This window comes from Steroidobacter sp., assembly GCF_036406195.1.
GTDB lineage: Bacteria > Pseudomonadota > Gammaproteobacteria > Steroidobacterales > Steroidobacteraceae > Steroidobacter.
Genome location: NZ_DASWVW010000056.1, coordinates 1 through 57,671, shown reverse-complemented (window position 1 = coordinate 57,671; position 57,671 = coordinate 1). Strand labels below are relative to the sequence as shown.

At 63.1% G+C, this 57,671-nt stretch carries 44 protein-coding genes and 1 pseudogene (1 of these 45 running past the window's edge); 9 read left to right on the top strand and 36 right to left on the bottom strand.

Features of this window, described 5'->3' with window-relative positions:
• Both VGE08_RS21830 and VGE08_RS21825 read right to left on the bottom strand, forming a co-directional pair.
• Positions 1 to 381, bottom strand: the 5' portion of a protein-coding gene (locus VGE08_RS21830) for a response regulator (protein ID WP_331070043.1). Its footprint begins 306 nt before the window's first position; only the first 381 of its 687 coding nucleotides appear in the window; it begins with the start codon at positions 379 to 381; the stop codon falls past the left edge of the window.
• Between the two features lie 148 nt (positions 382 to 529).
• Positions 530 to 862: a thioredoxin family protein gene (locus VGE08_RS21825; RefSeq protein ID WP_331070042.1), complete on the bottom strand. Its 333-nt coding sequence runs from the start codon at positions 860 to 862 to the stop codon at positions 530 to 532.
• Between the two features lie 151 nt (positions 863 to 1,013).
• Between VGE08_RS21825 and VGE08_RS21820 the strand changes: the two genes are divergently transcribed.
• Positions 1,014 to 1,856: a polysaccharide deacetylase family protein gene (locus VGE08_RS21820; protein ID WP_331070041.1), complete on the top strand. Its 843-nt coding sequence runs from the start codon at positions 1,014 to 1,016 to the stop codon at positions 1,854 to 1,856.
• Here VGE08_RS21820 and VGE08_RS21815 read toward each other — a convergent pair.
• The 10 genes from VGE08_RS21815 to VGE08_RS21770 form a co-directional block, all read right to left on the bottom strand.
• Complete coding sequence (locus VGE08_RS21815) at positions 1,774 to 2,730, bottom strand: GlxA family transcriptional regulator (protein WP_331070040.1); 957 nt, start codon at positions 2,728 to 2,730, stop codon at positions 1,774 to 1,776. The two genes, VGE08_RS21820 and VGE08_RS21815, sit on opposite strands and share 83 nt — an antisense overlap.
• 27 nt (positions 2,731 to 2,757) lie before the next feature.
• Positions 2,758 to 3,315: an isochorismatase family protein gene (locus tag VGE08_RS21810; protein WP_331070039.1), complete on the bottom strand. Its 558-nt coding sequence runs from the start codon at positions 3,313 to 3,315 to the stop codon at positions 2,758 to 2,760.
• A 187-nt stretch (positions 3,316 to 3,502) separates the two neighbouring features.
• On the bottom strand, positions 3,503 to 4,744 hold the full coding sequence (locus VGE08_RS21805; protein WP_331070038.1) for a sugar phosphate isomerase/epimerase family protein: 1,242 nt from the start codon (positions 4,742 to 4,744) through the stop codon (positions 3,503 to 3,505).
• A gap of 204 nt (positions 4,745 to 4,948) precedes the next feature.
• Entirely contained in the window at positions 4,949 to 6,664 is a 1,716-nt protein-coding gene (dld, locus tag VGE08_RS21800; protein WP_331070037.1) for a D-lactate dehydrogenase, read from the bottom strand.
• 5 nt (positions 6,665 to 6,669) lie between these two features.
• Positions 6,670 to 8,178: a M81 family metallopeptidase gene (locus VGE08_RS21795; protein WP_331070036.1), complete on the bottom strand. Its 1,509-nt coding sequence runs from the start codon at positions 8,176 to 8,178 to the stop codon at positions 6,670 to 6,672.
• Complete coding sequence (locus VGE08_RS21790) at positions 8,175 to 9,281, bottom strand: ABC transporter ATP-binding protein (RefSeq protein ID WP_331070035.1); 1,107 nt, start codon at positions 9,279 to 9,281, stop codon at positions 8,175 to 8,177. The genes VGE08_RS21795 and VGE08_RS21790 overlap by 4 nt, the downstream gene beginning before the upstream one ends.
• 30 nt (positions 9,282 to 9,311) lie before the next feature.
• Positions 9,312 to 10,193 carry a carbohydrate ABC transporter permease gene (locus VGE08_RS21785; protein ID WP_331070034.1) on the bottom strand — a complete coding sequence of 294 codons (882 nt, stop codon included), beginning with the start codon at positions 10,191 to 10,193 and terminating at the stop codon, positions 9,312 to 9,314.
• Complete coding sequence (locus VGE08_RS21780) at positions 10,186 to 11,109, bottom strand: sugar ABC transporter permease (protein ID WP_331070033.1); 924 nt, start codon at positions 11,107 to 11,109, stop codon at positions 10,186 to 10,188. The genes VGE08_RS21785 and VGE08_RS21780 overlap by 8 nt, the downstream gene beginning before the upstream one ends.
• The gene (locus VGE08_RS21775) at positions 11,106 to 12,422 is read right to left on the bottom strand and encodes an extracellular solute-binding protein (RefSeq protein WP_331070032.1); all 1,317 of its coding nucleotides are present in this window, start codon (positions 12,420 to 12,422) and stop codon (positions 11,106 to 11,108) included. Before VGE08_RS21775 ends, VGE08_RS21780 begins: the two co-directional genes overlap by 4 nt.
• An 87-nt stretch (positions 12,423 to 12,509) precedes the next feature.
• Complete coding sequence (locus VGE08_RS21770) at positions 12,510 to 14,822, bottom strand: TonB-dependent receptor (RefSeq protein ID WP_331070031.1); 2,313 nt, start codon at positions 14,820 to 14,822, stop codon at positions 12,510 to 12,512.
• A gap of 371 nt (positions 14,823 to 15,193) precedes the next feature.
• Here VGE08_RS21770 and VGE08_RS21765 point away from each other — a divergent pair, with 371 nt between their 5' ends.
• The 3 genes from VGE08_RS21765 to VGE08_RS21755 are packed head-to-tail and all read left to right on the top strand — an operon-like array spanning position 15,194 to position 18,392.
• Positions 15,194 to 16,609: a GH39 family glycosyl hydrolase gene (locus tag VGE08_RS21765; protein ID WP_331070030.1), complete on the top strand. Its 1,416-nt coding sequence runs from the start codon at positions 15,194 to 15,196 to the stop codon at positions 16,607 to 16,609.
• Between the two features lie 30 nt (positions 16,610 to 16,639).
• Positions 16,640 to 17,494, top strand: a complete 855-nt coding sequence (locus VGE08_RS21760; protein WP_331070029.1) for a fumarylacetoacetate hydrolase family protein — start codon at positions 16,640 to 16,642, stop codon at positions 17,492 to 17,494.
• A gap of 13 nt (positions 17,495 to 17,507) precedes the next feature.
• On the top strand, positions 17,508 to 18,392 hold the full coding sequence (locus VGE08_RS21755) for an SMP-30/gluconolactonase/LRE family protein (protein ID WP_331070028.1): 885 nt from the start codon (positions 17,508 to 17,510) through the stop codon (positions 18,390 to 18,392).
• A 22-nt stretch (positions 18,393 to 18,414) separates the two neighbouring features.
• Here VGE08_RS21755 and VGE08_RS21750 read toward each other — a convergent pair whose 3' ends face one another.
• The 7 genes from VGE08_RS21750 to VGE08_RS21720 all read right to left on the bottom strand — a co-directional run bounded on the left by VGE08_RS21750 (position 18,415) and on the right by VGE08_RS21720 (position 26,548).
• Positions 18,415 to 20,139, bottom strand: coding sequence for an IlvD/Edd family dehydratase (locus tag VGE08_RS21750; protein WP_331070027.1), 1,725 nt, complete (start codon positions 20,137 to 20,139; stop codon positions 18,415 to 18,417).
• On the bottom strand, positions 20,139 to 20,912 hold the full coding sequence (locus VGE08_RS21745) for an SDR family oxidoreductase (RefSeq protein ID WP_331070026.1): 774 nt from the start codon (positions 20,910 to 20,912) through the stop codon (positions 20,139 to 20,141). Before VGE08_RS21745 ends, VGE08_RS21750 begins: the two co-directional genes overlap by 1 nt.
• Before the next feature lie 42 nt (positions 20,913 to 20,954).
• Positions 20,955 to 22,253, bottom strand: coding sequence for an aspartate aminotransferase family protein (locus VGE08_RS21740; protein ID WP_331070025.1), 1,299 nt, complete (start codon positions 22,251 to 22,253; stop codon positions 20,955 to 20,957).
• A 113-nt stretch (positions 22,254 to 22,366) separates the two neighbouring features.
• Positions 22,367 to 23,146 (bottom strand): IclR family transcriptional regulator, encoded by a 780-nt coding sequence (locus VGE08_RS21735; protein ID WP_331070024.1) that lies wholly within the window; start codon positions 23,144 to 23,146, stop codon positions 22,367 to 22,369.
• A gap of 40 nt (positions 23,147 to 23,186) precedes the next feature.
• On the bottom strand, positions 23,187 to 23,531 hold the full coding sequence (locus tag VGE08_RS21730; protein WP_331070023.1) for an ArsC family reductase: 345 nt from the start codon (positions 23,529 to 23,531) through the stop codon (positions 23,187 to 23,189).
• A 37-nt stretch (positions 23,532 to 23,568) separates the two neighbouring features.
• Positions 23,569 to 25,356, bottom strand: a complete 1,788-nt coding sequence (locus VGE08_RS21725) for a DUF885 domain-containing protein (RefSeq protein ID WP_331070022.1) — start codon at positions 25,354 to 25,356, stop codon at positions 23,569 to 23,571.
• Between the two features lie 115 nt (positions 25,357 to 25,471).
• A complete protein-coding gene (locus tag VGE08_RS21720) occupies positions 25,472 to 26,548 on the bottom strand; it encodes a cyclic nucleotide-binding domain-containing protein (protein WP_331070021.1) in 1,077 nt (358 codons plus the stop codon).
• 239 nt (positions 26,549 to 26,787) lie between these two features.
• On the opposite strand from VGE08_RS21720, the gene VGE08_RS21715 reads away from it, so the two are divergent.
• Entirely contained in the window at positions 26,788 to 29,127 is a 2,340-nt protein-coding gene (locus VGE08_RS21715) for a DUF6600 domain-containing protein (protein WP_331070020.1), read from the top strand.
• Positions 29,128 to 29,136: 9 nt separating this feature from the next.
• Here VGE08_RS21715 and VGE08_RS21710 read toward each other — a convergent pair whose 3' ends face one another.
• From VGE08_RS21710 to VGE08_RS21700, 3 genes are all read right to left on the bottom strand, one after another.
• Positions 29,137 to 31,503, bottom strand: coding sequence for a Tex family protein (locus VGE08_RS21710; RefSeq protein WP_331070019.1), 2,367 nt, complete (start codon positions 31,501 to 31,503; stop codon positions 29,137 to 29,139).
• Between the two features lie 200 nt (positions 31,504 to 31,703).
• A complete protein-coding gene (locus VGE08_RS21705; RefSeq protein ID WP_331070018.1) occupies positions 31,704 to 34,154 on the bottom strand; it encodes a TonB-dependent receptor in 2,451 nt (816 codons plus the stop codon).
• Between the two features lie 49 nt (positions 34,155 to 34,203).
• Positions 34,204 to 36,249: a tetratricopeptide repeat-containing sulfotransferase family protein gene (locus VGE08_RS21700; protein WP_331070017.1), complete on the bottom strand. Its 2,046-nt coding sequence runs from the start codon at positions 36,247 to 36,249 to the stop codon at positions 34,204 to 34,206.
• 222 nt (positions 36,250 to 36,471) lie between these two features.
• On the opposite strand from VGE08_RS21700, the pseudogene VGE08_RS21695 reads away from it, so the two are divergent.
• The 4 genes and pseudogenes from VGE08_RS21695 to VGE08_RS21680 all read left to right on the top strand — a co-directional run.
• Positions 36,472 to 37,938 (top strand): annotated as a pseudogene (locus VGE08_RS21695) (amidohydrolase); the annotation flags it as partial.
• A gap of 44 nt (positions 37,939 to 37,982) precedes the next feature.
• A complete protein-coding gene (locus tag VGE08_RS21690) occupies positions 37,983 to 39,233 on the top strand; it encodes an amidohydrolase family protein (protein ID WP_331070015.1) in 1,251 nt (416 codons plus the stop codon).
• 101 nt (positions 39,234 to 39,334) lie between these two features.
• Positions 39,335 to 39,775 carry a type II toxin-antitoxin system Xre/ParS family antitoxin gene (gene parS / locus VGE08_RS21685; RefSeq protein ID WP_331070014.1) on the top strand — a complete coding sequence of 147 codons (441 nt, stop codon included), beginning with the start codon at positions 39,335 to 39,337 and terminating at the stop codon, positions 39,773 to 39,775.
• Entirely contained in the window at positions 39,772 to 40,269 is a 498-nt protein-coding gene (locus VGE08_RS21680) for an RES family NAD+ phosphorylase (protein WP_331070013.1), read from the top strand. The genes parS and VGE08_RS21680 overlap by 4 nt, the downstream gene beginning before the upstream one ends.
• Before the next feature lie 61 nt (positions 40,270 to 40,330).
• Here the strand turns inward: VGE08_RS21680 and VGE08_RS21675 are convergent, their stop codons facing one another.
• From VGE08_RS21675 to VGE08_RS21610, 14 genes are all read right to left on the bottom strand, one after another.
• Positions 40,331 to 41,470, bottom strand: a complete 1,140-nt coding sequence (locus VGE08_RS21675; protein WP_331070012.1) for a fatty acid desaturase — start codon at positions 41,468 to 41,470, stop codon at positions 40,331 to 40,333.
• Between the two features lie 171 nt (positions 41,471 to 41,641).
• Positions 41,642 to 42,700: a cell division protein FtsA gene (locus VGE08_RS21670; RefSeq protein WP_331070011.1), complete on the bottom strand. Its 1,059-nt coding sequence runs from the start codon at positions 42,698 to 42,700 to the stop codon at positions 41,642 to 41,644.
• Between the two features lie 4 nt (positions 42,701 to 42,704).
• Positions 42,705 to 44,183, bottom strand: a complete 1,479-nt coding sequence (locus tag VGE08_RS21665; protein WP_331070010.1) for a peptidoglycan recognition family protein — start codon at positions 44,181 to 44,183, stop codon at positions 42,705 to 42,707.
• 111 nt (positions 44,184 to 44,294) lie between these two features.
• Positions 44,295 to 45,911, bottom strand: a complete 1,617-nt coding sequence (locus VGE08_RS21660) for a sialidase family protein (protein ID WP_331070009.1) — start codon at positions 45,909 to 45,911, stop codon at positions 44,295 to 44,297.
• Entirely contained in the window at positions 45,908 to 48,193 is a 2,286-nt protein-coding gene (locus VGE08_RS21655; protein ID WP_331070008.1) for a TonB-dependent receptor, read from the bottom strand. The genes VGE08_RS21660 and VGE08_RS21655 overlap by 4 nt, the downstream gene beginning before the upstream one ends.
• A gap of 121 nt (positions 48,194 to 48,314) precedes the next feature.
• Positions 48,315 to 48,746 carry a hypothetical protein gene (locus tag VGE08_RS21650; protein ID WP_331070007.1) on the bottom strand — a complete coding sequence of 144 codons (432 nt, stop codon included), beginning with the start codon at positions 48,744 to 48,746 and terminating at the stop codon, positions 48,315 to 48,317.
• 133 nt (positions 48,747 to 48,879) lie between these two features.
• On the bottom strand, positions 48,880 to 50,151 hold the full coding sequence (locus tag VGE08_RS21645) for a dicarboxylate/amino acid:cation symporter (protein ID WP_331070006.1): 1,272 nt from the start codon (positions 50,149 to 50,151) through the stop codon (positions 48,880 to 48,882).
• Between the two features lie 10 nt (positions 50,152 to 50,161).
• Positions 50,162 to 50,944: an undecaprenyl-diphosphate phosphatase gene (locus VGE08_RS21640; RefSeq protein ID WP_331070005.1), complete on the bottom strand. Its 783-nt coding sequence runs from the start codon at positions 50,942 to 50,944 to the stop codon at positions 50,162 to 50,164.
• Positions 50,945 to 51,020: 76 nt separating this feature from the next.
• Positions 51,021 to 52,580, bottom strand: coding sequence for an apolipoprotein N-acyltransferase (gene lnt / locus VGE08_RS21635; RefSeq protein ID WP_331070004.1), 1,560 nt, complete (start codon positions 52,578 to 52,580; stop codon positions 51,021 to 51,023).
• An 83-nt stretch (positions 52,581 to 52,663) separates the two neighbouring features.
• Complete coding sequence (locus VGE08_RS21630; protein ID WP_331070003.1) at positions 52,664 to 53,518, bottom strand: HlyC/CorC family transporter; 855 nt, start codon at positions 53,516 to 53,518, stop codon at positions 52,664 to 52,666.
• Positions 53,511 to 53,981: an rRNA maturation RNase YbeY gene (ybeY, locus tag VGE08_RS21625; protein ID WP_331070121.1), complete on the bottom strand. Its 471-nt coding sequence runs from the start codon at positions 53,979 to 53,981 to the stop codon at positions 53,511 to 53,513. Before ybeY ends, VGE08_RS21630 begins: the two co-directional genes overlap by 8 nt.
• Positions 53,982 to 54,001: 20 nt before the next feature.
• Positions 54,002 to 55,009, bottom strand: coding sequence for a PhoH family protein (locus tag VGE08_RS21620; RefSeq protein WP_331070002.1), 1,008 nt, complete (start codon positions 55,007 to 55,009; stop codon positions 54,002 to 54,004).
• A gap of 19 nt (positions 55,010 to 55,028) precedes the next feature.
• On the bottom strand, positions 55,029 to 56,405 hold the full coding sequence (gene miaB, locus VGE08_RS21615) for a tRNA (N6-isopentenyl adenosine(37)-C2)-methylthiotransferase MiaB (RefSeq protein ID WP_331070001.1): 1,377 nt from the start codon (positions 56,403 to 56,405) through the stop codon (positions 55,029 to 55,031).
• Between the two features lie 508 nt (positions 56,406 to 56,913).
• Positions 56,914 to 57,210, bottom strand: a complete 297-nt coding sequence (locus VGE08_RS21610; RefSeq protein ID WP_331070000.1) for a hypothetical protein — start codon at positions 57,208 to 57,210, stop codon at positions 56,914 to 56,916.
• Positions 57,211 to 57,671 lie beyond the last annotated feature (461 nt).

Sequence of the window (57,671 nt, the reverse complement as noted above, 5' to 3'; positions counted from 1 at the left end):
CGACCGCTGCAACACGCGGATCATCAGATAGACCAGCGCTTCTTCGTCATCGATGTACATCACACGACGGCCGTGTCCTAAACGATGCCTCTTCGATCGGTCGCTATCGTTGTTGAGAGGCCGCCAGGCAGGAATCAGCTCATGGACCGGCAGCTGGCGCAACTTGCCCGCGTTACAACCGAACAAGCGGGCGGCGGCGCGATTGGCCGACGCGATATGGCCGTCCGGATCGATGAGTACCGCTGCCGTCGGCCAGCGCGCCAACGTCAGCCGAACCATCGCCGAGCCCGGCGTATTCTCGTTGTCAGTCTGGTCCCCGTCCCTGCGGCGCGACTGTTGCCCCGGCTGGCCACCGTGGCGTTTCGCCCGAGCGGATTTCACAGGTCACACTCCACAACGCGAAGACCCCGTCCGAGTGCTGTCGGACGGGGCCGTATTGCATCTACTACTGCACAGAGGGAGGCGCATGTAGGGGTTTCCGCGGCGGCTCGCCGCCGCGCTGGCTTGCCCCTACCGCTTATCGGAAAACTCAGCCAAGTTTCGAATCGAGCAGCGCGGTCAACTCCGCCTTGCGCGGCAGTCCGACCTTCTGGGCCACGACCTCGCCATCCTTGAACAGCATGACTGTCGGTACGCCACGGACACCGAAGCGATGCGGCGTCCGGTTGTTTTGATCGATGTCCAAGGTCGCGACAGTCAGGCGGCCTTGGTAGTCGCGCGCGATGTCTTCGATCATGGGCTTCATCGCCTGGCACGGACCGCACCAGTCGGCCTCGAACTTCAACAGCACCGGACCCGGCGCGGCCAGCACCTGCTGGTCGAAGCTGAAGTCGGTGACCGCGACAAACTTCGCATCACTCATCGGATCTCCAATCCCACACGGGGAATGTCACTCTGGCGAGACACGATGCGCCCGGTGCGAGGCGCGAGCAATCGCCGTTGGCAATCCCATCAATCGACAAGTCGAATCGCACTTGCCATGATGGCGGCGTGCTCTTGCAGGCGGGTCTCCCTTGAATCTGTGTCGCGCCGATCGAATGCTGCTTGCCGGTGCCGCCGTCGCGGCCGGCTCGGCTGCGATTTTCGGCCCGACCGCCCTCGGACTCGGCGTGCCGCTCGGCGCATACGCGTTGATGATGGCGGACGGTGTCTTTCGCCCGGCTTCGGCATTGCTGTATCCGACGCTGGTGCGCGGCCGCAGCGACCAGCCGCGGGTGGCGCTGACTTTCGACGACGGTCCCGATCCTGAAATCACACCCGCCGTGCTCGACATCCTGGCTGAACACCAGGCGCGCGCGACGTTCTTCGTCATCGGCCGCTATCTGGACCGGCATCGATCGCTGGGCGAACGGTTGCACCGGGAAGGCCACGAGCTCGGCAATCACTCCTGGCAGCACTCGCCTTTCCAGAATTTCTATCCGTCCGCCGGGCACGGCGAGCAGATCGATCGCTGCGCACAGCTGATCAAGTCCCTGACCGGGTCCGGACAAGAGCCGTTGTATCGCCCACCGGTCGGACTGAAGAGTCCCGCGATGGCACGCGCGGCGCATAGGCGCAATCTGAAGGTCGTGGCCTGGTCGATCCATTCGCGCGACACGATGTCACGGAATGCTCACTCGGTGGCTCGTAGCGTGGCCAACAGGATTCGACCCGGCGACATCGTGCTGCTGCATGATGGACATGATCGCGAGCAACGGCATCGTCCGCTGATCCTCAAAGCGTTGCCGTTGTTACTGCGAGGTCTGCGCGAGCGCGGATTGAGCTCGGTGACGGTCAGCGAGCTGTCGAGCGAAACTCTGCCGGTGATGCCCGCTCCCAGCGGCGCCACACTCGCCGCAGATGATGCGCGGAGCTGAAGCCGCTGCGCTCGGCAACACGCTCCAACGCCAGATCGCTGTTCATCACCATCTCCCGTGCCAGCGCGACACGCAGCCGCTGCACGTAATCGAGCGGTGAACAACCGGCATGCTCGGCAAACAGCCGCCCTAGATTGCGCGAGCTCATGCACGCCACGGCTGCAAGCCTGGCCGAAGTCCAATCGGCGGCGGGATTGCGAACAATGGCGTCCTGCACTTTATGAACAGTGGGATGGATGTGATTGCGATGCATGACCCAGGCCGAGAGCTGCGGGTCGGCAGTGGTCCGGCGCATGTAGACCACCAGGTCTCGTGCCACCGCGACCGCAACCTTGTGCCCCAGCTGCGCGGCAATGATGTGTAACGCCAGATCGATCCCGGACGTTACTCCCGCGCTGGTCATGACGTGACCGTCCTCGACGAAGATGCGATTGCCGTGCACGGTGGCACTCGGCTCCATCTTCGCCAGCTGATCGATCATCGCGTGATGCGTCGTGCACTGGCGGCCACGCAACAGCCCCGCTTGTGCAGCCAGCAGGCTGCCGGAGCAAACACACATCAATGTGATGGTCGGGTTGCTGCCCACCTGGGCCAGCCAGTCCGCGAGCTTGTGCACCGGCTCGGAATCCAGATCCAACGACACGGAGCTGACCCCGGTGATCACGACGATGGCATCATCCGGCACCGCCGGCGGCAGGCGCTGCAACTTGTGCAGTTGCAGGCCCACCGCAGATCGCAGCGAGGCACTGGTGCCCACGAACTGCAAGTCGTAGCTGTCAGGCACCAGTTGGTTGGCGATTCGAAAAGCTTCCGCTGCGCCTGCCACATCCAGCAGGACGACTTCGGGCAGCAGTGCGAACAGCACCGTTCTCATGCACTCACCTGTCGAAGCTCATGCACCTTACATCGCGACCGCCGCCGCGCGCTGCACCTGTGCGAAGCGGCCCTCGAGCACCAGCGCGGTACGATCGCGAATCTCCTCGGCCGAATAGGTTCGGCCCGATTCGGACACCATCGGAAACGTCAACGTGGCATCCATCGCATAGGTCACACTATAGCCGAGGTCGGAAGCATGCCGCGTGGTCGTCTCGCAGCACTGCTCGGTGCGGATGCCGGTGACGATCAGGCGCTGAATGCCGTTGGTGCGCAACCAGTAGTCCAGGCTCCGGCCGTTCCTGGTGCTGGCGAACATGGCCGAGTGCACGGCCTTGGTGAACACCTCGGTGGGATGGATGTCCAGCTGCGGCAAGGTCTTGATCAGGCCGGATTCGTGGGAGAAAGCGTATTCCGGGCCTGCTTCATCCACATGGAACACCTGCAGCACCGGCACGCCAGCCTGGCGGGCGCGATTCACCAACTGCTGCAGGCTCTGCACGAACGCCGGCAGCTCGGCCTCGTCCCAATACGGCCGGCGGGTAAATGACTGCTGCACATCGATCACGAGCAATGCGGACTTCATGGCGACTCCTGGTTTGTTGCGACCTGGGGTGCATGGTGCGCCCGGCGCGGCAGCCGGACGAGAGCATTGCTCGACAGCGAGCGGTCAAAAACGGACAGCGGTTGGTGATTGGCGGTCAGTGGTTAGCCAGAACGAGACAGCTCCGCGCATGCTTCCGGCCAACCACCAGCCACTAACCGCCAACCGCTCATGATCTGTACGCTTCCCGGCCGATGCCCTGGACCGGAATCCCCTGCGCCTTCAGCACTTCGTGCTGCAGCGAGAACATGGCCGCAGCCGCTTCGTCGATGGCTCTTACGAAGGCGAGCGAGCCTTTGAGGATGGGCGCCAGGCGCGCCTTATCCTGAATTCGCGCCGGCGGATACTCGTGTTCCACGACCAGGTACGTCTGCGCCGGATCGATCGACAGCAACTCGCGCGCGGCCAGCTGATGATCGAGCCAGTCGACGCTGCGATTCTGCAGATACGCGAGCGGGTCGTGACGCGCCGTGCCGGGCAGCTCGTGCTCGCACAGCACGATTTGTTTCTTCCAGGCATTGGCTTGATCCGCCGGATCTGGCGACGGCTTGCCGTCGACCCAATCGCCGCGCTGCATGGTCTGGCCGCCGTAGCCCCACGCGGACACGCCGCGCGCGTCGATAACCTGGCCTTTGACGTGGAAGCCGCCGATCAGGAATCCATAGCCCTGGTCTTTCAGGTATTGGAACAACGAGCGCGTGTCCTGCCCCATCAGGATGGCGTGCGAAGGATCGTAGTGGATGCGGAATTGATCGCCGACCCCATGCTTCTCGCAAATCCGATGTAGCGCGATCCAAGGCCCGGGCGCATAGGCCAGATTGTTGTGCCAGCGATCCAGCACGTTCCACCCCGGCATGGGGCATTGCTCGACCCGATACGTCAGCCCGCGCGCCTTGGCTTCCCGGAGCAATGGAATGAACACCTCCTCGAACATGCCGAGGTTCTGGTCCATCTCCAACTGCGGATTGCGGCCGACAAAACCACACACTGCATCAGCACCCAGCAGCACGGCGGCATCGAACACGCGCAACATGAACTCATGTTTCTTGCTGCGTACCGCGGAATCGGCCGCCAGCATGTTGTCGAAATAGCCGAGGTCGGACAAACCAACGTTGGTTTCCTTCATTGCCGCGAGTACACGGGCCGCACGCTGCTCGTCGAACGGCTGACGCAGGTCCAGTGTGTTCGCGACCGGATCGAGCATGGCCTCGGCCGGCACATCGCTCTCGCTGGGATGCAGAGCTGCCGACAGCTGAATGTTCGGCGAGCCTATGTCACGCGCGAACTGCAACCATTCCTCGATGGCCAGGTCGGGATCGGCATCGCGCTGTCCGCGCGGCGTCAGCTCCTGGAGAGCCGCGGTCAGGATGCTGAGTTTCATGGGCTTGGGAGCAAAGGCTGTGGTGCTCATGCCCGGAGTCTGGCAGAGACCGGCAGATTGTGGAACCGTTTACATCCGGCCAGACCGGTACCGGCCGTTCCAGGGGCCGGCCCCGAGTCGCGAATACTGGCCGGAACGCGAACCCCTGTTCTTCATCGCCGGCCGGGTGGCGGTCTCACGCCGGGCATGGCGCCACCGCAATGCCAAAACTCTCGGCGGGCACTCGCCTTCCGCTCAGTCGGAGGATGACTTGTTCGATCGCCAGTTCGCCCGCCGCGAGGTGTGCCCGATGCCTGGGTTGAGGCAGTTGCAAGGATCCAACCGCCGGTAGTGATCGATCAGCGCCGGCTTGGCGGCGTACGAGTGGCCGACATTGTGTTCGGCGGGATACTCGGCGCCGCGTTCTGTGAGTCGGTCCAGCATCGACTGCTTCAGTCGCACCAGATCCGCCCCCTTGCGCACCACATAGTCCTGATGCAGGACGTGGCAGAAGAAATGTCCATAGTACAGCGCGTGACTGATGGCGCTGCTCACCTCCGCAGGCAACTGCTCGAACCAGTTCAGATCGTTGCGCCGGAGTGCGATATCGAGCGCGATGATGTCCTCCACCTCGTCACGATGGATCGCACGATAGCGGATCGCCGCACCCGCCGTGACGAAGCGATGCAGGAACGCCTTCTCGCCCTCCTCATCGGTGCATTCGAAATACGCGCCCTGCCCTGATGGGAAAATGCTGGCCAGCGCGTGCCTCGTTTCCTCGACCGCACTCGCGGAGACTCTCAGCATCAGGTGATGCTCGTACCGGTCTCGATACTCCCGCAGACGCAACGGCAAGTGATCCGGCAGCAGGCACGCGATAGCCTGCATGAGCCGGTCGCTCGGATTGTCGGGCAGAACGGACAGGCGTGCGGCCCATGTATCGATCCTGCTCTTGATGGCAAACAATTTCGGCAACCACGCCGAGCCGAGCCAGCGGATGGCCATGAAGGTATCCTTGCCGTACCGATCGGCGATGTCGAAGGCAGTGCGATGCAGGTATTCCGCCTCGATGGGCAACTCACGCCCCTGCATTAGCAGGTGACGCCGCACGCGCGTGAGTTCCGCCGGATCATTGCTGCCGATGTACAACACACGCGCACCCGCTTCGGCGGCAAAGGTATCGAGGCGGACCGCAAACACCACGACCTTGCCGGCACTGCCCGCGGCCTCGAACAACCGCCCGGGATCTGCATTGAAACGTGCTGGACTGTCGGCATCCACCGCGCGAACTCTCTTTTCGTAGTCGCGCGAGTAAGCAAGCCTGTCCGCGGCGTGCTCGATGTCTGCCTCGGTAAACTCACCACAATCGAGCCGGCGCAGAATCTCCTCCGGATCGCTGCCTAAGCGCACTCCAAGATGATTGACCAGCTCGATCTGGCGGGCCGAATCGACACGGGCGTACAACGCCGTCTCGGTGTAGGCCGGTCCACGGCGCACCAGCGAGCCGCCGGAACTGTTGCAGATGCCGCCCACTACCGATGCGCCGATGCATGACGAACCGATCACCGAGTGAGGCTCGCGCCCCAGCGGCCGCAATACATTCTCCAGCTGGAACAGCGTCGCGCCCGCGTGACAGATGACCTGTCGTCCCTGATCGATGAGATGGATGCGTGCGAGGCGCAGCGTGCTGACGATCACGACATCGCGATCATAGTTGTCGCCGTCAGGTGTGGAACCGCCCGTCAGGCCGGTGTTGGCGGCCTGCATGATGACGATTTTGTTCGCACGGATGCAGACCTGGAGCACGCGCCATTGCTCCACCAGCGTAGCAGGCCGCACGACCGCCAGCGCCGCCCCGCCCCCGCATCGAAAGCCAGTGCGATAACGCCGTGTCGCCGCTTCGTCGGTGAGTACGTTTCGACGACCCACGATGGCCGTGAGTGCATCGAGAAAATCGCGACGCCCGGACAAGCAGGTCAGACCGGCACCGAGCGCACCGGCCGCGGCGTGAATGAGGACAGCTCGTCCAACGGATACAGCGGCCGCGTGACCTTGGTATAGGGCACTCTCTTCATATTCGCGCAGGTGGGTCCGGGCGTATCGGCCACCAGGATCCGCTGCGCCCACTTGGCATACGAATGCCGAAACCCACCCGGCGACTTCACGAAGATCAGCGCCGCCGCTGCAGGATCCAGACCTTGCGACAGGTACATGGCCACATCCCATTCGAACGATGGCATGACCCGCACCAGGATCCTCAGCGCACCCACGGCGAGCACCGCCGTCTTGCCCATGCCGATCTGCATGTCCTGATCGCGCATGCGATACTGACCGCTGGAGATCGACTGCACCGTGGCGGTGACTCGCACGGGATCACCATCCTTGCGGGAATAGAAGTGTCCGATGTCCATGTTCACCACGGCACCGACACCAGCGCGCTCTGCCACGCTCACCGCGGCCGGATCGCACAACGAGAGATAGACGAGCCGCTGTCCTTCATGCGCGCCCGCGGCCAGCAATGCTCGCAGCACGCAGGCGCTGTCCGCCGCCGAGCCGCCACTCGGCGCATCGCCGCCGTCACTGACGACGGTCAACCCATTGCAGGACAGGCCGATACGAATGGCGTCATCGAGCTCGATCAGGTCGGGATTGAATTCGCCTCGCAGATTCCAAGCTTGCTGCGCCAACTCCGCCGCCACCCGCTCGGCGGCAGCCACATCGTCATCCGCACAAACGAGGGCGGCGAATCCGAGATCCGGCACGTCGATCCAAGGTTGCACGGGAAACAGCGACGCATGCAACACGCGTCCACTCTGCTCCGCTTGCCGTGCCGCTGCAACGACCGGCGCCAGTCCTCCATCGGTAGTCCGCGCACACACTGCGCTCAATACCATCGGGCATTTCGATAGCGCCATCACTGGCCGACGCTTACCATCCAGTGTATCGAGCATCAACCGAGCGGCACGCTCTCCGGTCTCGTAGATATCGATGTGCGGATACTGCTGGTAGCCCACGTGGAAACAATTGGGCTGGAGCATGTCGGCGGTGATGTGCCCATGCAGGTCGAATGTGATGCCGATGGGCACGTGCGCCGGGAGCACCTTGCGCAGGCGAGCGATGATCTCGGCATCACCGCCACTGCCCTCCACGATGAGCGATCCATGCAACGCCAGCAGCAATCCATCGACCGGCAGGGCAGCGCGCAGCCGCGCTTCCATCTCACTCACCAACGCTTCGAAACAGTCTCTCGTCAAAGGTCCGCCGGCAAACGCACCTGCCGCCAGCAACGGCACTGCGGTTGCCCCAGCCTCGCGCAGCACCGACAGGAACCCATGAATCTCGATGCGCGCGCGCTCGAAGTCGGCATTGAGGATGGCATCTCCCCGATGCAGGAAGTAGTTCTCGAACGTCGCCAGCGTGGTCGCAAGCGGCGAGAACGAATTGGACTCCTGCATCAGCAGCCCCACCGCGATGCGCCGGCTCATCCAATCACCTCCAGGTCGGGGCCGGCGGCCCGCTGCGGTCCCCGCAAAGCCAGCCCGCTTGCCGCATCGAATAGCTTCACTCCATCGAGATTGATATGAATGTTGCCGCGCCAGCCGGCACGGATGCTGCTGTCACGAGTCTCCAATCCGATGATGGGTGGCAGGCCCTCGATCGTGTAATGCACGATCGCGCCGTGACCCAGATGCTCGACCAGCGTCACCGTCGCGTGCACGCTGGCGCAGTTCTCGAAACGGCCCAGCTGGACGTCTTCGGGCCGCAAGCCCAATTGCACCGGACCTGCCGCCCCCGCGTATCGAGTCAACGGTAACGCAAGCGCCTGCGCGCGAACCACGGCCGACGTGTCGATGATCGCCGGCAGGATGTTCATTTGCGGGCTGCCGATAAAGCGTGCGACGAAAGCATTGGCCGGATTCCTGTAGATCTCCAGCGGCGTACCCTGCTGCTGCACCTTGCCGCCGTGGAGCACGATGATCCGATCGCTCAACGTCATGGCTTCGACCTGATCGTGCGTGACGAACATGATGGTTGTGCCCATCTTGTTGAACAGGAGCTTGAGCTCAGAGCGCATGCGCACGCGCAGGGCCGCATCGATATTCGACAGCGGCTCATCCAGCAGGCAGATGGACGGCGAACGGATGATGGCGCGACCGATGGCCACGCGCTGTCGCTGACCGCCGGACAGCTGTGCGGGCTTGCGATCCAGCAGCGCGCCCAGTTCGATAGTCTCGGCGATCGCCTTGACGCGCCGATCGATCTCCGCGCGAGGCAATCGCTGAATGCGCAGAGGAAACGCCAGGTTCTGGGCCACGCTCATGTGCGGATAAAGCGCGTAGCTCTGAAACACCATGGCGACGTTGCGCTCGCGCGCCGACATATCAGTGACATTGCGCCCACCGATCAACACGCGGCCGTCCGTGGGCCGTTCCAGGCCCGCAGCGATGTTGAGCAACGTGCTCTTGCCGCAGCCGCTTGGGCCCAACAAGGTCACGAATTCGTGCGGCGCCACCTCCACCGACACGTCGTCGATCACCCGCTGTGCGCCGAAGGTCTTGCTGATTCTGTCGAGTCGGATGCCGGACATGGGCTTGTGTTCGCTCCAGGATGCGATTGCTCAGGACTTGACGGCGCCGAACGTCAGGCCGCGGACGATGTGCCGCTGCACGGCCAGCACGGCGATCATCACCGGCACGAAGGAGATCACTCCGAAGGCGCTCATTTGTCCCCAGGCCAGCGCGTTGTCGCCGACGTAACCGGCAATCGCCACCGGCACGGTGCGCGCCTTCAGCACCGTCAACGTCAGCGCGTACAGCAGTTCGTTCCACGCGTAGATGAATACGAAGATGGCGGTAATCACCATGCTGGTAACCGACATCGGCATGACGACCCGCACGAACCGTTGCCACAGCGTGCAGCCGTCGATTATGGCCGCGCGCTCCACCTCCTTCGGCAGATCCTGGAAGTACGCCAACATGGTCCACACCACGAACGGAATGGCCGCCGCCGTGTTGGATAGAATGAGCGCCGCCAGCGTATCGATCAGCCCCAGCTCGCGGATCAGCAAGTAATAAGGAATGGCAAAGCTGATCGGCGGAAACAGGCGATTCACCAGGATCCACACCAGCAGCACGCGGTTGAGCCGGAACGGCAGGCGGATGCGCGCCAGGACGTAAGCCGCAGCGGAGCCGATCAAAGTCGCGAACAACGTGCTCACCACCGCCACGATGGCGGTGTTGAGCAGGTAGCGACGGTTGAACGGATCGGCCAGCACCGCCTGGTAATGTTCGAGCGTCACTTGCGTTGTCGCGAACACCGGCGGCGAGGTGAAAAAATCCGACTGGTGCTTGAGCGAGCTCAACAGCAGCCAGTAGATCGGAAACAGCAACACCAGCAGCAATAGCCCCAGGGACGCATACACGCCCACCGTGCTCAGCAGGTCCCGCCGCTGCCTGCGACGCCAGGCTGCGTCGCCCTCCAGGCCGAACACGTCACTCATTGAGATATGCCCGGCCGCGCGGCACGGCCTTCAGTAACAGGTAGATCGAGGGCGGCAGCAGCACGATCAGGAAAATCCAGGATGCCGCTGCGGCGGCCGGATACTCGAGGAAGCGGCTGCCCAGCCGCACGATATAAATGTTCAACGTCTGCGTGCTCACGCCCGGCCCGCCGAACGTCATCGCGTAGATGAAGTCGAAGGTCTTGAGCAGGTCCATCAGGCGGATGACGCCCACGATCAGATACAGGTGCGCCATCATCGGCAGCTTGATCTCGAGCAACACCCGCAGCGGCGAAGCGCCATCCATCTGCGCGGCGCGAATCGGTTCCTGCGGCAGCGACATGAGGCCGCCCATCAGGATCATGGCGACGATGGACGTATTGGTAAGGATCTCGACCACCAGCACCGACATGAGCGCGGTATCGGGCGAAGCTATCCAGGGCTGCGGGTTCAAACCGAAGAAGGCCAGCGCCGCGTTCAGTGGCCCGTACTGCACATTGAACATGAGCCGCCACAGGATACCGGTCACCACCGGCGGCACCATCAACGGTACCAGCAACACTACACGGGACAGCCCGGTGAAGCGGCCACTCAGGCGTTCGCTGGTCAACAACAGTGCTACCAGGGTTCCCAGCACCAGCTCAGCCGGCAGCGCCACCAGGGTGAAAATCAACGAGCGGCCCACCGAGGACCAGAACTGCTCATCGCCGAGCACGCTGCGATAGTTCTCCACGCCCGCCAGCTCGATCGGAGCGCCCGGCGTGCGGATGTCCCACTGGCAGAAACTGAGGTACGCCGAGTACACCAGCGGAAACAAATAGGCTATGCACAGGGCCACGATGCATGGTGAGAGAAACAGCAGCGCGGCGGCCCGGTCGTCCCGGCTCCACTCACGCAGTCGGGTGATGGCTATCATGGCAACGCGGCGATGTCCGAGTAGTCGTGATTCGGCGGCCCGGGCATGGAGGCAAGCTCTTTGCTCCAGAGCGCCGCGGCCGCGCTGGCCGCCTGTTGTGGAGTCATCTGCTCGGTCAGCGCACCCGACCAGATCGCGCCGGCCTGCACGAACCAGCTGATGCCTTTGGGATGGCCTTCGAAACCCGGCCGGAACGAGGCTGCCGCGGCGGAGCGGACCGCTTCGATCCCGGGGAAGCGCGCGGCCACATCTGGATCGCTGAGCACTGAAGTACGCGTCGAGTAGATTCCGTGGTCGACCATGAGCCGCTTGGCATTGCTGGCGCGAGTCAAACACTCGATCCAGGCCCAGGCCGCATCCTTCTGTTTGGAATAGCCCGATACAGCGAGGTGCCAGCCGGCATAGCCTCCCGGCCCCGGCGGCCGCATCGCGGCCCACTTGCCGACGATGCGGGACTTCTTCGGGTCATCGAGATTGGGCTGGATGTAATCTGGCCATTCCAGCAGGAACGCAGCCTCGCCATTCAAGAACACCTGGTCGGCCTCCGCGATGTCCATGGCAAACACGCCGGGCGGCGCATACTGGAACAATTGCTCGAGCCGTTCGAGCGCCCGCGCGCCCTCGGGCCCGCCGAACTGCGGCTTGCCGTCGGTGCTGAACAGCGAACGTCCGCCATCCGCCTTGAAGGAGGCGAAGAAATATTTGTTGAGCTGGACATTCACGCCGGCCGCGACCACTCCGTAGAAGTTCTTTCGGGTCACCGCCCGCGCGGCATCGATGAGTTCCTGCCAGGTCTGCGGCGCCGCGACCCCGGCGGCGGCCAGCACGTCGGCGCGATAGAACAGCACCATCGAGCGGCCGGTCAACGGAATCCCGTAGCGCCGTTGCGAGCGCGGCTCCAGCCCCAGCAAGCCATTCAGCCCGCCATAGTCCTCGATGTCGAAGCCCGAGCGCTCGAGATAGGGATCGAGCGTCAGCAGGTAGGCACGGATGTTTGCATCCCAGGCCTCATCCACGTCGAACACGTCATAGCTGCCGGCGCGGCCGATGAAGTCGCTCATCATCTGGTCCTGCATCTGCTCCCACGGCGTTTCGACGAACCAGACCTGCGCGCCCGACGCGGCTTGGAACTCCCGCGCCAGACGGCGGTAACCGGCCAGCCGCTGGACCGCGCCCGCCTGCACCATGTGAATGAGCGTCACACCTTCAAGTGAGCGCGCCCGCTGGGTCGACGCAGACTGGGCCCACGCAGACTGGCCGGCCCCCATCCAGGCGAGCAGCCCGCCAATGAAACAAACCACGTACTTGATCATGCAACCCATCCCGCCCCGGTCCTCGCGGCTGCTCGCCCCAAGGTACCGGGAGCGGCTTCGATCCAAACCCGGTCAAAGTAACCTTCATCACCAACGATAGAGGAAGCCCATGCCGACGGTCCGCGGCCGCACCGTGAACGTCGAGCCTAGTGCCGAGCCACCGACACCCAGCGCGGCCAGGTCGTACAGGTACGGATGATCGTTGAGCACGTTGTTCACGTACAGCGAGATCTCCATCCCGTTGATGGCGACGCCGGTGCGGAAGTTGAGCATGTTCTGCGACGGATTGGGCTGGTACAGGGTCGAGTAGTTCGGCGTGCCCGGATGGTCGAGACTGGTGAACGGGCCGGGGTTCTCGGGCCGGTACTGATCGTCGAGGCGGACATAGGCATCATGCCCGGCGACATTGAAGGCATATTCCACCGAGGCGGCGAACAGCCACGGCGAGTGGAACATATCGAGCTGGTCGCCCTTGTAGGCATAGACGATGCTGGTGCCCGGCACCCCGGAAGTCTCGGCCACCGTGGCATCGGTGTAGCCGATGTTGAGTCCGAGGTGCAGGTTCTCGGTGACGCGGGCGTTGAGCAACAGATCGAAGCCTTTGACCTCCGCCCTGCCGACGTTGGCGACGAACGAAGCCAGGCAGTCCGGCACATAGATGGACTGCTGAATGTTCTTCCAGTCGATGTAGAAGGCACTGCCTTCGATCGCCAGCCGGTTGCCGAACAGCCGGTTCTTGGAGCCGATTTCGTAGCTCCACAGCTCATCGGAATCGTAGGAACTGGGCGTGCTGGTCACGCCGATCTCGCGCAGCTGCTCGGTACATTGCGGCGTCGGCTGCAACGGCGTGTTGGCGCCGCCCATGCGATTGCCCTTGGCGGCGCTGGCGTACAGCAGGTTGCTATCGTTCAACTGATAGTTGATGCCGAACTTCGGCGTAACCGCGGTCTCCTCCTGCTCGCCGGAAGTGGACGTCGTGCCGCCGTTGACCGGACCCGCTGCGTCGTGAGTGAAGCTGCTGCGTTGACGCGCGACGCGCGCACCGGCCACCAGCGTCACCTTGTCGAACACGCGATAGTCCACTTGCGCGAAACCGGCCATCTGGCGGTCGCGCAATACATTGGTCGCGCTGAATGAACGGTCGCCATTGACCATGTCGGCGCCCCAAGCGTACGGCACGGTCATGCCCCACAACTCCTGCGTCATCGCCGGCAACGCGGCGCTGACGATTTCCTGGTGGACTTGCTGACGCATATAAGAATAGAAACCGCCGATGGTCCACTTCAGCTTCGCGTTCGGATCAGAGGACTGCAACCGCAGTTCCTGGCTGTACACATCCTGGTGGTTGGAATACGGCACTGGTGAGACTTCGCTGATGGAGCGCGCCGCCGGCAGGCCGAAGAAGCTCGCCACCACGTTGGTGTAGTCGAGCGCATAGTCGTTCTCGCGGCGCACGTAGCCCGTCAGCGCAGTGAGCGCCACCGGCCCGATATCCGCCTCGATCTTCAACGACGGCAGGTAGAACTTGTCATCGGCCGGCGTCAGCAGCGCATTCTGGTTGACGAAGTCGCTGTCGTGCTCATCCGAGCCGCTAGGATCGAAGAAGCCGCTGTCGTTGATCTTGACCTTCTGGAAGAACATCGACGGCGTGATCCGCAGCGCTTCGATCGGTGCGAACGTCATGGCACCGCGCACCACGGTCGAGTCCGAGTAGTTGGCATCCTCTTCTACGGCGCCGCCGGGCAGGAAGCTGTCATGATCCACGTAGCCACCATCGTGACGGTGCCAGGCGCTGAAGCGAAAGCCAGCTTTGTTCTCGACCATCGGACCGCCCAACGAGATGCCGGCTTCGTATCCCAGATCGCCGCCTTCGGTGGTGGAAACATCGGCACGCGAATAACCCGAGAACTCGGTCAGGCTCGGTTGCGCGGTGATGAAGCGCACCGCGCCGCCCTGCGCGCTGGCGCCGAACAGCGTGCCTTGCGGACCGCGCAGGATTTCGACGCGCTCCAGATCGAAGATTCGCGGCGTGCCAACGCCGACCAGATTCAGGATGCCGACACGCACCTGCACCGGCACATCGTCGATATAGATGCCGGAGGTGGCCGAGCCGGCTTGAGAAAAGATACCGCGGATGGTGATGTTCTTCTTGGGGCCGCGGTCATCGCTGAACTCGATGCCGGGCGTAACCTTGACGACATCGTTGAAATCACGCGCGCCGATACGGTCCAGCGTCACGGCGTCATAGACACTCAGGCTGATTGGAACCTTGCTGGAGCCCTCGGCCCGCTTCTGCGCGGTGACGATGATCTCCTCGATCTGCACCGGACGCTCATCGGCTGCCCATGAGGGCGTCGACAGTGCCGGGGAAATTAGAGCCAACGCGACGATCCGACGCACTCGGCAATCATGCTCTTTCGACATTTTCGTGTACCCCATGTGGACGCTCGATGACGCCTGCCTTCTGTCACGAGTGTCAGTGAGCGCCCGCGGGAATACCAGTTCACGCTGTTTCGCCTTGTGAAATGTGCGCGGCCGCTGGCCTGCCGCCCGGGCGGCAGGAATGTTTCCATCCTGGGGGCGGATACCGACGTCCGTGTCACTGCGCGGCACACACGTCGACACGGTCAACACATTTCACCCAGCGAAATATCCCATGACCGCACGCATGACGAGGTGCGCGCGACGCGTGGTATGGTCCGCCGAGTCAGCGACGCTGGCCCATGCCAAGGGCGCGCATACTTCCTCCATCCCAGATCCAAGGAGACCTTGTGAGACTATTGCAGGTGACTGCTCTCATCCTCGGCTTCGCCGTGTTCGCGACGCCTGGCAGCGCCAGCCGCGCGCAAGACGCGGGCAGCAAGAGCAAGACCATTACGGTCGACCTGGGCAAGCAGACCGGCCGGATCCGCCCGCTCCACGACGTGCACAGCGGACCGCTCGCCGTGCGTGGCTCGGTGGATCTCAGCGAACAGTATCGCGAGCTCGGTTTCCGCTACATCCGCACTCATGACACACCCTGGGTGTACGAGGCGGCCGGCGACATGCACGTCATCTTCCGCAACCTCGAGGCCGATGCCGACGATCCGAACAACTACGACTTCAGCAAGACCGATCGCTACATCCAGTCGTTGGTGGACCTGAAGGCCGAGATCATTTTCCGGCTGGGCGAAAGCGCCGAGCTGACCAAGGTCAAATACTACAACCAGCCGCCCGCTGACTACGAGAAGTGGGCCAAGGTGGCGGTCAACATCGTGCGCCATTACAACGACGGCTGGGCCAACGGCCACAGCTTCGACATCCGTTATTGGGAGGTGTGGAACGAGCCGGACCTGGCCCAGTTCTGGAGCGGTACCGCCGAACAGTACTACCAGCTGTATGCGACCACCGCCGGCGCGCTCAAGCGTCACAATGCCAAGCTCCAGGTGGGCGGCCCGGCGCTGGCTTCGAACGACGAATTCCTGAAAGGCTTCCTCGCATACAACAAACAGCGCGGCGTGCCGGTGGACTTCGTCTCCTGGCACAACTACGGCATCCGACCTTATCTGGTGGCGCAACGCGCCAACAACCTGCGCAAGCTGGTCGACGCCAGCGGGTACCCCAAGGCGGAGCTGCACTTGAACGAGTGGAACTACTTCCCCGGGGATTGGAGCCGCATGCACGTCGAGCCGCACTACACGCAGCAGATCTTCGAGCGCATTCACGGCCCCGAAGGTGCCGCTTATGCGGGCGCGATGCTGACGTTCTTGCAGGACTCGAAAGTCGACGTCGCCAACTACTACACCGGCACCGCGTTCTTCTGGGGTATGTACGACAACCTCGGCGTACCCTACAAGAACTTCTATCCGTTCCGCGCCTTTCGCTGGATGCTCGATACGCCGCTGCGCGTGCAGGCTGACGGCGCCGAGACCGATATAGACGCGTCGTTCGCCGTGCTGGCCGGCCTCGCCGAGAATCGTAAGGCCGCGACGCTCATGATCAGCAACCAAGTCTCGGCGCACGACCGCTACTCGGTGCAGTTGAAAAACATTCCTTGGAAAGGCGCGACGCTGGCCGAGATCTACCGCATCGACGGCGGCCACGATCTCGACTCGGTCGCCACGGTCTTGCTGAAGCCGGGCGAGCCGCTGCCATTGACGGACGTCGCAGCCCCCTCGGTCAGCCTCGTCAAGCTGCGCGCTCAATAACTCGATTGATATTTCCGGGGAGACGCCTGAGTGAAACTCGTTAGATACGGAGAGCCTGGCCACGAGCGGCCAGGCGCGGTCGCCGCGGATGGAACGTTGCGAGATTTGTCTGCCGAGATCGGCGACGTCGGCGGCGAATTCCTGGCGCCGCACGCCTTGCGCCGATTGCGGACCCTCGACCTGAGCCGGCTGCCGGTGGTCGACATGCCGGCCCGCTTCGGTCCGTGCGTCGCTGGCACCACGAACTTCCTCGCCATCGGGCTCAATTACCGCGATCACGCCCAGGAGATTGGCGCGAAGGAACCCGCCGAGCCCATCGTGTTCAACAAGGCGGTGTCCTGCATCGCCGGCGCCAATGACGACGTGCTACTGCCTGCGGGCTCGACAGCCACCGACTGGGAATGCGAGCTCGCCGTGGTCATCGCACAGGACTGTTATGACGTCGAGCCGGCGATGGCCAGCGAATTCATCGCCGGCTACTGCGTCTGTCACGACCTTTCCGAGCGCATCCTGCAACTCGAACACGGTGGCCAGTGGGTCAAGGGCAAGAGTTTTCCGGGCTTCGGCCCGCTCGGTCCGTGGCTGGCGACGCCCGACAGCATTGATGCCACGGCCCTGCCCATGTGGCTGCACGTGAATGGCCAGATCATGCAGTCCAGTAACACGCGTCAGATGATCTTCTCCCCCACGTATCTAGTCTCATACCTGTCGCGGCTCATGCTACTGCGGGCGGGCGACATCATCACCACCGGTACGCCGGGAGGTGTGGGTATGAGCCGCAAGCCGCCGCGTTTTCTGGCGGTCGGCGATCAGATATCGCTGGGCATCGAAGGGCTGGGCGTACAACGACACCGCATCGTCGCGCGCCCGCCGGCAACGCGCTGACATCGCAACTCACGTGTACGACATCGAGGTCGCGGTTCGAGCGCATGCGCGACTCGGCGAAGGCACAGTGTGGGACGCTGACGCGCAAGTGCTGTGGTGGGTGGATATCTGGTCGCGGGAGATTCATCGCTTCGAACCGCGTACCGGCAAGCACTGTCAGTGGCAGACACCACACGAGCCCGGCAGCCTCGCGCTACGATCAAACGGCAATGGCTTGGTAGTGGCGATGAGCAATGCGATCCATTGCTTCGATCCGTCAACGGGTATGTTCACGCTGCTACGCGAGGCTTACGACGCGAACTGGCCAGCGCGCTTCAACGACGGACGCACCGATCGCCAGGGACGCTTCTGGGCGGGATCGACCGACACCCGCGAGAACGCACCGGCCGAGCCTGTCGCCGCCCTGTATCGCCTCGACACAGCGACACACCTGACGCTGCAGCTCGACCGACTGTTCTGTTCGAACGGCCTGGCATGGAGCCCCGACGGCACACGCATGTATCACGCCGACAGCCACCTGCGCCGCGTGTGGTGCTGCGACTTCGATACGGCAACAGGCGAGCTCGCGCAGCGTCGACTGTTCATCGACATGAGCGAGGTGGGCATTCCGGACGGGGCCACGACCGACGCGGAAGGTTGCTACTGGATCGCCCTGTGGCAAGCCGGACGAATTCTTCGTTACGACCCCGACGGCGATCTCATGGCGCAAGTCGAGCTGCCCACGCGTGCGCCCACCTGCTGCGAGTTCGGTGGTGAGAACCTCGACGTGCTCTATGTATCAACGGCGAATCTACAGCGCGGGGCACTCTCGACCGATGTCACTGACCCGCTGGCGGGCTCGGTGCTCGCCATGGACGCCCGAGTTCGCGGCGTTCGCTCCATGCCTTATTGCGGATGACGATTGGAACCAGCGCGCGACGTTAGTGACTCTCGCGAATCACCTCGGCGCCCCGGCAACCGACCAGGAAATCGAAATCCACACCGCGATCGGCTTGCAGCACATGATCGACATAGAGCCGCGCATAGCCGCGCTGCTCGGCAAGCACCGGTTGCCAGTGCTGCCGGCGCCGCGCCAGTTCCTCATCGCTCACCTCAAGATGTAGACGACGATGCGCCACATCGAGCTCGATCACGTCACCGGTCTGCACCAATGCCAACGGACCACCCGCGGCCGCTTCCGGCGCAGTGTGCAACACCACCGTGCCATAGGCTGTGCCGCTCATGCGTGCATCTGAAATGCGCACCATGTCGCGAACACCTCGTTCCAGCAGCTTGCGCGGCAAGCCCATGTTGCCGACCTCCGCCATGCCGGGATAGGCGACCGGCCCGCAATTCTTCAGCACGAGCACACAACTTTCGTCGACATCCAGCGCTGGATCGTCGATGCGTTGCTTGTAGTCCTCGATGCTCTCGAATGCGATTACGCGGCCGCGATGTTGCAGCAACGCTGGCGTCGCGGCGGCAGGTTTCAAGATCGCGCCGCGCGGCGCGAGATTCCCGTGCAACACCGCGATACCACCTTCATGCACCAGCGGTTGATGCCAGGGGCGAATCACCTCGTCGTTGTGAATGGGCGCCGCTGCGCTGTTGGCCGCGAGCGTGGCGCCGTTAACTGTCACTGCGGCTGGGTTGAGTCGCCTCGCTTCGAGCAGTCGGCGCAGTACGCCTGGCAAACCGCCCGCGTAATAGAACTCTTCCATCAGGAATTGCCCCGCCGGCTGCAGATTCAACAGTGTCGGCACCTCGCGGCCCCAACTGTCGAAGTCCTCCAACGTCAACGGCGTTTCGATGCGACCGGCGATGGCGAGCAGATGCACGACTGCGTTGGTCGAGCCGCCGATGGCGCCGAGCGCGCGCACCGCATTCTCGAAAGCGGCTCGCGTAAGAATTACCTTCGGCGTCAAGTCTTCATGCACCATCTCGACGATCCGTCGTCCGGCCAGCCGTGCAGCCAGATTGCGGCGTGCATCGACTGCCGGAATCGCCGCTGCGCCCGGCAATGTGAGCCCGAGTGCCTCCGCCATGCACGCCATCGTCGAAGCCGTCCCCATGGTGTTGCAGTGGCCGGCCGAACGCGACATGCCTTCCTCGGCCGCCATGAACTCCTCCAACGTCATGCTGCCCGCCCGCACCTCCTCGCTGAACTGCCACACCGAGGTTCCCGAGCCGATGTCACAGCCACGAAACTTGCCGTTGAGCATGGGCCCGCCCGGCACCACGATCATCGGCAAGTTGCAGCTTGCCGCGCCCATCAATGGACCGACTGCGGTCTTGTCACAACCAGTCATAAACACCACGCCGTCGACGGGATTGGCGCGGATGGTTTCTTCCACGTCCATGCTCATCAGGTTGCGGAACAGCATGGCCGTGGGCTTGACCAGCGCCTCGCCCGTGGACATGACCGGAAACTCCAACGGCAAGCCGCCGGCGTCATAGACGCCGCGCTTGATATGCTCGGCCAATGCACGGAAGTGACCGTTGCACGGCGTCAGTTCCGACCACGTGTTGCAGATGCCGATCACCGGTCGGCCATCGAAGGACTCGGGCGGGTGGCCCTGGTTCTTCATCCAGCTGCGATGGATGAAGCCGTCCTTGCTGGCGGCGCCGAACCACTGCGTCGAACGCAGCTTGCGAGAACTGCTCATCAGCTCCAGCCACCGTCGACGACATAGTTCTGGTTGGTGCAGGCACCGGCGTCGTCGGAGGCCAGGAACAACACCATCGGCGCGACATCCGCCGGCACGAGTTTGCGCTTGAGACATTGGCCGGCGAGGATCTGCGCTTCGGTCCCCGGCGTGAGCCACCGCTCGATCTGCCGCCGCGTCATGATGGCTCCGGGCAACACCGAGTTGACGCGAATGCCCAGTCCTCCCAGGTCGCGGGCCAGCGATCGCGTCAGGCCGACGATGGCGGCCTTGGCCGTCGAGTAGCACGGCAAGCCGCCGCCGGACAGCTTCCAGATGATCGAGCCCAGGTTGATGATCGAACCGCCACCGGCTTGTGCCATGTCCGGCACGACCGCTTGAATGGCGAAGAACTGCTGCTTGAGATTGATGTCCATCTGCCGGTCCCAGTGCTCCCCCGTCACCTCGTGCCAATCGCGGCGTTCGTCGTTCGCCGCGTTGTTCACCAGTACGGTCACCGGTCCCCAGCTGTCGATGGCGGCACGCATCGTCATCTGCAACGCATGGGTATCGGTCACGTCGCAGTGACGATAGCGAACCGAGGCATTGTTCTGTTCGGCGACGCGCGCAAGCGTAGCTTCCGCCGCCACGTCATTGATGTCGAGGAACGTCACCAACGATCCTTGCCGACAGAACGCTTCCACCAACGCCGCACCGATACCCTCGGCACCACCCGTGATGGCGACGTGACGATCTTTCAGACTGGGATACACGGCCTCACGCTTGCTGCTCATTGCAACGCTCCCTGTGTAAAGCTGCTCGTGCCGACGCGAAGTTCAGGCCACCGCTTTGGCTGCGCCCGCCACCGCATCGAGCGTTGCGGAGATCACGCTCTCGTCATGCTCGGACGACAGGAACCACGCGCCACGCTCCAACGCGCGCACACCTCGCTCGACGAGCGCGGTCGTGAATTTGATATAGCGGGCACGATCGATCGGGAAAGTGTCCCGGAACGAACGGATCGGCTCCGTGATTCCGAAAGCGACATGGAAGATGCCGGGAAACCCCTGGATGCGCGCGGCAATGCCATGGTGTTGCAGCGTTGCCTGGATGCCGCTCATCAACAGCCGCCCGCGCTTTTCGATCAAGGCGTAGGTCTCGCCTTCCGCCAGCGTGCGCAATGTAGCAACCGTGGCTGCCATATTGACGGGGTGAGCGTTGTAAGTGCCACCATGCATGACACCTCGCGAAGAGAACATATCCATCAAATCCGCACGGCCCGCGAGCGCCGCCACCGGGAATCCATTCGCGATCGCCTTGCCGAACGTCGCCAGATCCGGGGTGACGCCGAACAAGCCTTGAGCACCGCCCGCCGACAGACGAAAACCCGTGATGACTTCATCGAAGATCAGGATGGCGCCGGCCTTGCTGCACGCGGCGCGCACGCCTTCCAGGTAACCGGGGTTCGGCGCGATGGCGCTGGTGTTGCACATCGCCGGCTCCATGATGATCGCGGCCACATCGCCTTGCGCCAGGCGCCGCTCCACCGCGGCCAGGTCATTCCAGCCCAGCACCGCTACGTTGTCGCCGCATCTTGGATCCTGTCCGGGAGTGCCTGGCACCTTGTTCGGCCGTTCGAGCGGACCGCACGCTTCGGCCGAGGGCGCGACACTCCAATGCACGTTGTCGAGCCAACCGTGATAGTGCCCTTCGAACTTGACGATCGTCGGCTTGCCCGTCGCCGCACGCGCCAGTCGCAGCGCCGCCTGGATCACCTCCGTGCCGGAGGAACCGAAGCGCACTCGCTCCGCACACGGCACCAGCTCGCAGACCAGGCGCGCCGCTTCGAATTCCGCTTCGGTCTGACTGGCGAAGATGATGCCGCGATCCAACTGCGCGCGGGCGGCCGCGATCACCGACTTGGGCGCATGCCCGAGAATCATCGGGCCCATGCCCAGGTAGTAGTCGATCAGGCGATTGCCATCCACGTCGACCAGGTACGGCCCGAAGCCGTTGTCGATCACCAGCGGCGTCGGCGAGATGTTGAGACGAAAGTTGCTACTGACCCCGCCAGCGAGCACCTGCGCGGCCGCGGACATCCGTGCCTTGGAACGATCGAAAGTATTCAATGCCATGAGTGATCTCAACTGACCGGGTCATTTGCGAGAGTGCATAAATGGCCCAAAACCCGGCGGAATACGAGCGTCGGGTGTTTCGTCTCATGGAATGTGCCGCCACGGCGGCAGTTCTAGCGGGAGTCGGCGCTGTTACGAACGTAACCCAGCTCGGTCGAAATGGCCTGCGCCTCGGCAAGGACGTGCGACGTCATTTCACGTTTCCAGTCCTTCGAGATGCGCGTCGTGGGCGCCGTGATACTGAGGCCCGCCACTACCGCTCCCGACGCGTCGAAGATCGGCGCGCCGAGGCATAGCGCACCGTCCTCGTTTTCGCCGTCGTCTTCGGCGTAACCGAGCTGATAGATCTTGTCGAGCTCGACGAACAGACTCTGCCGCTCGAGGATGGAACGTCGCGTGCGCTGGCGCAGCACCCTGGGCAACGCCGCGGTACGCGCCTCGCCCGGCAGATTCGCGAGCATGACCTTGCCGATCGATGTGGTGTGAATGGGATGCCTGCCCCCGACTCTCGCCTGCAGCTTGACCGCGCGCGGCGACTGCAGGATCTCCAGATAAACGATGTCCGAGCCTTCCATGACGCCGAGATTGACCGTCTCGCCCGATAGCCTGCACAGCGTCTGCATGTGCGGCAGACACGCCTTGCGCAGCCGCTCCATCTCGCTGCCCAGGTTGATCATGCCGATGATGCGCGTATCGATGCGGTAGAGGTCGCGGGCCTGGTCATGCACGATCATGCCGGCCGCCTCGAAGGTGCGCAGATAGCGGAACACGCTGGTCTTGGGTAGTCCAACCCGCAGCGCGATCTCCTTCAATGACTGTGGCTCCGGCAACTGGCCCACGCACTTGAGCACTTCGATGGCCTTGAGCAGCGGCTTGACGATATAGCTGGACATCGCGCGAGTATAGCGGCTCGGGCTCGGCGGGCGGTCCGGGTCAGCCGAGCGCGGCTCGATAATCGGCCGGCTTGAACCCCACCAGCAGCTTCGCCCCCTTCTCCAGCACCGGCCGCTTGATCATGGACGGCTGCTCCAGCATCAAGGCGATGGCCTTGCGCTCGTTCAAATCGGCACGCTGCGACTCGGACAATTTGCGAAACGTCGTGCCGGCGCGATTCAGCAGCACTTCCCAACCCACCTTCTTGCACCAGGCTTCGAGCTTGTCCCGCTCGATGCCCGAGACTTTGTAGTCGTGAAACTGATATTGCACGCCGTGCTCGTCAAGCCAGGTGCGCGCCTTTTTCATGGTGTCGCAATTCTTGATGCCGTAGATCGTCGTCATGTCTTCTTTCCAAATCGAATGCGGATGGCCGGGCTGCTCAGGGAGCCAGGGCCGACCTCGAGCTGGTCTTGGCCGGCGCCTTTTGATTGATCCATGCCCGGATGCGCTTGCTGACGACATCCAGCGGCAGCGCGCCACTCAGCAGCAGTTGGTCGTGGAACTCGCGGACGTTGAAGTTCTCGCCCAGCGCCTGCTCGGCATCACGGCGCAGCTGTCGCAAGCGCAGCTCACCGATCTTGTACGCCAGCGCTTGTCCTGGCCAGGAGATGTAGCGCTCCAGCTCGGTCTGGATGTTGTGAGGCGCGAGTGCGGAGTTCTCCGTGAAGCAACGGCGTGCCTGCTCGATATCCCAGCCCAGCCAGTGAATGCCGGTGTCGGCGACGAGGCGGCAGGCGCGCCACATCTCGTAGGAGTAGCGGCCGAAGCGTTCGTAAGGGTCGCGATAGATACCCATCTCTTCGCCCAGGAACTCGGAATACAGCCCCCAGCCCTCGACGAAAGCGGTCGGAGCCGTGTTGCGGCGGAAGTAGGGAATGCCCGTGAGCTCCTGCGACAAGGCAATCTGCAAGTGATGTCCGGGGACGGCTTCGTGCACCGTCAGCGCCGGCAACTCGTACAGCGGCCGCTGATCCAGGTGCGAAGTGTTGACCATGTATCCGCCCGCCTGGCCCTGTTGCATGCTGCCGCCCCAATAACGGCCGGTGGTGTAACCCTCGGCAATGTCCGCTGGAACGGCACGTACACCGTATGGGAGCCGCGGCAACGTTCCGAACAGGCGCGGCAACTGATCGTCGGCTCGCTTGGCGATCTCGCTCGCCTTCTCCAGCAGATCCTCCGCGGTCTGTGCATAGAACCGCGGATCGGTGCGCAGCATCTTCAGGAAATCGGCAAAGCTGCCCTGGAAGCCGGTCTCCGCGATGGTCTTTTCCATCAGGCCGCGGATGCGAGCCACTTCCGACTGGCCCAGCTGATGAATTTCATCCGGCGTCATCTGCGTCGTGGTCTCGCGACGCACGAAATATTTGTATGTGTTCTCGCCGTTGGGCGTGGTGCGCCACGCGAGCTTCGGGCGAGCCGCTCGCAGATATTCCTTTTCCATGAAGTCGGCGAATTTTTTCTGCAACGGCAGGATGCGATCGCGCACGATGGCCAGCGCCCGGCTGCGGTACTCGTCTTGTGCCGCAGCGGGAATGCTCGATGGCATGCGCGCGAACGGCAGTAGCAACGAGCTGTCTTCCGGCTTGGTGTTGGCCTGCTTGCGAGCGACTTCGAGCACGCGATCGGCAACGATGCGCGGCTGGGTATATTTGGTCTTGATACCTCGTCGCAGATTGGCGAGGTTCTGCTCGTAGTATCCCGGCGCCGCTTCGAGACGAGCCAGCCAAGCATCGGCGTCCTCGCGCGATCCAATCGTCGTAGTGCGCGCGAGATAATCGAGCAGCGTGTGGAAGCCACTGTCGTTCTCGAATGGGATGCGCGGCAGATCGTATGTTTGCTGCTCCGAATGCGTCGCAACCACGCTGGTGAGCAGTTGATGATTCAGCGCCGCATCTTCCGGAAGCGTCGCTGCGTCGATGGCGGCGAGCCGCTCGGAAATGCTCTTCAATTGTCTGGCAATCGCCTGCTGCGTCTCCGGCCGCACGTCCGGCAACCGGCGCAGCGCCTCGCGGTCGCCCTCCTGGCCCGCGCTGATGGGGTCGTCCTTGCGGATCAGTTGTTCGTATTCATCGATGAGCGTGGCGAGGCTCGACTCCGCCGACTGCCCGAAGGCCAGCGAACAGCACAGGCAGAGAGCGACACCACCGAGGACGGACCTGCGACCCATGAGGCCATCTCCATAGCGAGGAAGACCGGCATCTTGGCTGGCGAATCGGGAAATTCAAAGAGCTAAACGTGTTCGAGAGCCTGGATACGGCCCCCAGCAGGCGCGGCAAGAACGATCAGCGCGGACCGGCCAGCTCGGTGGAGCTCAGCCCACCCTTCAGCACGCTGGCCTGAAAGCCGCGTTCGGCCAGGATGTAAGCGCATGCCGAGCTGCGGCGGCCGGTATCGCAACACACGATGTAGTGACGGTTGCGGTCCAGCCCCTTCATTTTCAGGCGCAGCGAATGCAAGGGAATGTTGATGGCGCCCTCGGCGCGGTAGTGCTCGAACTCCGAGGGCAGGCGCACATCCACCCACTGCCCGCCTTCCCTCTCGACGATCTGCTTGGCGCTCTCGTAGTCGACCCAGTTGAGCAGCGGCTCGTGCAGCAGCTTGCGGAAGTCATCCTTGGCCAGGCGCATCAGCACGCCATCGGTCACCATCGTGACCGTGGCATTGCGCTTCACCTCGGAGATCAGCGCTTCCTCGCCGAAAGTGTCGCCCATCTTCAGCTCCGCCAGCCGCACGCCTTCCTTGTTGAGCGGCGTCTCGCGCGCCACCTGGCAGATGCCTTTGACGACCACGTAGAAATAATCGCCGACGTCGCCCTGCTTGATGATGACGTCGCCAGCGCGGCAATCGATGCGCTGCAGGCGCATGAACACGGCCTGGATGTTGGCGGGCGGGATCTTGTGGAAAGCCTTGGTCTGCAGCAGCGCGGTCATCCAGTCATCGGCGGTGGTTTCGTTGTCCTCCAGGCCGTTCAGCTCCAGCACCTTGTAGGCGCCGGTCTGGTCGAGCGTGACCGCGACATCGAGAAACTCGCTGTCGATCTGCAGGTACTCGATGCGGTCCGACGTGGCCACGGCCGAATAGGGCCGCGGCAGCTGGTGCACCAGCGGATTCTTGGACTTGGGCGTGCCGCTGCGGACCGAGCCGATGACCTCGCCTTCGGCCAGCAGGTCGACCGAGCCGCTGACCAGATAGAAGGTCTGCTTGTCCTCGTCGCCCTCCATGAACAGCACCCGGCCCTTGGTGGCCTGGCGCCGGGAGATCTTGCGGGCGAACGCGGTCAGGCTCTCGGGCTTCATGCCGTCGAACGGCACGAAACTGCGCAGCAGGGCCAGTTCTTTGGGATTCCCGGTGAGCTCCATGGCCTGACTTGAATGATCTCGATGAGCCGGATCTTGTTGTTTGTCCTAGCGAGTATTAGGCAGAGGCCGTACGCAGGTCCGCGATGTATCTCACAGTGCGCTGTCGTAGCTGAACGAACGGCCGCGGCGGCATTACGTCCCCTTTGTCCCCGCCCCCGGCCCCCAGCGCGAGAAAACCCTGGATGGGGCGCGCCGCGCGCCGCCAACGTTCACCTTGAGTTCACCCCCGGGAACGGATCATGCTGACAACCGTTCTAACGGGGGTGGGCATCATGATTCCGGGCACTGTGTGCCAGACAGCCGACCGCCAGCTCACGGACCGATCCAGCGGCCAACTCTCGGGCAGCCTCCTCTTGGGTAGCGATGACGTGACGAATTCCCTGACACAGCGGTTCGTGGTACTCGTCCCCGCCCTCATTCTTGCCGCTGTTTTCGGCGTGGGCGTCGCCGCTGCGGCTCGTGCCCAAGAACCCGTGGTCGAACCTGAACCGGTCATCGAAGCCAGCGGCGATACCGCCGCGATCATCGAAGCCGAACAGGCGGAAGAATCCGCGTCCGCCACTCCCGTCGTCGATCCACCCAGCCGCGTCGCCCGCCTCGGTTACATCGATGGCGATGTCACCATCGCGCCGGCCGGCACCGACGACTGGGCCGAAGCGGCGCTCAACCGGCCGCTGACCAGCGGCGATCGTCTCTGGGTCGAGAAGGACGGCCGCGCCGAGCTGCAGATCGGCTCCGCGGCCGTGTATCTCGACGGCGATACCGGGTTCGGCTTCGTCGAGCTGGATGACGACGTGCTGCAAGCCAGCCTCACCGAAGGCGCCGCCACCGTTCGCGTCCGCCGCCTGGCCGAAGGCGAAACCATCCAGGTCGAAACGCCGCACTCCACGGTCGTGTTGAAACGGGTCGGCGAATATCACCTGGAAGTGGACAAATCCGCCGACCGCACCATCGTCAAGACTCGCAACGGCGAAGCGGAAGTCACCGGCGGAGGCAATCAGCGATATACCGTGCGTGACAACCAGCGCGGCATCTTTACCGGTTTGGAAACTTTGAGCGGACGCATCGAGCCGCTCGGCGCACGCACGGCCTTCGAGAACTGGGCGAACGATCGTGACGCGCGCAACGAGCGGTCGAAATCCGCCCAGTACGTTTCCCGCGACGTGATCGGCTATGAAGACCTCGACGACCACGGCGAATGGATCAGCGAGCCGGAATACGGCTACGTGTGGCGTCCAACGTTTATTTCCCACAGCTGGGCTCCGTATCGCTATGGCCGCTGGGTGTACGTCTCGCCATGGGGTTGGTCCTGGATCGACGACGCACGCTGGGGCTTCGCGCCGTTCCACTACGGCCGCTGGGCGCACATTCGCAATCGCTGGTGCTGGGTGCCGGGACCGCGTCACATTCGCCCGGTGTATGCGCCGGCGCTGGTCGGCTGGGTGGGCGGCCCGAGCGTGGGCATCTCCGTGTCGTTCGGCAATGTCGGCTGGTATCCGCTCGGACCTCGCGACATTTTCTATCCGGGCTATCGCTACACGCCGCGCTACATCCGTTACGTGAATGTTTCCAACACGTACTTCATCACCAACAACTATTTCTATGGCCGGCGCCTGCCGCCGCCGCGCTTCGACTATAGACACTACCCGGGCGCGATCACCTCGGTGTCGCGAGACCATTTCGTGGGTGGCCGTCGCATCGGCGATCACTGGGTGCGCCCGGATGATCGTCAGCTGCGCAACATCCATGCGGAGCGGCGACCGCCGGCAATCGCACCGTATCGTGAAAGCGTGCTGGGTGGACCGATCCGCCGGCCGCCGCGTGATGCCGATCGATTCGGTTGGCGCCACGGTGGCGACTTTGCCGGCCGTGTGCCGTTTCATCGGGAGCGCAGCGCGATCGAATCGAATGGCGGCCGGCCCATTGGCCGCAACCAGCTGGTCGATCGCAATGGTCCGAAGCGCACGGGTGATTTCTACGCGATCCGTCCGGGCGGCGGACCGGGCGTCAAGCGTCCGGACAGCGAACGCGTGTCAGGGCTCACTGGCAACGATCGTCGATCGGGCAGCAATCTCTCCATGCCGACACCTCGCTCGCAGGCACGCGATCGTCAGCGCGAAGCACGCGAGGACTTGCACATCATGCGAGCGGAGGAATCGGCCCGGCAGGGGCAGCGTCGTAACGATCACTTGCAGCGGCCGCCGAGCAACAGCTTTCAGCAAGGCAACAGCAGCTTCTATCGCCCGCCCGAGCGCTTTCGGGATCGCGAGCCTTCGCGTGGAACCGGAACAGTGGGACGGAGCGCCCCGCCAAAATTCATTGCGCCGGCGCCTCGTAGCGAACCCAGGACGCTGAGTCAGCCTCGCAGCGAACCCAGGACGCTGAGTCAGCCTCGCAGCGAGCCGCGCTCGTATAGTCCGCCGCCCCGTAGCGAGCCGCGCTCATACAGCTCGCCGCCGAAAAATACCCAGCCGCCCAGCTCGCAACCGCGCGCGTCATCGTCGAACAACAATCGAGGCAGCAGCCGAGGCGCCAGCGGTGCCAGCCGGCCTAGCCGGCCCAACACCAGAGAGCGCTGAAGCAGCGTCCTACGACCGCTTCAGCGCGCGGGCGAACGCATCCGCCATCGCGCCCGCTCCCACAGACTCAGGCTCGCGACGCTGCTGCTGACGCTGCGGCGGGCGTGAATCGCGCTCGCGACGGAAATCGCCGGCCGAGTTGTCACGCACACGTTGGGCGGACTCGTCGAGGCGCATGGTCAGCGCGATGCGCTTACGCTGCTGATCCACTTCCAGCACTTTGACCTTCACCACGTCGCCGGCCTTCACCACTTCGTGCGGGTCCTTCACGAACTTGGTGGACATCATGGAGATGTGCACCAGGCCGTCCTGATGCACGCCGATGTCGACGAACGCGCCGAAGTTGGTGACGTTGGTGACCACGCCTTCCAGGATCATGCCCTGGGTCAGGTCCTTCAGCTCCTCCACGCCGTCCTTGAAGGTCGCGGTCTTGAACTCCGGCCGGGGATCGCGGCCCGGCTTCTCGAGCTCCTTGAGAATGTCCTTGATGGTGGGCACGCCGAACTTCTCGTCGGTGTACTTGGCCGGATCGAGCTTCTTCAGAGTCGAGCCATCGCCGATCACTTCCTTCACGGGCTTCTTCAGGTCGGCAAGGATGCGCTCGACCACCGGATACGCTTCGGGGTGAACCGCCGACGCATCCAGCGGGTTGTCGCCGTTCATCACACGCAGGAAGCCGGCAGCTTGTTCGTAAGTTTTGTCGCCGAGGCGCGGCACCTTCTTCAGGCCGGCGCGATTTGCGAACGCACCGTGCTCGTCACGGTACTTCACGATGTTCTCGGCCAGCGTGCTCGACAATCCCGAAATGCGCGCCAGCAACGCCGCCGACGCCGTGTTCACATCCACGCCGACCGCGTTCACGCAGTCCTCGACGACGGCATCGAGGCTCTTGGCGAGCTTGGTCTGGCTCACATCATGCTGATACTGGCCGACGCCGATGGACTTCGGATCGATCTTCACCAGTTCCGCCAGCGGATCCTGCAAGCGGCGCGCGATCGACACGGCGCCACGCAAGCTCACATCGAGATCCGGAAACTCCTTGGCTGCCAGCGCCGAAGCCGAGTACACCGAAGCGCCCGCCTCGGATACCACGATCTTGGTCAGCTTCAAGTCCGGATGCAGCTTGATCAGGTCGCCGGCGAGCTTGTCAGTCTCGCGCGAGGCGGTGCCGTTGCCGATACTGATCAGATCGACGTTGTGCTTCTTGGCCAGCAAGGCAAGGTGAGCGATCGTGCGATCCCACTCGTTGCGCGGCGCGTGGGGATACACCGTCGCCGTTTCCAGCAGCTTGCCGGTGCGGTCGACGATGGCCACTTTCACGCCGGTGCGCAGGCCGGGATCGAGACCCATCGTGGCACGCGGACCGGCCGGTGCTGCCAGCAACAGATCGTGCAGATTACGAGCGAACACGCGAATCGCCTCTTCCTCCGAGCGCTCGCGCAATGCGGTCAGCAGTTCGGCTTCGAGCTGCCAGGCCAGCTTCACGGTCCAGGTCCAACGCACGGTCTGCAGCAGCCAGGCGTCGGCGGGCTGCTTGCGATCCGCGATATTGAAGCGCGCCGCAATCTTCAGCTCGCACGAGTTGAACGGCGCCTGACCCGTTGCCGGCGGCGGCTGCAGATCTTCGGGCAGCTTCAGCGAAACCTTCAGCAGCTCTTCCTTGCGACCACGGAACAAGGCGAGCGCACGATGCGAGGGAACGTTTTTGAGCGGTTCGCTGTATGCGAAGTAGTCGCGGAATTTCGCTGCCGGCTCTTCCTTGCCTTCCGCGACGGCGGAAACCACCACACCGTTGTCCTGCAGATGGGTACGAAGATTCGCGAGCAACTCGGCGTCTTCCGCAAACTGCTCGATGAGAATGGTGCGCGCGCCTTCCAGTGCCGCCTTGGCGTCGGCCACGCCCGGATTGTCGTCGCCCTGCGCAGTCTTGAACGCGGGTTTCAGATACTTGGTGGCTTCGACCTCGGGATTGAGCGAATGGTCGGCGAGCAGTGCCGCGGCCAGCGCATCGAGCCCGGCCTCGCGCGCGATCTGCGCCTTGGTGCGACGCTTGGGCTTGTACGGCAGGTACAAGTCTTCCAGGCGCTGCTTGGTCTCGGCGGCTTCGATGCTGGCGCGCAGCTCGGGCGTCAGTTTCTTCTGCTCGTCGATGCTGGCGATGATGGCGGCGCGCCGCTCTTCCAACTCGCGCAGGTACGCCAGCCGTTCCTCCAAAGTACGCAGCTGCGTGTCGTCCAGGCCCCCTGTCGCCTCTTTGCGATAGCGCGCGATGAACGGCACCGTCGCGCCTTCGTCCAGCAGCGCCACGGCGGCGATGACCTGCTGCGGTTTGGCCGAAAGCTCGGCGGCAATGCGGGATTCAATCGACGGGAGCATGAAGTCCGATCCACAGTGCGATAAACGAGGCGCGCACTATGAAGAACCGCCCCCGTCGCGACAAGGCTTGAGATTCGGGCGAGAGTGGTCTAGTCCCGCGTGGCAGAGCGGTTCAGGCAGGGGCTAACACGAAGTTTCAACAGGGGAAATCCATTCACACCCGAGCGGCGGGCGGGACCCGGTGTCCCGCCCGCCCCAGCTCAGAATTTCTGGCCGAACTTCACCCCGATCGTTCGCGGTCGATTGGTCACGATGTAGGGCTTGGTGCACATCTCCTCGCGACATTGCGCGAAACGCGTCAGGTCCGCGCGCTTGTCGAACGCATTGTTGATGAACAGCTCTGCGCTCCACGAACCGTTGCCGGTCCCCACCGAGAAGTCCGCAAGACCATAGGGACGGTTCTTGCCAACGATGCCTTCGTCGAACTCCACCAGTGCCGAGCGCGACTCGGCCTGATAGACAAACGACGCTTGCGCGAACGCGTCGAGCGCGCCGACCTGGAAGCGGTAACGCCCGGTGAGATTGACCTTGTAGTCGGGCACCTGCGGCAGCTTCGTGCCGTCGTCCGCACCACGCAGAATGTCCGGCCCGCCATAGGGATCCGGCCCGTAGCATTCATCGAATGGCAGTGGCTGGCCGTTCTCGACCAGCTCACAGAACTCGCCGCGCAATTTCGCGTCGAGCACCGACAGGCCGCCAGAGATCAACAAGCTGTCCGTGGCGGCCCATTCGACGTCCGCCTCCACGCCCTTGATGCGCGCGCCGCCGGCGTTGGTGATGTTGGTCAGGCCGTTCTCGCCGGTGAACGAAAACTGGAAGTCGTCCCAGTCGAGCAGGAACACCGCGCCGTTGAACCGCAGGCTGTTGTCGAACCAGGTGGTCTTCCAGCCGATCTCGTAGTTCTTCAGAAAATCGGCGTCGTAGGGCGGAAACGTGCCGCGACGGTTCACGCCGCCGGGCCGGAAGCCCTTGGAGAAGGTGGCGTAGACCATGCGGCTGTCATCGAACTTGTAAGTCACATTGACCTTGGGCGTGACACCGTCCTCGTCCACTTCCCGGCCGAGGTTCTTGCAAGGCGCGGTGCTGATGGCCGTGTAAGGCACGAAACTGGAACGATCGCCAGGCTCGTCGCCCGCCTGACGGCTGCACAGCGCCTGGCCGCTGTTGCCGCTGGTACTGTAACCGTCGCCATAGCCGAAGAAACCCTCCAGCGAGTTCTTGGCCTTGAACCAGCGTGCGCCGCCGGTCAGCGTCACATGATCGTTCACGTCGAAGCTGAGCTCGCCGAACACCGCATAGTCGCGATCCACGCGCTCCTGCTCGGTCAGCCAGATCGAGTCGGGCCAGCCGCTCACCTCGTACTCCGCCGTCAGCTCGTCGACCTTGTAGTTCTGTTCGATCTGGTGCTGTTGCCGCTGGAAGAACAAACCGCCGACGAAACGCAGGCGCCGATCCGAGGGCGTGGACAATCGGAGCTCGTGACTGTGGCGCTTGTAGCGATCCTTGCCCTGGATGTACTGCGTCGGGTCGATGAGATCGCCCGCATCGTTGTACAGCACGTAGTCGTACGACAGGTCATAGAACAACGAGTAGTCCGAGTAGTCCTGCTCGGTGTCGACATCGCGTTTGAGGTGAGAGCCTGCGTACACCACGTCGAGGTTGGCGATCTTGCCTTCGACGGTGAGCGACGCCTGGGTCCAGCGATCGTCGGAACGCTCGGGCCGGTAGCGAGCCACCTTCAGATCGCCAATGCTCGGATCGAACGCGAACGCGCCGTTTGCTTCCTGGCGTTGATGCATGAGCGTGGGCGAAATCGTCCAGCTGTCGTTCAAGTCCACGCGCAAGGCGGCGCGAGCACCGTAGGTATCGACGCTGTTGTAGTCTTCCTCGGCGCGGTCGGCGTTGTTGATGGTAATTCCCGCGGCCGGGTATTCCCGGTCCCGCGCCACGTTACTGATGAAGCCGGCGTCGCGCCTGCTGTAGCCGACCAGTCGAATCGCCGTTCGATCGCTGAGCGGCAGATTGGCGAAGCCCTCCGCGACATAGCCCGCCTCGCCATCGAGCATGTTGCCTTCGATGTCGTAACCGGCGGCGAACTTCCCCGGATCGGGCTTGTTGGTGATGATTCGAATCGTGCCGGCCTGGGAGCTCGCGCCATACAAGGTTCCCTGCGGTCCCGCGAGCGCTTCCACTCGTGCGATGTCGTAGATGTGCACATCGAGCGCGCCCTGGATGGTCGTGATCGGTTGCTCATCGAGATAGATGCCCACGGTAGGCAGCGGACCCGAATGGTTACCGTTGTCGCCGCTGCTGACGCCGCGGAAGAACACCCGTGCGAAGCCCGGTCCCAACGATGTATAGGAAAGGCTCGGCAGGAATTTGGCGTAATCCTCGAAGTCCGACACGTGCAATTCCTGGAGCTTGGCCATGCCCAGCGCAGTGATACTGACCGGCACTTCCTGCAGATTCTCCTGACGCTTCTGCGCCGTGACGATGATGCTCTCGAGCACCGCCTCGTTGCTGGTTTGCGCCACCGCCTGCGACAGCGTCACCGACAGCGCCGCGGCCAATGGAATCGAGACCGAGCCTCGCCCCCGCCGCAGTCGCGCCTTGTGAGCTTTCGCGTGAGCATTCGTGTGAACTCTTGTCATCTTGCTCTCCCCATGTTGCAGCCGCCATCCACGCGGCCTGGCTGAATTGCTATTTCACGACTGACGATCTCGACATGAAGACATCCGGAACGGTGGGATAGGCATCGAGCACCGGACCGAGCGCACGTTTCAGCGGCTCGAGCCACGGCTCATAGTGCTGCCAATGATCGACCCCATCGCGATAGATGGGCCGTCGCACCTGCTCCGAGCTCGCCGTGCGCACTGCCCGATCGTTCTCGTAGAAGCGCAGGCATCGCTCATCGAACGGCAGTCCGCAGTAATCGAGCAATCGACGCACTTGCCCTTCGGTGTCATCGACCATGGATTCATAAATCACTCGATGCACGCGGCCCGGCAGAACCGCATCGAAATGCGCCATCAGCTCGACATAGTCGCGGTAGTAACGCCCGATATCTTCGAGTCCATAGGTGAAGTGCTGGCCTCGCGCGAAATGTTGCTTGAAGCCCGAGAGACAGCAGCCCATCGGATGACGTCGCGCATCGATGATTCTGGCGCGCGGCAGAATGAGATGAATCAGGCCGATGTGCGCAAAGTTGTTCGGCATCTTGTCGATGAAGAACGGCGCAGCGCTCTTGCGCTGGATACGCGTATTGGCGATGTACTGCTCGCCTAGCGCGCGCAGCTCGTCTGGAGACAGCTGCGCCAGGATCTCTGGATATTTCGAATCTGCACCGCGCGCACGGCCGCCGCCCAGCGAGCGGGCCATGTCGATGATGTCAGGCAGCTCCATCGTGCCCTCGACCAGCGGATGAGTCGACAGGATCTGTTCCAGCAAGGTCGAGCCCGCTCGCGGCAAGCCCACGATGAAAATTGGATCGGGCGCCGGCGAGCCAACATTGTCGCGCGCGGCGAAGAATTCTCGCGTCAGCAGTTGTTTCGAGCGGCGCACCTGATCGGAGTTGTCGTCGGCATCGTAGTGAATCATGGCCCGGCGCAGCGCATTGCCTTGCTCATAATGCTCGAACGACTTCGCGTAGTCGCGTGCGTCCTCGAACGCTTTGCCCAGCGAGAAATGAAAGTGGAACCGATCCTCCTGGCTCAGCTCGTCGCGCCGCAGCTGTGCTTGCATGGCCCCGACATCCTGCTCGCTGAAGCGGAATGTTTTCAGATTTGCGAGGCTCCAATAGGCCTCGCCGAGCTGCGGGGACAACTCGATGGCACGTCGATACGTGTCCACGCATGCGCCCTGCTGGCCCGCAGTCTTCAACGCGTGACCGTAACTCATCCACACCTTGGCGCTGCGCGGATAATCCTTCACGACCTCGGCGTAGATTTGCAGCGCCCGATCGTACTCTCCCACTCGCGCGAGTACGGCCGCTTGCAGATTGCGATAACCGGGATTGCGTGGATCGGCGGCGAGCAATCGTTCCAGCTGTTCCAGGGCCTTCGCCAGCTTGTTCTGTCGATGCAGCACATACGCGTAGTTGTGGCGCGCGCCCTGGAAGCTCGGCGCCAGCTCCAGGCAACGTTCCAATAACACTTCCGCGTCGGGGTAACGGCCAAGCCGCGCGGCCACTTCCGCAAACATGCGAATCGCAGCAACGTCTGTCGGATGCTGTTTGAGGTGCTCACGGAGCAACGCTTCCGCGATGGGAATCCGGTTCTCGGTCAGTGCAACGCCCGCATCGAGCAAGCGCGGATCACGGGTCGAGTATCGAATGTGCTGTGCGTACGCATGGTCCGCACCTTCGACATCGCCTGCAGCGTTGAGATGATCGGCAAGCGTGCGCCACGCATCCGGAAAATCAGGCTTGATTGCCACGGCGCGGCGCAAAGCCACTACGGCTTCATCGCCCTGCCGATGGGCACCCAATGCCAATCCGAGCTCGAAGTGGGCAGCGGCCCATTGGGGATGCTGCCTGGCCAGCGCGGTTAGAACCTGTATCGCCTCGACGGTGGCCCCGGAGCTACGGCGCGCCACTCCCAGAAGCAGTTGCGCCATGGGATGCCCGGGCACGGCCTTGAGAATTTCCGACGCCTGCTCTGCAGCCGCGGCAGGGTCCTGCTGCAGCAGGCGTCTGGCATGCGCCAAGGCGACTTCCAGTGTTCCGACCGGTTCCGGTGTTGCGCTCATTCGTCAGCTGACCAGTGACATCGCGAAGGTCCGGTATGTCGACGCACCCATATCGACGTGGGGGCCGATCATAACGCCGCTAGCGCGGGTACAGGCAATTGCTGCTTGCATACAGTTTCGCACAGCAAGTTGGATGCCATGCGACCGAACCAGGAAGCAGCAGCACGAGGCGGCGCGATCTGCTAGATTTTCGCGCTTCGTTTCTTCGGGGTACCAAGAGAAATGCAGCACGCTCCTGCGCGCGGCGCCTATCGCCGCCAGGTATGGATTCCTTTGCTGGGCGTCGTGTTGAGCGCCTGCGCGGCCGCTCCAAAATCGGACGCACCAGCAACTGATGCAACCGAATCTGCACCAGCAGCGGCGCCGGCGCCGTATACATCGACGTACCAGCCGCCTGCATCGAGCCCCATATTGATTCGTGGCGCCACCGTTCTCACTGGCACCGGCGCACGCATCGACGGCGGCCATGTCCTCATCGTCGACGGCAAGATCGCGGCGGTCGGCGCCCAATTGCTCGCGCCGGCCGATGCGAAAGTGATCGAGGCGAACGGGCGCTGGGTGACGCCAGGCCTGATCGACGTGCACTCGCATCTCGGCGTGTACCCGAGCCCGAGTGTCGACGCACACAGCGACGGCAATGAAATGGTCGACCCGGTGACCGCGCAGGCCTGGGCCGAACATGCCGTATGGCCGCAGGATCCCGGTTTCCAGGCCGCACTCGAGGGCGGCATCACCGCCATGCAGATCCTGCCAGGCTCGGGCAATCTCATCGGCGGCCGCGGCGTGACGATCAAGAACGTGCATGCCACCACCTATCAGGCCATGAAATTCCCGGGCGCGCCGCAGGGCTTGAAGATGGCGTGCGGCGAGAATCCGAAGGGCTTCTATGGCGGCAAGGGCCAGGCACCGATGACGCGCATGGGCAATGTTGCCGGCTATCGCCAGGCCTTTGCCGACGCGCAGGCGTATCGCGAGGAGTGGGACAAATATCGCCGCGAGCTCGCCGAATTCGAGAAGAAACAAAGCGGCCCGGGCAAAAAGCAGGACGAGGACGCCAAGCCACCCTCGCCGCCCAAGCGCGACCTGAAGTCCGAAACGCTGGTCGGCGCCATGAACGGCGAGATCCTGGTGCACATTCACTGCTATCGCGCCGATGAAATGGCCACGATGATCGACGTCGCCAGGGAGTTCGGCTTCAAGATCGCCGCCTTCCATCATGCGGTGGAGGCTTACAAGATCGCCGACCTGCTGGCACTCAACGGCATCTGCGGCGCCGAGTGGGCCGACTGGTGGGGCTTCAAGCTGGAGGCGTTCGACGGCGTGATGGAGAACCTGGCGCTCACCGACCTGCCCCAGAACAGCTGCGCGATCGTGCACTCCGATTCGGCCGAAGGTATACAACGGCTCAACCAGGAAGCGGCTAAAGCCATGGTCCGCGGTGTGCGCATGGGCCTGGATATTCCACGCGAGCGCGCCATTCAGTGGCTCACGCTCAATGCCGCCAAGGCGCTCGGCATCGACAAGGTCACTGGCACGCTCGAAACGGGCAAGATGGGCGACGTGGTGATCTGGAATGGCGATCCGTTCAGCGTGTACGCGCTCGCCGAGCAGGTGTTCATCGACGGCGCGCTGGTCTACGACCGCGCCAATCCGGCGGTGAACCCGCCATCCGACTTCCTGCTCGGCCAGTACGAGACCTCGGTTCGCGGGAGCGCGCAATAATGAAAGCCCCGATGAAAGCTCTGTTCGCCTCTTTGCTGGTCGTCTGCGCCGGCAGTGCTCTCGCTCAGGATGTGCTGATCCGCGGCGCGACGGTCCATACCGCCACGTCGAAAGGCACGCTCACCAACACTGACGTGTTGATCCGCGACGGCAGGATTCACTCCGTCGGCACCGGGCTTTCCGCCAGCGGCGGGACGACCATCGACGCCAGGGGCCGCGCACTGACACCGGGCATGTTCGCCGGCTTGACCACCATTGGGGTGGAGGAAGTCACCCAGGAAGAGAGCACCAATGACGCCGCGCTGGGCCTCGGCGCGCCGGCGTATGAGATGCAATGGCGCCCGGAGTTCGATGTGTCGACGGCCTATAACGCCCGCTCGGTGCTCGTGCCGGTCACGCGCGTCGAAGGAATGACCTGGACCGTGCTGACGCCAGGCACTGCCGAGTCCGGCAACTTCCTCGCGGGACAAGGTGCCGCCGTGACGCTCGACGGCCGCCAGGATGCGGTGCTCGACGGCAGCCGCTCGTTGTTCATCAATCTCGGCGGCCAGATGAACTCACATTCGGGAGGCAGCCGCGCCGCGCAATGGATGCTGCTCGAACAAGCTGCGTACGAAACACGCAATCGCTTCACTGGCGACAAGGCACTGATGCATCCGTTGGGACGCGAGGCCTTCGCTCGCTACATGGCCGGCGGGCGCGTGATCTTCAACGTCGATCGCGCGGGCGATATCGTGAAGACGATCGCCATCGCCAAGCAGTACGGCATGAAGCCCGTGATTGCAGGCGGCGCCGAAGCGTGGATGGTTGCGGATGAATTGGCCGAAGCAAAAGTGCCGGTCATCATCGACGCGCTCGCCAACCTGCCGAATACGTTCGATCAAATCGGCTCGCGCCTCGACAACGCCGCGCTCCTGCACAAGGCCGGCGTGAAGATCACGTTCACTCAGTTCAGCGATAGTCACAACGCTCGCAAAGTGCGCCAGACCGCCGGCAACGCCGTCGCCCACGGCATGCCCAAGGAAGCCGCGATTACCGCCCTGACCGCCGACGCCGCCGACATTTTCGGTCTCGGCGCCACCCGCGGCCGCATTGCCGCCGGCCAGAGCGCCGACCTGGTGCTGTGGAGCGGCGATCCCCTCGACGTCACCAGCCTCGCCGACAACGTCTGGATCGCCGGCCGCCCCGTCGAAATGCGCTCACGCCAATTCGAGCTCCGCGACCGCTACCTGCAGCGACTGAAGCAATCGACTACAAACTAGTTCCAGAGCGATCAGGACCCCGGGCAAGCAGCTCAAAGTCATTTGGACTCCAGTCAAATGTCTGGTAGCATCGTGCCACTTGGCAGAGGATGGGCGCGGTCATGACCGAATCGGGACAGCGAGTCGCCGAAGTGCTGGGCGGCAGCAAGATCCTGGGACAGCGCCCCCACAACACGGACGACTGGATGTCCCTGATCGAGACCGGTCTGCCCGCCGCGGCCGCCGAGGCTCTCAAGGAGGTCGTCGGTCTGGACGACCCCAGCCTGGCCACGACCCTGGGCGTGAGTATTCGCACCCTGGCTCGTGCCCGCGCCGCTCAAGGCCGGCTCGATTCAGTGGTCAGCGATCGCCTCTATCGACTGGCTCGCCTGGTGGCCATCGCACGAGTCGTCCTGGAGCACGACGACAAGGCCGTACACTGGCTCACGCATCCGCAGCCGGGTCTTGGCGGCCGGCGGCCCATCGATCTCGCCAAGAGCGAGCCCGGTGCGCGCGAAATCGAAAACCTGCTGCTGCGTATCGAGCACGGCGTCTATTCGTGAGCGAGCACGCGTTCAGGCTCATCAAAGCCAAACACGCGGACAGTGCCTTCTCGGGCGAGGGCGCGCGCCTGGTGGGTGGCCGATGGAATCTGCCGGGAACGCCCCTCATCTACACCAGCGAAACTTTGTCGCTTGCCGCGCTGGAAACATTCGTACACCTGCAGCCGGTGGATAAACGCATCCATTACGTCTGGTTCCGCGTAACGATTCCTGCAGGCGTCGCTATCGACAGGCAAGCATCGCTGCCGGCTTCATGGCGAGACTCGCCACCCAGCGAAGCCACTCAGGCAATCGGCACGGCGTGGGCCAAGGAAATGAGCAGCGTCATCCTGCAAGTGCCTTCAACTCTGGTCCCAGGCGAATACAACCTGCTGCTGAATCCTCGGCATCCGCAATTCAAGCGGCTGAAAATAGCCAAGCCCGAACCGTTCGATTTCGACGGGCGGCTATGGAAAGACGGCGGCGCAAAGAAGCGCCCGCGGACCCGCAAGTGAGTCGACAAAAAGGGCGCCCGAAGGCGCCCTTTTCTTCAACCAACGAGCTGCGACTGCGCGATCAGGCAACCTGCACAGCGATGAGACGCACGCGCAAGTATTGCTGACGCAGCGACTCTTCGAGCTCACGGACGCGCTGCAGGATCTCGTTGTGCTCGATGTGATCGATGACGGCTTTCTTGGCCGCTTCGACGCGCTTCTGTTGCAGGGCCGCCCAGTGCGCCAGCGTCTCCTTGTAGTGCTGCATCTCGGTCTCCAGCGACTGGCGCAGGGCAGCGAGACGGCTGGTATCCTGGATCTGGCCAAGGTTCTCCTCAACCTTCTGCAGCTGACGCTGCACCAGTGCCTGGCGGATCTGGAACTCGGGCACGCGCTTCAGGGCGCGAGCGAGGCCGAGCCAGGTGCAGGCCCGGATCAGCCACTTGGTCGGATCCCACTGGTACCAGCGGATGCCATTGCGATAGTCCCACTGAAACAGGTGGTGATAGTTGTGATAGCCCTCACCCCACGTGAACAGCGCGAGCACGCCGTTGTCGCGCGCGGTGTTTTCGGTGGTGTACGGGCGGCTGCCCCAGTAGTGGGCCAGCGAGTTGATGAAGAACGTGCAGTGATGGCTCACCACCAGGCGCAGGAAGCCGGCGAGCAGCAGGCTGCCCCAGAGGTTGCCGTGCAGGACGCCGAGCAGCACCGGGATGCCGAAGTTCATGGCCAGAGCCAGCGGCAGGTAGTACTTGTGCTGGAAACGCACGATGGGATTGGCTTCCAGGTCCTTGGCATTGCGGAAGTCGGGCCGGCCGCTTTCGTAATTGCGCAGCATCCAGCCCAGGTGCGAGAACCACAGGCCGCGCTTGGCCGAGTACGGATCCTGATCCACGTCGTCGACGTAGCGGTGGTGGTTGCGATGCGAGGACGACCACACCAGGATGCTGTTTTGAAGCGCCATCGCGCCGAACAGCATGAAGAAAATCTGCAGAGGCTTGGACGCCTCGTAACTGCGATGCGCCCACAGCCGGTGATAGCCAGCGGTGATGGACAGGCCATTCAACGCCCACAGCACGAAGAAGCACGCCCATTCGAAACCGTCGAAACCGAATGTCGCCGCATACCACGGGAACACCGTCACCACCGGGATGGTGGAGAGCAGGAACATGATGATCGCGGGCCAGTTCAGCGGCGCGCGGGTGGACGAGGCATCGGTCATCGGGGCTCCGGGCAGGGTGGTTTGGTAAATCCTAGCAGGGCTGGGTGCGGGTTTTCGAGGTAATAGTGTCTGAGACTGCCCCGGCGTGTACTTCGTGCGAAGTACACGCCAGGTTCAGGGAATGTCCTAGTGGCTAGCGCTCGATAGCGCGCACTAGTTCCCGGGGCACCTTTATCGTTCCGCCAGGGCCGCCACCAGCGCGCCGCGGGCGGTCGCTGTCAGCGGATCGCTGGCCATGCGCACCTCGCCGATCTGGAACGGCCAGGAGCGGCGGCGTAGCGCCTTCTCGAAGCGGTCCCGGAAGCCATTGGGCTTGGAAGTGCCGCCGGCCAGCACGATGGGCATGGGCTGGTCGTTGCGCGGCAGCTTCTGGGTCTTCTTCACTGCCTGGCCAAGCTCCTCGACCAGCGACTCGATCAGCTTGTCATAGTAGATGTGCAGGGCCTTGTCGATCTTGTCGCCGCCCTCGCGGTTCAAGTCGAGCGTCTCTTCCTTGATGGCCTTGACGCGCGTGGCCGGCTCGTTGACCACCGCGCCGACCGCGGAATCGATGTAGTCGCCGCCCTGCCCGAGGCTCATGGTGAGCGAGGGTATCGACAAGTAAGACACCGCCACGTTGCACATGCCACCGCCGCAGGAAATGCCGATGCCGGTGAAGCCTTCCTTCGCCAGCTCGGCCAGCACCACTGCGAGGCCCTCGTTTACGGCCAGCGGCGTGTAGCCACGGCCCTTGAGATAACGCTTGATGGTCTCCTCGTGATAGGTCAGCTCATGCCCCGTCTCGCTGGCCGCGGCCGGCACGGAGAACGCCAGCAACTCGCCCGGATTGCGCGACACCGGCACCAACGTGCTCAGCACGGTCTCGAGCACGTGCGTCGCCTGCGGCTCGCTCGGATTGAGAATGCCCTTGGCCATGGGCCGGCGCACGTTGGCATTGAAAATGTGCGCGAACGTCTCCGAAGCATCGCCATAGACGATGAGCCGGTCGTCCTCGCGATAGAACGGCGTGCGGTTCGCCTTCAGGCTTTGCTCGTGCAGCGCCGAGTACGGCACATCGAAGAACGCATTGAGCTGCGACTCGGTGTGCGGCGATACATTGTCGCCGCGCGCGGAGACCACTTTGCTGGTGCCCACGTCGAGGCCGATGCGAGTGCGAGTGCCGCTCTGGCTCTCGCCAGTGTGGCTGCCGGAGCCCGACGATTCCGAGCCGTGATCGTTGCGATCGTCCATAGCGTTACCCTCTATTGTCTGCTGTCTGTGGAGCGGGAGCCTCGAGGGAGCGCTCCGGTCCGCCTGGAGTGGGGAGTGCCGCGCGCCAGCGGCGATAGACCGCCTGGCGTTCGCGTCGTAGATCATCGAGAGAGATCGAGCGCTCGCGCGCTTCGGTGGCGAGCTGCTTCTCGGCCGCGACCAGTCCGGGCCAGCGCTCGCCCACCGTGCGCAGGAACTCGCTGTCATAGTTGAAGCCGAACAGCGCCACGCTCGGCAACGCCTGTCCGTACAGGTCCGGCAAGCCGAACGCTTCGAACGGAAAGCCGCGCGCCCAATCCAGGTGATAGCCGATCAACCCGCGCTTCGGCGCAACGCTCGCCAGGCCATGGGTCACGCACATCTCCGGCGCGATCGAGAAACGCTGGCGCAGATAATTCGTGAGATTGCGGCCGGCGATCAATTGCGCGCGCGTGATGGGCAATGTGCGCCCACCTTCCCAACGCGATTCGAACGAGATGCCGAGGAAAGCCGAATTCAGATCCAGATAAACCTCGTCGCCTCGCGCCCACACGCCATGGCCAGCGTGGTTCGCCCGGCTATCGTCGTCGACGATGCGATACACGCGGCCGAAGCGATCGATCATGTAGTTGTAGGCTTGCTCGCGCTTCACGAAGCGCAGCAGCGCTTCGGAGCCTTTGCGCACTTCCTTTTCGTAGTCGGGCTCGAGCGGCCACAGGTCGCTCTCCGACGTATGAAAAAGAATGCCGATGGGACGTGAATGCCGCGCAGGCAACAACTGGCCGTCGCGAGAATGCACGCGATAGTCGCGCGGCGTACCCTTGACCATGTACTTCGTCTCGATCCGCAAACCGTTGCTGTACAACTCCCAGTCCGGGCCACGATCAGCGAGCCACAACATGCTTGGCACGATACCCAAGTCTTCCGCCGCCAGTGGCTCGGCCACCAGCGGCCGATTCACAGGCGCCGGCGACTCGGGTTCGGGGTTAAGCATTGGCTGCACAGCCAACGGCGCAGTCGTGGACGTAACCGCAGTGGCATTGGCCTCGGTCGAAGAACCCATCGTCGCTGCCATGGGTTCGGGCTCGGCGCTGCTCCACTTGTTGACTTGCCAAGCGATCACCGCCACGAGAACCGGCACAAACAACATCGCAGCCGCAGCTGTGCCTACAACCACGCGACGCGCGGTCTTCCGTGCGGCCAGAGTACGACTCGCGACGGCAGCGTCATCCGACACGGCATCGAGTGCCCGCAACCCTTTCAATCGATACCACGCGCGGCGCGCAGGCGGGATGGGTACGAGTTGCACGAGTGCGCTCTTGTCGCCCTCTTCGCTCAAGGCACTTTGTAAGTAGCGCAGCTTGACGATCGGATCGTCGATGTCATCCGTGATGCGAGTGAGCTCGTCGCCGCACTCACGGGCCACAGGCGGACGCTCGCGCCGATAGCGCTCCGTAGGCGAGCCTTGCGCTTCCGCGGTCATCAACCCGCCGTCCGTCCAGCGAAAACAAAGGGATGCACGTTATGCCTGCGAACTTCCTGCGTTTCAATCAGGGATTACAGTCGCATTATGTCCGCCGAACTAGTACCTGGTTCACGTTCCGCCAATTCCCTGACGCAAGTCCGCTGCTGTGAGCACTCCTGAAATAGCTGTGCGTGAACCGTCGGACGTATATCGATAAGCGCGCGGCTTCTCGCCCATCCACGCGGGATCGATTGCGTAACGCAGCGCCTCTTCCGAGGCGGCGGAGAACGCATAAGCCTCTGAACGGATGCCAAGCTCGGTCAGCCGCTGTCGAATGGCGGATGCTTCACTGAGCGGATCCGTAGCGATGGTGACCACCTTGAGCGCAGGTTGCTGCTTCTGAACCGCTGCGATGTTGGCCATGGACTTCATGCAATAGCCGCATTCCAGGTCCCACAACACCACCCAGAATTCCGAACCCGCATGTCGCTGCTCGATCATGCGCAGCGTGCTCTGGCTGAACGGCTCGAGAGTCCGCTCGGTTTTGGTGGCGCCGAGATCGGCCACGGCAACGCCGTCGGCAGTGCGCCAGACGATCAGCATTGCGTTATCGTTGCTCAGCACTCGCGGCTGATCGGAGCTGCCTTGGGTTTGCAGCGTCGGTCCCGGGCCGAAATTGCGGCCACCATCTTCGGACAGCCACGACTCGACGCGAGTCGCGGTGCCATCGAAGCGTTTCCAGGCAACAGCGACAATGTTTCCTCGCACCGCGATGTCCGCATGCGCAGCACCTGCAGGCAGAGCTCGCACCGCTTCGGGCGCGCTACCCGTCAAGCGTCCGTAGAACACGCGGCCTTCGCCATTGATCTGATTGAACCAGACTGCGTGGCGCATCCCGTCCGCGGTAACGGCGAGTGACGGGCCGTGATGTGGACAAGCGTCGATCCGCCAACGATCAGTGGTCACGCGCTCGACGACAATGCCCTTGCCTTCGGGCTGCAATATTGCGAACGCGTGATCTCGCTCGTTGGTCGGGAACACATGACGCCACATCGCGACCGCGCGGCCTTTCGCATCCAGTGTCAGCGCGATTCGGCAACACTCGCAACTATGATCGGCAAGCTTGTAATCGCCGCGCCAGGCTGCGCCTCTGTCGTCCGAGTACGCGTAGTAGATGGCCGCACCGGCGTACTCCTGCTCCACTGCCTGTGCCTTGCCGAGATCACGCTTGTCGATCCACACGACCCAGACACGCCCCGCGCCATCAACCAACATCGACTCGAAGCGATGCGTGATGAGTTGGCGATCACGATGAACCACCGCGGGCGCGGTCCAGGATTTGCCGCCATCCAGCGAGCGAGCGAAACGAATATCGCCGGTAAATTTCTCGGAGGTCGGCGAGGTCCACGACACGTAGATTTCATCGCGCGGCCCGAATGCAATCTTCGGTCGGTTCTCGCCGTCCGCCGAGACCGGCTCGGGTTTGGCGGTAACTCGAATAGCCGGCTGCCAGGTCGCGCCTTTGTCATCCGAGCGCTGCAGAATCACATGGGCATTCTCGTCGGCTGGCTCGATGCGCACGATCCACAAACGCTCTTGACGATCGAATGCCGCGCTCGAGCCAAGAGCGGCGCGACCCTGTGAGCCGGCCGCCAACACCGGCTGCGCCAATGACGCAAGCGCCAGGCAAAGACACATCGGCAGCGCTCTCCAGAGCGATCCACGTGAGTTATCGTGAGATGTCATGGGGTACCCTCGAACGACCAGCGCGCCTCAATGAACATGGTGCGACCTGCATAGGGATGATGTTGATACGCGCGCTCGTCGGTGAGATTGTCCACACCCAGCGCAAACTCGATGTTGCGTTCCATGGTGTACGCCACACGCGCATCCAACATGGTGAACCTCGACACACCGCCGTACGTATCGGGATGGATGTCGTCGTTCTCGAGCCGGCCGAACATGCGGCCCGAGTAGCGAATGCCCAGGCTGGTCAACCACCGATCCGTCGGGCGCCACACCGTTTGCAGATTGCCGCGCCACTTGGGAACGCGCGGCCAGACCTTGCCAACCGAAACGGGGAAGTTGTCGTTCTCCAGAATCTTCGCGCGCGCATACGCAAGACTGCCTTCGAAGGACACCGATTCGACCGTAGGCAACGCAATGCTGAAGGCCGTCTCGATCCCTCGCGTGCGGACGCGGTCGACGTTCTGCACGGTGTTCACATTCCGCGAGAGGTCGATCTGGCCGAAGATGCTGTTACCCACATCGTCCTGGAACAAGGACACGCGCAGCTTGCCCCAATCGAGCGATCGTTCCACGCTGAAGTCGACCGAATCGGCTCGCTCCGCCCGGAGGTTCGGATCGTTGACGAAAATCCTGCCGGCGGTGACGGTACCTTGAAACAACTCGGGCACGGTGGGAAAGCGCACGCCGCGGCCTGCGCTCAACCGGATTGTCCAATCGCCGTCAGGCACATATGCAAGCGACGCTTTGGGTGAGACGGCACTGTCGTGGCGCTCGGCATACGGCTCTCTCTGGTTGCCGAAGAGTTGCCCGCCATCGAATGCCGACCACTCTTCGTAGCGCGCTCCCAACGTCAGCGACCAGCGGTCTGCAAGCTGCCATACGTCCTGCAGATACCATGCTTGCAGACGGGTCTTGCCAAACACCTCTTGCGTGAGATCGCCACTGCGCATGTCGTAGACGGGATTCGACAACTGGTACTCGTTGCGATGGAAGCCCACCGCCAGCGTGTGCCGGCCGCCCATCCAGTCATCGGCAACCGGCAAATAGACACCCTGCACTTCGAACGTCCGCCAGCCCGTGCCGTCGCGCTCCGTGTTGGTGGGACCGGGCGCACCCACCGGGGCCGATGGGGAACGATAGCCTTCGATGGTCGAGTCCTCGACGATGTCGTAACGCGAGTACACCAACGAGGCGTTCCAACCATCCGCTCGTGTCGTGCGTAACGTCGTACCCCATTGCCGGTGTTCTTCCTTTCGAGTGCTCGGCAGGAACGCGCTCGCAGGAACGTTGAACGCGATGCCATCGGCAATCACGCGGCCGGACCACACTTCATTGCCGGCCGCATCGCGCATGAATGTGCGATTCTCGTTTTCCGTGTCGTTGCGCCACAGAGCCACGAAGCCCTCGATTTCCATCCAGTCGCTCAATGCGTAACCGCCGCGCAGCTTCACTTGATCCTGAATGGTGTGATCGATCCCCCCGGCGTTGGCTCCGAACACGGCACGACGACGGCCTTGGGGATCGGTGTCGAAGCGCACGTTCGTCACCGGTGTAGCAGCGTCGGTGACCACCGGAAACTGTCCGGCCGCGTTCGCGGACACGCTGTAGTACTGCATGGGATGGCCAGTCGCATCCTGGCGATTGGCGGCCAGCGTGAACCACGCATCATTGTCGAAGCGGTCGCCGAGATAGGCCGACACCTGATAGCCGGTGTAGTCGTCGTCCAGACCGTATTCGTCGAAATGCTCGCTGAACCCCGTCGTGCGCACGCTCATGGTGAAAGCATCGGGGCGCCGTGTGCGGATCGCCACCGTCGTGCCGATGGAATTACCCGGGTACGTCGCCGAGTACGGCCCATATAGAACGTCTACGCGCTCGATCTCTTCGGGCGCAATCATGTTCCAGCGGGGCGCGTCGAAGCGGCCGAGGAAATTCGACAGCAAATAGCCATCCATGAACACCAGGCCGCGGGCGGGCTGCAGCGTCGAGAAGCTGCGGCCGCCGATCAGGGCATTGCGGTCGCCGATGTAGCGCTTGCGGATAGTGACATTCGGAACATAGTTGAGTGCGTCCTCGGGATTGAACAGGTTCTGCGTCCGCAACTCGAGCGCCGTTTTCGAAGCGGTCGTGTTGGGTACTTCCACGGCACCGTGCTCCCGTCGGGCGGTGACCGTGATCGCATCAATCAATTTGTCCGTCGCGACGCCTTGCGCGCGCACGCAGACAGGCGCGCCGGCAGTCAGTGCTACCGCCGTCGCAAGAAAAGCTCGGGTGTCCATCAAATCGACTCCAGACCATCGCTGCCGCATGATTTGCGGCGCTCAGGGCGCGAAGCGGCCAGGAGCGAGCAGCAATGCCCGCGATCCTGCCGGTTGGGGCGCCCTCACTCAGCTGTCGATATCAGGCGAGGCTGGGCGGACCGCGAGCGCGGTCGGTACGAACCGGTCCGACTTGGAATGTCGCAGCGGAGAGGAATTCGAAACGTTCGTCACGCAGGTCGGTGACGACGTTGGCGAAATGCGCAATCGAGAATGGAGTCGCCGAGGCGACCAGCGAGAACGGACAGGGAGCGCTGTCCTGGACTGCATGCGAAGACGATTGCTCGGCGGCATCTTCACCGCCCTGCATCGCCGCGTGATGCGCGTGATGGTCCGCATGCTCGGACTGCGCGAACGCAACCGTCCCAAGTCGTTGAACGACACCCGCCGGGCAGAACATCAACTGCAGCCGGCCAGCTTCCACCGACAGCATGAAGCCCGTAGGGATCAGGGCCCGCGCCAGCAGCAGCGGGAGGATCCAGAGGCTCAGCAGTTTTAGAAAGTGGCGGCGCATGGCGGGTGGTCGATTACGAGAGGCAGTATACGCTGCCGCGCGCGTTACCGGATATTGCCAAAGTGCCGCATGCCCCCCCGCCTTTGGTGAGGCCTTACCCCGATCCGGTACACGGGACTTCCAATATTACAACTCAGCTGACGCGGCTTTCGCTCGCGGCGGGCAGCGGCTGCCCGTTGGCGTCGGCGGGCTGCAACTCGCCCTCCCACTTGGACACCACCGCGGTCGCGATGCTGTTGCCGATCACATTGGTGGCCGAGCGGCCCATGTCGAGGAAGTGATCGACTGCCAGCAGCAGGAGCATGCCGGCCTCGGGAATATTGAACTGCGGCAGCGTCGCCGCGATCACGACCAGCGATGCTCTCGGCACGCCGGCGATGCCCTTGGAGGTAAGCATCAGGATGGCGAGCATGACGATCTGCTGCGCGAAGGTCAGCTCGATACCGTACACCTGCGCGATGAACATCACCGCGAAGGTGCAATACATCATCGAGCCATCGAGATTGAACGAGTAGCCGACCGGCAGCACGAAGCTCGCGACGCGATTGCTGCAGCCGAAACGCTCCAGCTCTTCCAGAGTCTTGGGATAGGCCGCCTCGGAGCTGGCTGTGGAGAATGCCAGGATCACCGGCTCGCGTACGCGCCGGATCAGTTGCACCACGCGAGGACCGATGACCAGTCCGCCCATGATCATCAGCACGATCCACAGCACCAGCAGCGCAAAATAGAACTCGCCGACGAACACGCCATAGACGCGAATGATGCCCAAGCCTTCTTTGGCGACCGTATTGGCGAGCGCGCCGAATACCGCGAGCGGTGCGAACAACATCACATAGCCGGTCACTTTCAGCATGATGTGCGCGACCACGTCGATCACGTCGATGAGGATCTTGTTGCGTTCCCCCAGCGCCGCCATGGCGGTACCGAAGAACAACGAGAACACTACGATCTGCAGGATCTCATTGCGCGCCATGGCATCGATGATGCTGGTCGGCACGGTGTGCGAGATGAACGTGCTCAACGAGAGTGCGCCGGCCTCCACGCCCGAAGCCGCGTCCGCCTCTGGGATGGGCAATTGCATGACCTTGCCGGGCTCGAACAGCTGTACCAGGATCAGGCCCAGCGTCAGCGAGATCAGCGATGCGCCGATGAACCACGCCAGCGCCTTGCCACCGACGCGGCCGACGGTGGCGATGTCCCCCATCTTGGCGATGCCGACCACCAGCGTGGAGAACACCAGGGGCGCAATGATCATCTTGATCAGACGCAGGAACACCGTGGGTAGCAGCGACGCGACCTCGGCGAAGCCGGCGCTGGACTCCGGAAACCAGGCGTTCGCGACATAGCCGCTGCCGATGCCGAGCACCAGGCCGATCATGATCCAGGTCGTGAGGCGTTTGAACATGCAGCGTCCTCTACACGGCCACCAGCAACAGGATTCCCAGGGCGATGCGATACCAGGCGAACACCGTAAAGCGGTGCGTCTGGATGTAATGCAACAGCCACTTCACGGCGATGAACGCCACCACCGCCGACACCACGAAGCCCAGCGCCAGCTCGCCGAAGTTCTCGTCCGCGAGCGAGCCTGCTTCAACCATCTTCAGCGTCTCGTAGGCAGTGGCTGCGAACATGGTCGGAATGCCGACCAGGAACGCGAACTCGGCGGCCGCCGGGCGCGAGGTCATGCCTGCGAGCATGGCCGCGAATATGGTTGCCGCCGAGCGTGATGTGCCGGGAAAGACCGCGGCCAGGATCTGAGCCGCGCCCACCCACGTGGCCACACCCCAAGTCAATGTGTCGCGCACCGGCAGACGATCGGCGTAGGCCTCGACCGCGAAAATCACGAAGCCACCGACGATCAGAGCCCATGCGATGGGCGCCACTGTTTCCGGCAGCTCGAGGCCGAGCTCCTTGGCGGCGAGACCGCCCGCCACCGTGATGGCAAATGCCCAGCTCAGCTTGTACAGATAATCGCGATTATCCGGCTGGGCGAAATTGACGCTGAGGTTCCACAGCCGCCGCCAGTAGATGACCACCACGGCCAGGATGGCGCCCGCCTGAATGGCCACCGTGAACAGGTCCGAGCGCCGGCCCAGCCAGTGCTGGGCGATGAGCAGATGGCCGGTGCTGGAAATGGGCAGGAATTCGGTGATGCCTTCGATGATCCCGAGCAGGATGACCTGTAAAAAATTGTCCACTCGCCCCCATCACCTTCTCAAGGCACATCCGCCAATGATACTGACGCGGCGTGGCCGGCGACAGGGTTTGGGCTCTTTACTCCGAACGGCGGCGCGAACCAGCGACCAGCGGCCACAGGCCCGCGGCCAGCAGCAGGAAACTCACGATCACCACCGGCCAGTTGCCGACCTTTGCATACGGTGTCAAGCCGGCGCGCGGCAGTACGTCAGCGGTGAGCACGCCGGGCTTGAAGCGAGGCAAGGTCTTCTCGATATCTCCGTTCGCGCCGATGATGGCGGAGATGCCGTCGTTCGCGGCACGCAGCAACTGCCTGCCCGCTTCCAGTGCACGCATTCGACTGATCTGCAGATGCTGGTGCGCGGCGGTGGAATCGCCGAACCAGGCATCGTTGGTCACATTCACGAGCAGCGTCGCCGTCCTCAGCACTTCCAGTTGCTCCGATGCGTAAGCGTCTTCGTAACAGATGGTCATTGCCAGCTTCTGTCCCGCCGCGTCCAGCGCATCCTGATTGTCCACTCCGGCCTTGAAGCCGCTGTACGGCAGGTCCATGCCTCGCAGCCACTCGGTGGCCCATTTCGGCAACGGGAAATATTCGCTGAACGGCACCAGGCGCCGCTTGGCGTACCACTGCGGCTCCTGGTCCAGCGCCAGCACCGCGTTGAAATACACCTGCTCTTCGAAATCGTAACGAACCTGGCCGAGCACCAGCGCCGAGCCGGCGGTGTGCGCGGCAGTCCATTGCGCGCTCAACACATCGGTCAACTCGTGCGACAAACCCGGGAGCGCCGCCTCCGGCCAGATGATGAGCTGTGTGCCCAGATGCTCGCGAGTCAGGCCGCTATACAGCGCGATCGTTCTATCGCGTTGCTCCGGTGCCCATTTCATCGTCTGCGGCACGGCGCCCTGCACGATGGCGACACTGACCGGCTTGCCATTGGGTCGGGTCCATTCCTTGTCATGCAACGCGAGGCCCACGAGCCACACGACCGCGATGATGCTAGCGGCAGCGATTCGTATGTTCCGAGTACCGAGCACGAGTGCAGTCACCGCGCCGGCACACAGGGTCACCGCGAGACTGACGGTGTAGATGCCGCCAACGGGTGCCAGGCCCGCCAGCCACGTATCGATTTGGGTGTAACCCAGCGCCAGCCACGGGAAGCCACTGAGAAACCAGCCACGAAACCACTCGAGGATCACGATGGCCGCCGGCAGCACCAGCAGCCAGCGAATCCAACCCTGCGCTGGAATCCAACGTTTCAGGGCATAGCCCACGATAGCCATATACGCCGCCATGATGGCGACCAGCGCCAGCATCACGAACAGCGTCAGCCAGACCGGTGCGTTTCCAATCGTATGGATGCTGTGATAGAGCCAATAAGTACCGGCGAGATAGGTGCCTGCCGTGAACGCAAAGCCGCGCTTGGCCGCTTCTCCCGGCGTGGCGTCCTGCCACGCAAGAAACAAAAAAACGAAGCACGCGATCGCCAACGGCCACAGGTTGAACGGCGCAAAGCCCAGCGACACCAGCGCGCCGACCGGCAGAGACAAATGCGTGTAGTACTTGAATGCACGCACTCTCGAAGCGTAATCCGTGTACGGCAGGGTCGCCAATTGTTCGCTGGAGATGTTGTTCACCTGGCAGTTGGCGGCTGGCGGTTAGCGGTTGGTGGCTAGTTTCTTTCACTAACCCCCAACCGCTAACCGCCAACCGCTTGGGACTACTCGTCCTGCGGCTCGATATCGCGCGGCGTGATCACACGCAGCAGATCGAGCCGGCGGCGATCGGCGCGCAGCACCTTGAATTCGAGCCCGCCCATCGAAAAAGATTCACCGCGCCGGGGCAGCCGGCCCAGGCTGCTGATGGCCAGCCCACCGATGGTGTCGAACTCCTCGTCGCTGAAATCGGTGCCGAAATAGTCGTTGAATTCATCGATGCGCGTCTGCGCCTTGACCGTGAACTGGCGCTCGCCCTCCTTGCGGATGTCCAGGTCGTCATCGGTGTCGTACTCATCGCCGATGTCGCCGACGATCTGCTCCAGCACGTCTTCGATGGTGACCAGCCCGGACACGCCGCCGTACTCATCGACCACGATGGCCATGTGATGATGGCTGATGCGGAATTCCTTGAGCAGCACGTTGAGTCGCTTGCTCTCGGGAATGAACACCGCCGGACGCAGGCATTCCTTGATGTCGAAGCTGCCGCTCGAACCCTCGCTGAAGTAACGCAACAGGTCCTTGGCCAGCAGCACGCCGACGATCTGGTCGCGATCCTCGCCGATCACGGGATAGCGCGAATGGCCCGACTCCACCACCAGCGGCAGGATGGTCTCCGGCGGATCGTCGCGATTGACGATGATCATCTGCGAGCGCGGCACCATGATGTCCCGCACCTGCAGCTCGACCACGCGCAGCACGCCTTCGAACATTGCGTGCGCATCGGAATCGATGATGCCTCTTTCGCGCGCGTGGGCCAGCACCTCGTTGAGGTCTTCCAAGTCGCGTGGCTCGCCGGTGAGCGAGCCGGTGATTCGTCGCAGCCAACCACCAGCGTGATGACTGTGCTCTTCAGGCATACGGGTTGTCATATCCAAGTTGCGCCAGAATCAGTACTTCACGAGCTTCCATCACGCTGGCGTCACGTTCGGTTTCGTGATCGAAGCCCAGGAGGTGCAGCACGCCGTGGACCACCATGTGGGCCCAATGCGCCTGCACCGGCTTGCTCTGCTCTCTGGCCTCGCGCGCCACTACCGGCGCGCAGATCGCCAGGTCACCGAGCTCGGAAAATTCGTTGCTGGGGAATCGCGCCGGCACGCCGTTGTTTCTAGGCGCAAGCGTTGCGGCGGGAAACGACAGGACGTTGGTCGGCTTGTCCTTGTGGCGCCAGGTGCGATTGAGACGGCGGCTCTCGGCGGCGCCAACGATACGAATGGTGAGCGCAAGCTCGCCATCACCGCGCGGCGGATAGTGGGCGCAGGCTGCCTGCGCCCACCGGTTCAGACTCCGGGCATGCGGTACGCCGCGACGCGAACTTGCCATTTGCACGGTCACGGCCAGTCTCAAGCTCCGCTGCCTCCAGGCCGGTCGGGGGCTGCCGCCTGTTTCTGTTCGTACGCCTGCACGATCCGCTGCACCAGCGGATGGCGGACCACGTCACGCGATGTGAAGTAGCTGAAAGCCACACCATCCACGCCCGGCAATACGTTCATCACGTGCTTCAGGCCGGACATCTGCTGCTTCGGCAGGTCGGTCTGCGTGATGTCGCCGGTCACCACCGCCTTGGAGCCGAAGCCCATGCGCGTCAGAAACATTTTCATCTGCTCGACCGAAGTGTTCTGAGCTTCGTCGAGAATGATGAAGGAGTCATTGAGGGAACGGCCCCGCATGAACGCCAGCGGCGCGATCTCGATCACCTGCCGCTCGATGGCGCGCGCCACGCGATCGAAGCCCATCATGTCGTAGAGCGCGTCGTACATCGGGCGCAGATACGGATCGACTTTCTGGCCGATGTCGCCGGGCAGGAAGCCCAGGCGCTCGCCGGCCTCCACCGCCGGACGCACCAGCACGATGCGACGAACGCGATCCGTCTGCAGCGCCTCGACCGCGCACGCCACGGCAAGATAGGTCTTGCCGGTGCCCGCCGGGCCGATGCCGAACGTCAGGTCGTTGGTGTGGATGTTGTGCAGATATTGTCGCTGATTCGGCCCCCGCCCTCGAATGCCGCCGCGCTGCGTGTGGATCGTCCACTCGTCCGACGGACGGGGCGCGACCAAGACTGGCGTCGTTGTTTCTTCCATCCCTGCCTCCTGCACTGCCAAGTGCACACGATCCGGTGTGATTGATTCTTTGGACGACAGCTCGAACAAACGTCGCAGCACCCGCTCGGCTGCGTTGGCCGCGGCGGGCTTGCCGGACACTTCCAGCCGGCCGCCACGGCGATGCACCTGCACGTTCAACCGCTGCTCGACGTGACGCAGGTTCTCGTCCATGGGACCGACGAAATTGGCGAGCCGGGAATTGTCCACTGGCTCGAACGCGAGCTCACGCGTTGCTATGGATGCGTTCAATGCTGTGCCACGCGCCAACTCATTGGGCAACCGCGGCAAGCTGCGCCGCGGCCGCGATGGAAGAGGTTTCGCCCGCGCCCACCAGCCGGCCACGCAGCGAATTCGGCATGGCCTCGGTGATCAGCACGTCGGCGAATTGATTGATCAGCGAGTGCGGGCCATCGAAGTTGACCCAGCGCATGTTCTCGGTCTTGCCCGCCAGCTGCCGCGCGTCCTTCTTTGCGGGCCGCTCGACGAGCACACGTTGCACCGTGCCGATCATGCCGCGGCTGATGGCCATTGCCTGCTGATTGATGCGTGACTGCAAGCGCTCCAGGCGCTGATGCTTCTCTTGCTGAGAGACATCATCGGGAAGCGACGCGGCCGGCGTGCCGGGACGACGGCTGTAGATGAAACTGAAAGACTGATCGAAGCCTACGTCGGCGATCAGGTTCATGGTGGCTTCGAAATCGCGCTCGGTCTCGCCGGGGAAACCGACGATGAAGTCCGAAGAGATGCTGATGTCCGGGCGCACGGCGCGCAGCTTGCGGATCTTTTGTTTGTATTCAAGCGAGGTGTAGCCGCGCTTCATTGCGGCCAGGATGCGATCGGAACCGGCCTGCACCGGCAGATGCAAATAGTTCGCGAGCTGCGGCACGTCGCGATAAGCCTCGATCAATGAATCCTTGAACTCGACCGGATGCGAGGTGGTGAAGCGGATGCGCTCGATGCCAGGCACGTCCGCCACGCAATAAATCAATGTGCCCAGATCGCAGGGGGTTCCATCGTCCATGGGGCCGTTGTACGCATTGACGTTCTGGCCCAGCAGATTGATTTCCTTGACGCCCTGGTCGGCCAGTTGACGAATCTCCTGCATCACCGACTCGAACGGCCGACTGACTTCCTCGCCGCGCGTGTAGGGCACGACACAGAAGGTGCAGTACTTGCTGCACCCTTCCATGATGGACACGAACGCCGTGGCGCCCTCGGCGCGAGGGGCAGGCAGGTTGTCGAACTTCTCGATCTCGGGAAAGCTCACGTCGACCACCGAGCGGCCGGCCGACTGGATCTCGCGAATCATCTCCGGCAGGCGGTGCAGGGTCTGCGGGCCGAACACCAGGTCGACATAAGGCGCCCGCTTGGTGATGCCCTCGCCTTCCTGGCTGGCAACACAGCCGCCCACGCCGATCAACAAGTCGGGGTTCGCTTTCTTCAACTGCTTCCAGCCGCCGAGCTGCGAGAACACCTTCTCCTGCGCCTTCTCGCGTACCGAGCAGGTGTTGAGCAGCAGCAGGTCGGCCTGCTCTGGGTCATCGGTGACTTCGTACCCTCCGGTCTCGCGGAGCACGTCCACCATCCGGGCGGAGTCGTACTCATTCATCTGGCAGCCGAAAGTGCGGATAAAAACGCGAGGCATTGGGTTCGGACGGGCGGACGATCGCAGGCAATTGGGAGGATGGCCAAGGATAAGGTCGCCGCCCCGCCTTTTCCACCGGCGCCGCGGATTTAGGGCCGTCGGCGACAATTTGAGCGGCCAGGCGCGGAAATGGGGCAATCTTTTGTCAATTCAAGGTCCTAGGTGGTTTGGGTGTGGTTGGCCGGACCCTCCCCCCTAGCCCCTCCCGCGTCCGGGAGGGGGCACGGCTTTTTTATTTTTCCCAGAAGGACAGCTCCTCTCGAACTCTGATCGTCCTGGAAAAACAAGAGTTCTGGCCCCTCCCGGGCACGGGAGGAGATTTAGGGAATAGGTCTGGACACCCGCATGCGAGGAGTTGAGCGGGCGCGCCAGCTCGCGCCACGATCCAGGGCACCGGTAGGGACACGACCGCCCGACCGTTCCGCCTCTTCCTGAAAAAATCGAGATTTTGGTTCCCCCTCCCGGAAACGGGAGGGGTTAGGGGGTGGGCAACACCGTTTCAGAACGGTTATAGATACCAAAAACCGTAAACAGCCCCACGATGTGAGTGAATAACAGGGTTTTCCTGCATTTGCGCTCTGACAGCGCCGGCATGATCGTCAATAGCACGGCGAAACCCGCAATCGTTGTTGACAGCCCGTTGGAGCAGCTGTTCGAGCATCTGGATCGAGCGCGACCAGGCGCGTGGCAGCGCGAGTTCGTCCCACGCCCGCGACCCGCGCCGCAACCGCATCGCCGACAAAGCAGGGACCTGCCGTTGCGCCCGCGTCATCGCCGTCATCGCGATGGCATACGCCAGTTCCAAGTCATGCTACTGCGCAAGGGGCCGCCCAGATCAGCCTCCTTGCAGTTGCGAAGGAAACTCGCGATGGTGGAGGCGCTGCGCCCCGTCGCCTTGTGCATTCGTTGGCAGCGCGCCCGGCGAAGTGCGATTTGCACGAGCAGCCGTTGACACCAAAGAGGTGAGTGACCTCAGGGAGCTTTGTTGTGAGTCAACAATCTGACCATGTTCGCTCCTCCTCTTCGGAACATCCACACCGGTGCACCGATCATTGCTACGCCGAGCACGACAATAAGGCTATGTCCGTCATGAAAGCCCACGCGTGCAGAATGGAAACTTTAATTCGTAAGCGGTTAGTTAACCACATTCTTCCCAGCTGACCGTTCGCGCGAGAAGCTGTCGCTCATCCAAAGCGGAGGTGATGAGATGACAGCGACGATGACGGACAAGCAGCGCCAAGCCGTGGCGGCCATGGAAGCGTCTCG

Excerpts from the sequence above, each read along its gene's own strand:
- VGE08_RS21815 (WP_331070040.1), bottom strand. The coding sequence starts at position 2,730 with ATGAGAACGGTGCTGTTCGCACTGCTGCCCGAAGTCGTCCTGCTGGAT.
- VGE08_RS21730 (WP_331070023.1), bottom strand. The coding sequence starts at position 23,531 with ATGACGACGATCTACGGCATCAAGAATTGCGACACCATGAAAAAGGCG.
- VGE08_RS21715 (WP_331070020.1), top strand. The coding sequence starts at position 26,788 with ATGCTGACAACCGTTCTAACGGGGGTGGGCATCATGATTCCGGGCACT.
- VGE08_RS21705 (WP_331070018.1), bottom strand. The coding sequence starts at position 34,154 with ATGACAAGAGTTCACACGAATGCTCACGCGAAAGCTCACAAGGCGCGA.
- parS (WP_331070014.1), top strand. The coding sequence starts at position 39,335 with ATGACCGAATCGGGACAGCGAGTCGCCGAAGTGCTGGGCGGCAGCAAG.
- VGE08_RS21825 (WP_331070042.1), bottom strand. The coding sequence starts at position 862 with ATGAGTGATGCGAAGTTTGTCGCGGTCACCGACTTCAGCTTCGACCAG.
- VGE08_RS21700 (WP_331070017.1), bottom strand. The coding sequence starts at position 36,249 with ATGAGCGCAACACCGGAACCGGTCGGAACACTGGAAGTCGCCTTGGCG.
- VGE08_RS21740 (WP_331070025.1), bottom strand. The coding sequence starts at position 22,253 with ATGGCATTGAATACTTTCGATCGTTCCAAGGCACGGATGTCCGCGGCC.
- VGE08_RS21665 (WP_331070010.1), bottom strand. The coding sequence starts at position 44,183 with ATGACCGCGGAAGCGCAAGGCTCGCCTACGGAGCGCTATCGGCGCGAG.
- VGE08_RS21795 (WP_331070036.1), bottom strand. The coding sequence starts at position 8,178 with ATGAGCCGGCGCATCGCGGTGGGGCTGCTGATGCAGGAGTCCAATTCG.
- VGE08_RS21630 (WP_331070003.1), bottom strand. The coding sequence starts at position 53,518 with ATGCCTGAAGAGCACAGTCATCACGCTGGTGGTTGGCTGCGACGAATC.
- VGE08_RS21775 (WP_331070032.1), bottom strand. The coding sequence starts at position 12,422 with ATGATCAAGTACGTGGTTTGTTTCATTGGCGGGCTGCTCGCCTGGATG.
- VGE08_RS21790 (WP_331070035.1), bottom strand. The coding sequence starts at position 9,281 with ATGTCCGGCATCCGACTCGACAGAATCAGCAAGACCTTCGGCGCACAG.
- ybeY (WP_331070121.1), bottom strand. The coding sequence starts at position 53,981 with ATGGCAAGTTCGCGTCGCGGCGTACCGCATGCCCGGAGTCTGAACCGG.
- VGE08_RS21650 (WP_331070007.1), bottom strand. The coding sequence starts at position 48,746 with ATGCGCCGCCACTTTCTAAAACTGCTGAGCCTCTGGATCCTCCCGCTG.
- VGE08_RS21735 (WP_331070024.1), bottom strand. The coding sequence starts at position 23,146 with ATGTCCAGCTATATCGTCAAGCCGCTGCTCAAGGCCATCGAAGTGCTC.
- VGE08_RS21670 (WP_331070011.1), bottom strand. The coding sequence starts at position 42,700 with ATGGACGATCGCAACGATCACGGCTCGGAATCGTCGGGCTCCGGCAGC.
- VGE08_RS21720 (WP_331070021.1), bottom strand. The coding sequence starts at position 26,548 with ATGGAGCTCACCGGGAATCCCAAAGAACTGGCCCTGCTGCGCAGTTTC.
- VGE08_RS21805 (WP_331070038.1), bottom strand. The coding sequence starts at position 4,744 with ATGAGCACCACAGCCTTTGCTCCCAAGCCCATGAAACTCAGCATCCTG.
- miaB (WP_331070001.1), bottom strand. The coding sequence starts at position 56,405 with ATGCCTCGCGTTTTTATCCGCACTTTCGGCTGCCAGATGAATGAGTAC.
- VGE08_RS21690 (WP_331070015.1), top strand. The coding sequence starts at position 37,983 with ATGAAAGCTCTGTTCGCCTCTTTGCTGGTCGTCTGCGCCGGCAGTGCT.
- VGE08_RS21655 (WP_331070008.1), bottom strand. The coding sequence starts at position 48,193 with ATGGACACCCGAGCTTTTCTTGCGACGGCGGTAGCACTGACTGCCGGC.
- VGE08_RS21745 (WP_331070026.1), bottom strand. The coding sequence starts at position 20,912 with ATGAGCAGCAAGCGTGAGGCCGTGTATCCCAGTCTGAAAGATCGTCAC.
- VGE08_RS21645 (WP_331070006.1), bottom strand. The coding sequence starts at position 50,151 with ATGTTCAAACGCCTCACGACCTGGATCATGATCGGCCTGGTGCTCGGC.
- VGE08_RS21660 (WP_331070009.1), bottom strand. The coding sequence starts at position 45,911 with ATGACATCTCACGATAACTCACGTGGATCGCTCTGGAGAGCGCTGCCG.
- VGE08_RS21780 (WP_331070033.1), bottom strand. The coding sequence starts at position 11,109 with ATGATAGCCATCACCCGACTGCGTGAGTGGAGCCGGGACGACCGGGCC.
- VGE08_RS21725 (WP_331070022.1), bottom strand. The coding sequence starts at position 25,356 with ATGGGTCGCAGGTCCGTCCTCGGTGGTGTCGCTCTCTGCCTGTGCTGT.
- VGE08_RS21750 (WP_331070027.1), bottom strand. The coding sequence starts at position 20,139 with ATGAGCAGTTCTCGCAAGCTGCGTTCGACGCAGTGGTTCGGCGCCGCC.
- VGE08_RS21785 (WP_331070034.1), bottom strand. The coding sequence starts at position 10,193 with ATGAGTGACGTGTTCGGCCTGGAGGGCGACGCAGCCTGGCGTCGCAGG.
- VGE08_RS21810 (WP_331070039.1), bottom strand. The coding sequence starts at position 3,315 with ATGAAGTCCGCATTGCTCGTGATCGATGTGCAGCAGTCATTTACCCGC.
- VGE08_RS21675 (WP_331070012.1), bottom strand. The coding sequence starts at position 41,470 with ATGACCGATGCCTCGTCCACCCGCGCGCCGCTGAACTGGCCCGCGATC.
- VGE08_RS21710 (WP_331070019.1), bottom strand. The coding sequence starts at position 31,503 with ATGCTCCCGTCGATTGAATCCCGCATTGCCGCCGAGCTTTCGGCCAAA.